Source organism: Bradyrhizobium sp. 191 (genome assembly GCF_023100985.1).
GTDB lineage: Bacteria > Pseudomonadota > Alphaproteobacteria > Rhizobiales > Xanthobacteraceae > Bradyrhizobium > Bradyrhizobium diversitatis.
In genome coordinates this window covers 114,257-169,555 of sequence record NZ_CP064692.1, presented here as the reverse complement: position 1 = coordinate 169,555, position 55,299 = coordinate 114,257, and the positions used below count along the sequence as shown (strand labels likewise).

The 55,299-nt window shown below is 63.4% G+C and carries 58 protein-coding genes (2 of these 58 only partly in view); 29 read left to right on the top strand and 29 right to left on the bottom strand.

Annotated features, from left to right (window positions below; genetic code table 11):
• The 6 genes from IVB23_RS00815 to IVB23_RS00790 all read right to left on the bottom strand — a co-directional run.
• On the bottom strand, window positions 1-1,081 hold the 5' portion of the coding sequence (locus tag IVB23_RS00815) for an AAA family ATPase (protein ID WP_247802217.1). The gene continues 233 nt to the left of window position 1, outside the view; only the first 1,081 of its 1,314 coding nucleotides appear in the window; its start codon is at window positions 1,079-1,081; its stop codon lies beyond the left edge, outside the window.
• Window positions 1,078-1,323: a hypothetical protein gene (locus IVB23_RS00810; RefSeq protein ID WP_247802216.1), complete on the bottom strand. Its 246-nt coding sequence runs from the start codon at window positions 1,321-1,323 to the stop codon at window positions 1,078-1,080. The genes IVB23_RS00815 and IVB23_RS00810 overlap by 4 nt, the downstream gene beginning before the upstream one ends.
• Window positions 1,320-2,201: a hypothetical protein gene (locus IVB23_RS00805; protein WP_247802215.1), complete on the bottom strand. Its 882-nt coding sequence runs from the start codon at window positions 2,199-2,201 to the stop codon at window positions 1,320-1,322. Before IVB23_RS00805 ends, IVB23_RS00810 begins: the two co-directional genes overlap by 4 nt.
• Window positions 2,202-2,424: 223 nt before the next feature.
• Window positions 2,425-2,688, bottom strand: coding sequence for a DNA-binding protein (locus tag IVB23_RS00800; protein WP_247802214.1), 264 nt, complete (start codon window positions 2,686-2,688; stop codon window positions 2,425-2,427).
• Between the two features lie 87 nt (window positions 2,689-2,775).
• The gene (locus IVB23_RS00795; protein WP_247802213.1) at window positions 2,776-3,174 is read right to left on the bottom strand and encodes a hypothetical protein; all 399 of its coding nucleotides are present in this window, start codon (window positions 3,172-3,174) and stop codon (window positions 2,776-2,778) included.
• Window positions 3,171-4,442 carry a site-specific integrase gene (locus tag IVB23_RS00790; RefSeq protein WP_247802212.1) on the bottom strand — a complete coding sequence of 424 codons (1,272 nt, stop codon included), beginning with the start codon at window positions 4,440-4,442 and terminating at the stop codon, window positions 3,171-3,173. Before IVB23_RS00790 ends, IVB23_RS00795 begins: the two co-directional genes overlap by 4 nt.
• A 558-nt stretch (window positions 4,443-5,000) precedes the next feature.
• On the opposite strand from IVB23_RS00790, the gene IVB23_RS00785 reads away from it, so the two are divergent.
• Together IVB23_RS00785 and IVB23_RS00780 are read left to right on the top strand one after the other, a co-directional pair.
• Window positions 5,001-6,065 carry an acyltransferase gene (locus IVB23_RS00785; protein ID WP_247802211.1) on the top strand — a complete coding sequence of 355 codons (1,065 nt, stop codon included), beginning with the start codon at window positions 5,001-5,003 and terminating at the stop codon, window positions 6,063-6,065.
• A 1,856-nt stretch (window positions 6,066-7,921) separates the two neighbouring features.
• Complete coding sequence (locus IVB23_RS00780; RefSeq protein WP_197488764.1) at window positions 7,922-8,092, top strand: hypothetical protein; 171 nt, start codon at window positions 7,922-7,924, stop codon at window positions 8,090-8,092.
• Window positions 8,093-8,121: 29 nt separating this feature from the next.
• Here the strand turns inward: IVB23_RS00780 and IVB23_RS00775 are convergent, their stop codons facing one another.
• On the bottom strand, window positions 8,122-8,343 hold the full coding sequence (locus tag IVB23_RS00775; RefSeq protein ID WP_061881731.1) for a hypothetical protein: 222 nt from the start codon (window positions 8,341-8,343) through the stop codon (window positions 8,122-8,124).
• Between the two features lie 210 nt (window positions 8,344-8,553).
• On the opposite strand from IVB23_RS00775, the gene IVB23_RS00770 reads away from it, so the two are divergent.
• Together IVB23_RS00770 and IVB23_RS00765 are read left to right on the top strand one after the other, a co-directional pair.
• Window positions 8,554-8,796: a hypothetical protein gene (locus IVB23_RS00770; RefSeq protein ID WP_197966333.1), complete on the top strand. Its 243-nt coding sequence runs from the start codon at window positions 8,554-8,556 to the stop codon at window positions 8,794-8,796.
• A gap of 343 nt (window positions 8,797-9,139) precedes the next feature.
• A complete protein-coding gene (locus IVB23_RS00765) occupies window positions 9,140-9,637 on the top strand; it encodes an SEC-C metal-binding domain-containing protein (RefSeq protein ID WP_247802210.1) in 498 nt (165 codons plus the stop codon).
• Window positions 9,638-9,702: 65 nt separating this feature from the next.
• On the opposite strand, the gene IVB23_RS00760 is transcribed toward IVB23_RS00765, so the two are convergent.
• Complete coding sequence (locus IVB23_RS00760) at window positions 9,703-10,365, bottom strand: hypothetical protein (protein WP_061881735.1); 663 nt, start codon at window positions 10,363-10,365, stop codon at window positions 9,703-9,705.
• A gap of 372 nt (window positions 10,366-10,737) precedes the next feature.
• The gene (locus IVB23_RS00755) at window positions 10,738-13,845 is read right to left on the bottom strand and encodes a DEAD/DEAH box helicase (RefSeq protein WP_247804722.1); all 3,108 of its coding nucleotides are present in this window, start codon (window positions 13,843-13,845) and stop codon (window positions 10,738-10,740) included.
• Window positions 13,846-14,572: 727 nt separating this feature from the next.
• Between IVB23_RS00755 and IVB23_RS00750 the strand changes: the two genes are divergently transcribed.
• Window positions 14,573-14,809 carry a hypothetical protein gene (locus IVB23_RS00750; protein ID WP_247802209.1) on the top strand — a complete coding sequence of 79 codons (237 nt, stop codon included), beginning with the start codon at window positions 14,573-14,575 and terminating at the stop codon, window positions 14,807-14,809.
• Window positions 14,810-14,891: 82 nt separating this feature from the next.
• Here the strand turns inward: IVB23_RS00750 and IVB23_RS00745 are convergent, their stop codons facing one another.
• Together IVB23_RS00745 and IVB23_RS00740 are read right to left on the bottom strand one after the other, a co-directional pair.
• On the bottom strand, window positions 14,892-15,284 hold the full coding sequence (locus tag IVB23_RS00745; RefSeq protein ID WP_028182320.1) for an NUDIX hydrolase: 393 nt from the start codon (window positions 15,282-15,284) through the stop codon (window positions 14,892-14,894).
• A 144-nt stretch (window positions 15,285-15,428) separates the two neighbouring features.
• Window positions 15,429-16,514, bottom strand: coding sequence for an AI-2E family transporter (locus IVB23_RS00740; RefSeq protein WP_061881738.1), 1,086 nt, complete (start codon window positions 16,512-16,514; stop codon window positions 15,429-15,431).
• 275 nt (window positions 16,515-16,789) lie between these two features.
• On the opposite strand from IVB23_RS00740, the gene IVB23_RS00735 reads away from it, so the two are divergent.
• Both IVB23_RS00735 and IVB23_RS00730 read left to right on the top strand, forming a co-directional pair.
• A complete protein-coding gene (locus IVB23_RS00735) occupies window positions 16,790-17,017 on the top strand; it encodes a hypothetical protein (RefSeq protein WP_239623695.1) in 228 nt (75 codons plus the stop codon).
• A 110-nt stretch (window positions 17,018-17,127) separates the two neighbouring features.
• Window positions 17,128-17,430 (top strand): hypothetical protein, encoded by a 303-nt coding sequence (locus IVB23_RS00730; protein ID WP_247802208.1) that lies wholly within the window; start codon window positions 17,128-17,130, stop codon window positions 17,428-17,430.
• A 67-nt stretch (window positions 17,431-17,497) separates the two neighbouring features.
• Here IVB23_RS00730 and IVB23_RS00725 read toward each other — a convergent pair whose 3' ends face one another.
• Window positions 17,498-17,716: a hypothetical protein gene (locus IVB23_RS00725; protein WP_247802207.1), complete on the bottom strand. Its 219-nt coding sequence runs from the start codon at window positions 17,714-17,716 to the stop codon at window positions 17,498-17,500.
• 477 nt (window positions 17,717-18,193) lie between these two features.
• Between IVB23_RS00725 and IVB23_RS00720 the strand changes: the two genes are divergently transcribed.
• The 3 genes from IVB23_RS00720 (at window position 18,194) to IVB23_RS00710 (ending at window position 19,794) form a co-directional block, all read left to right on the top strand.
• The gene (locus IVB23_RS00720; RefSeq protein WP_061881741.1) at window positions 18,194-18,781 is read left to right on the top strand and encodes a formyltransferase family protein; all 588 of its coding nucleotides are present in this window, start codon (window positions 18,194-18,196) and stop codon (window positions 18,779-18,781) included.
• A 172-nt stretch (window positions 18,782-18,953) separates the two neighbouring features.
• A complete protein-coding gene (locus tag IVB23_RS00715; protein WP_247802206.1) occupies window positions 18,954-19,304 on the top strand; it encodes a hypothetical protein in 351 nt (116 codons plus the stop codon).
• A complete protein-coding gene (locus tag IVB23_RS00710; RefSeq protein ID WP_061881742.1) occupies window positions 19,249-19,794 on the top strand; it encodes a hypothetical protein in 546 nt (181 codons plus the stop codon). Before IVB23_RS00715 ends, IVB23_RS00710 begins: the two co-directional genes overlap by 56 nt.
• 49 nt (window positions 19,795-19,843) lie before the next feature.
• Here the strand turns inward: IVB23_RS00710 and IVB23_RS00705 are convergent, their stop codons facing one another.
• The gene (locus tag IVB23_RS00705) at window positions 19,844-20,242 is read right to left on the bottom strand and encodes a RidA family protein (RefSeq protein WP_061881743.1); all 399 of its coding nucleotides are present in this window, start codon (window positions 20,240-20,242) and stop codon (window positions 19,844-19,846) included.
• A 150-nt stretch (window positions 20,243-20,392) separates the two neighbouring features.
• Here IVB23_RS00705 and IVB23_RS00700 point away from each other — a divergent pair, with 150 nt between their 5' ends.
• Window positions 20,393-21,268: a DMT family transporter gene (locus IVB23_RS00700; protein ID WP_247802205.1), complete on the top strand. Its 876-nt coding sequence runs from the start codon at window positions 20,393-20,395 to the stop codon at window positions 21,266-21,268.
• A gap of 201 nt (window positions 21,269-21,469) precedes the next feature.
• Complete coding sequence (locus tag IVB23_RS00695; RefSeq protein ID WP_061881745.1) at window positions 21,470-22,888, top strand: caspase family protein; 1,419 nt, start codon at window positions 21,470-21,472, stop codon at window positions 22,886-22,888.
• 85 nt (window positions 22,889-22,973) lie between these two features.
• Here IVB23_RS00695 and IVB23_RS00690 read toward each other — a convergent pair whose 3' ends face one another.
• On the bottom strand, window positions 22,974-23,213 hold the full coding sequence (locus IVB23_RS00690; protein ID WP_061881746.1) for a BrnA antitoxin family protein: 240 nt from the start codon (window positions 23,211-23,213) through the stop codon (window positions 22,974-22,976).
• A 3-nt stretch (window positions 23,214-23,216) separates the two neighbouring features.
• Window positions 23,217-24,194: a cysteine synthase A gene (gene cysK / locus IVB23_RS00685; RefSeq protein ID WP_247802204.1), complete on the bottom strand. Its 978-nt coding sequence runs from the start codon at window positions 24,192-24,194 to the stop codon at window positions 23,217-23,219.
• A gap of 222 nt (window positions 24,195-24,416) precedes the next feature.
• Between cysK and IVB23_RS00680 the strand changes: the two genes are divergently transcribed.
• Window positions 24,417-24,635, top strand: a complete 219-nt coding sequence (locus IVB23_RS00680) for a hypothetical protein (RefSeq protein ID WP_061881748.1) — start codon at window positions 24,417-24,419, stop codon at window positions 24,633-24,635.
• Window positions 24,636-24,653: 18 nt separating this feature from the next.
• On the opposite strand, the gene tgt is transcribed toward IVB23_RS00680, so the two are convergent.
• Entirely contained in the window at window positions 24,654-25,799 is a 1,146-nt protein-coding gene (gene tgt / locus IVB23_RS00675; protein ID WP_197966343.1) for a tRNA guanosine(34) transglycosylase Tgt, read from the bottom strand.
• Window positions 25,800-26,017: 218 nt separating this feature from the next.
• Between tgt and IVB23_RS00670 the strand changes: the two genes are divergently transcribed.
• From IVB23_RS00670 to IVB23_RS00655, 4 genes are all read left to right on the top strand, one after another.
• Window positions 26,018-27,202 carry a patatin-like phospholipase family protein gene (locus IVB23_RS00670; RefSeq protein WP_247802203.1) on the top strand — a complete coding sequence of 395 codons (1,185 nt, stop codon included), beginning with the start codon at window positions 26,018-26,020 and terminating at the stop codon, window positions 27,200-27,202.
• Window positions 27,203-27,337: 135 nt separating this feature from the next.
• Window positions 27,338-28,084, top strand: a complete 747-nt coding sequence (locus IVB23_RS00665; protein WP_247804720.1) for a TetR/AcrR family transcriptional regulator — start codon at window positions 27,338-27,340, stop codon at window positions 28,082-28,084.
• 249 nt (window positions 28,085-28,333) lie between these two features.
• Window positions 28,334-28,936 carry a PepSY domain-containing protein gene (locus IVB23_RS00660; RefSeq protein WP_247802202.1) on the top strand — a complete coding sequence of 201 codons (603 nt, stop codon included), beginning with the start codon at window positions 28,334-28,336 and terminating at the stop codon, window positions 28,934-28,936.
• Window positions 28,937-29,168: 232 nt separating this feature from the next.
• Window positions 29,169-30,206, top strand: a complete 1,038-nt coding sequence (locus IVB23_RS00655) for an aspartate-semialdehyde dehydrogenase (RefSeq protein ID WP_247802201.1) — start codon at window positions 29,169-29,171, stop codon at window positions 30,204-30,206.
• A gap of 98 nt (window positions 30,207-30,304) precedes the next feature.
• Here the strand turns inward: IVB23_RS00655 and queA are convergent, their stop codons facing one another.
• The 5 genes from queA to coaD form a co-directional block, all read right to left on the bottom strand.
• Window positions 30,305-31,378, bottom strand: a complete 1,074-nt coding sequence (gene queA / locus IVB23_RS00650) for a tRNA preQ1(34) S-adenosylmethionine ribosyltransferase-isomerase QueA (protein ID WP_247802200.1) — start codon at window positions 31,376-31,378, stop codon at window positions 30,305-30,307.
• A 119-nt stretch (window positions 31,379-31,497) separates the two neighbouring features.
• On the bottom strand, window positions 31,498-31,962 hold the full coding sequence (locus tag IVB23_RS00645) for a peptidylprolyl isomerase (protein WP_018642141.1): 465 nt from the start codon (window positions 31,960-31,962) through the stop codon (window positions 31,498-31,500).
• Entirely contained in the window at window positions 31,959-32,384 is a 426-nt protein-coding gene (locus IVB23_RS00640) for a hypothetical protein (protein ID WP_061881754.1), read from the bottom strand. The genes IVB23_RS00645 and IVB23_RS00640 overlap by 4 nt, the downstream gene beginning before the upstream one ends.
• 8 nt (window positions 32,385-32,392) lie before the next feature.
• Complete coding sequence (locus IVB23_RS00635) at window positions 32,393-32,956, bottom strand: peptidylprolyl isomerase (RefSeq protein ID WP_028180551.1); 564 nt, start codon at window positions 32,954-32,956, stop codon at window positions 32,393-32,395.
• 36 nt (window positions 32,957-32,992) lie between these two features.
• Window positions 32,993-33,490: a pantetheine-phosphate adenylyltransferase gene (gene coaD / locus IVB23_RS00630; RefSeq protein WP_061881755.1), complete on the bottom strand. Its 498-nt coding sequence runs from the start codon at window positions 33,488-33,490 to the stop codon at window positions 32,993-32,995.
• Between the two features lie 280 nt (window positions 33,491-33,770).
• Here coaD and IVB23_RS00625 point away from each other — a divergent pair, with 280 nt between their 5' ends.
• The 6 genes from IVB23_RS00625 (at window position 33,771) to IVB23_RS00600 (ending at window position 40,197) form a co-directional block, all read left to right on the top strand.
• Complete coding sequence (locus IVB23_RS00625) at window positions 33,771-34,028, top strand: hypothetical protein (protein ID WP_061881756.1); 258 nt, start codon at window positions 33,771-33,773, stop codon at window positions 34,026-34,028.
• Window positions 34,029-34,228: 200 nt separating this feature from the next.
• Window positions 34,229-35,284 (top strand): aminoglycoside phosphotransferase family protein, encoded by a 1,056-nt coding sequence (locus IVB23_RS00620; RefSeq protein ID WP_247802199.1) that lies wholly within the window; start codon window positions 34,229-34,231, stop codon window positions 35,282-35,284.
• Window positions 35,262-36,013 (top strand): IS5 family transposase gene (locus tag IVB23_RS00615; RefSeq protein WP_247800519.1). Its coding sequence is split into 2 segments (ribosomal slippage): window positions 35,262-35,592 and window positions 35,592-36,013, totalling 753 coding nucleotides; the frame shifts between segments, so codons are not numbered across the junction. Before IVB23_RS00620 ends, IVB23_RS00615 begins: the two co-directional genes overlap by 23 nt.
• A 523-nt stretch (window positions 36,014-36,536) precedes the next feature.
• Entirely contained in the window at window positions 36,537-38,837 is a 2,301-nt protein-coding gene (locus IVB23_RS00610) for a TonB-dependent siderophore receptor (RefSeq protein WP_247802198.1), read from the top strand.
• 5 nt (window positions 38,838-38,842) lie between these two features.
• Window positions 38,843-40,006, top strand: coding sequence for a PepSY-associated TM helix domain-containing protein (locus tag IVB23_RS00605; RefSeq protein WP_247802197.1), 1,164 nt, complete (start codon window positions 38,843-38,845; stop codon window positions 40,004-40,006).
• The gene (locus IVB23_RS00600; protein ID WP_028180870.1) at window positions 40,003-40,197 is read left to right on the top strand and encodes a hypothetical protein; all 195 of its coding nucleotides are present in this window, start codon (window positions 40,003-40,005) and stop codon (window positions 40,195-40,197) included. Before IVB23_RS00605 ends, IVB23_RS00600 begins: the two co-directional genes overlap by 4 nt.
• 90 nt (window positions 40,198-40,287) lie before the next feature.
• Here IVB23_RS00600 and gyrA read toward each other — a convergent pair whose 3' ends face one another.
• Both gyrA and IVB23_RS00590 read right to left on the bottom strand, forming a co-directional pair.
• Entirely contained in the window at window positions 40,288-43,026 is a 2,739-nt protein-coding gene (gyrA, locus tag IVB23_RS00595; protein ID WP_247802196.1) for a DNA gyrase subunit A, read from the bottom strand.
• A gap of 190 nt (window positions 43,027-43,216) precedes the next feature.
• Window positions 43,217-43,615, bottom strand: a complete 399-nt coding sequence (locus tag IVB23_RS00590) for a DUF2306 domain-containing protein (RefSeq protein ID WP_197966355.1) — start codon at window positions 43,613-43,615, stop codon at window positions 43,217-43,219.
• Between the two features lie 286 nt (window positions 43,616-43,901).
• On the opposite strand from IVB23_RS00590, the gene IVB23_RS00585 reads away from it, so the two are divergent.
• A complete protein-coding gene (locus IVB23_RS00585) occupies window positions 43,902-44,249 on the top strand; it encodes a low molecular weight protein tyrosine phosphatase family protein (RefSeq protein WP_247804719.1) in 348 nt (115 codons plus the stop codon).
• 109 nt (window positions 44,250-44,358) lie between these two features.
• Here the strand turns inward: IVB23_RS00585 and IVB23_RS00580 are convergent, their stop codons facing one another.
• Window positions 44,359-44,853, bottom strand: a complete 495-nt coding sequence (locus IVB23_RS00580) for a single-stranded DNA-binding protein (protein WP_061881761.1) — start codon at window positions 44,851-44,853, stop codon at window positions 44,359-44,361.
• Window positions 44,854-45,292: 439 nt separating this feature from the next.
• Between IVB23_RS00580 and IVB23_RS00575 the strand changes: the two genes are divergently transcribed.
• The 4 genes from IVB23_RS00575 to IVB23_RS00560 all read left to right on the top strand — a co-directional run bounded on the left by IVB23_RS00575 (window position 45,293) and on the right by IVB23_RS00560 (window position 50,618).
• Complete coding sequence (locus IVB23_RS00575; RefSeq protein ID WP_247802195.1) at window positions 45,293-46,060, top strand: outer membrane beta-barrel protein; 768 nt, start codon at window positions 45,293-45,295, stop codon at window positions 46,058-46,060.
• 241 nt (window positions 46,061-46,301) lie between these two features.
• Entirely contained in the window at window positions 46,302-46,985 is a 684-nt protein-coding gene (locus IVB23_RS00570; RefSeq protein ID WP_061881858.1) for an outer membrane protein, read from the top strand.
• Window positions 46,986-47,258: 273 nt separating this feature from the next.
• Window positions 47,259-50,240: an excinuclease ABC subunit UvrA gene (gene uvrA / locus IVB23_RS00565; protein ID WP_247802194.1), complete on the top strand. Its 2,982-nt coding sequence runs from the start codon at window positions 47,259-47,261 to the stop codon at window positions 50,238-50,240.
• A 48-nt stretch (window positions 50,241-50,288) separates the two neighbouring features.
• Window positions 50,289-50,618 carry a hypothetical protein gene (locus IVB23_RS00560; RefSeq protein ID WP_247802193.1) on the top strand — a complete coding sequence of 110 codons (330 nt, stop codon included), beginning with the start codon at window positions 50,289-50,291 and terminating at the stop codon, window positions 50,616-50,618.
• On the opposite strand, the gene IVB23_RS39315 is transcribed toward IVB23_RS00560, so the two are convergent.
• Together IVB23_RS39315 and IVB23_RS00555 are read right to left on the bottom strand one after the other, a co-directional pair.
• On the bottom strand, window positions 50,615-50,740 hold the full coding sequence (locus IVB23_RS39315) for a hypothetical protein (RefSeq protein WP_256469056.1): 126 nt from the start codon (window positions 50,738-50,740) through the stop codon (window positions 50,615-50,617). The genes IVB23_RS00560 and IVB23_RS39315 overlap by 4 nt on opposite strands.
• 212 nt (window positions 50,741-50,952) lie before the next feature.
• Window positions 50,953-51,180 carry a DUF433 domain-containing protein gene (locus IVB23_RS00555; RefSeq protein ID WP_197966361.1) on the bottom strand — a complete coding sequence of 76 codons (228 nt, stop codon included), beginning with the start codon at window positions 51,178-51,180 and terminating at the stop codon, window positions 50,953-50,955.
• 97 nt (window positions 51,181-51,277) lie between these two features.
• Here IVB23_RS00555 and IVB23_RS00550 point away from each other — a divergent pair, with 97 nt between their 5' ends.
• The gene (locus IVB23_RS00550; RefSeq protein WP_247802192.1) at window positions 51,278-51,919 is read left to right on the top strand and encodes an HAD-IA family hydrolase; all 642 of its coding nucleotides are present in this window, start codon (window positions 51,278-51,280) and stop codon (window positions 51,917-51,919) included.
• Window positions 51,920-52,049: 130 nt separating this feature from the next.
• Here the strand turns inward: IVB23_RS00550 and IVB23_RS00545 are convergent, their stop codons facing one another.
• From IVB23_RS00545 to IVB23_RS00535, 3 genes are all read right to left on the bottom strand, one after another.
• Window positions 52,050-53,003, bottom strand: a complete 954-nt coding sequence (locus IVB23_RS00545) for a cytochrome D1 domain-containing protein (protein ID WP_247802191.1) — start codon at window positions 53,001-53,003, stop codon at window positions 52,050-52,052.
• A gap of 2 nt (window positions 53,004-53,005) precedes the next feature.
• Window positions 53,006-53,569, bottom strand: a complete 564-nt coding sequence (locus IVB23_RS00540; RefSeq protein WP_247802190.1) for an SRPBCC family protein — start codon at window positions 53,567-53,569, stop codon at window positions 53,006-53,008.
• Between the two features lie 1,098 nt (window positions 53,570-54,667).
• A protein-coding gene (locus IVB23_RS00535) for an AAA family ATPase (RefSeq protein ID WP_247802189.1) crosses the window boundary here: on the bottom strand, window positions 54,668-55,299 show its 3' portion. Its footprint extends 136 nt past the window's final position; the window shows 632 of its 768 coding nt (coding positions 137-768); its start codon lies beyond the right edge, outside the window; it ends in the stop codon at window positions 54,668-54,670.

Sequence of the window (55,299 nt, the reverse complement as noted above, 5' to 3'; positions counted from 1 at the left end):
GACCAGAAACCTCCTCGCTGCTGACGATGTTGACCGTGATCGGGTCGCCATCCTCGTCCGTACCAAAGTCGTGAACCTCGGACTTGAACGAAAACAATGGGCCTTCCGGCGCGTCGTTGGCTTTGGTGACTGTTACAGATTTGATCTCATCGCCGGAAATCGACACCATTACGTCAACGTCGCCCAATAGCGCGTTGGAGCCTCTGGCGCCGCGGCTTTCGTCCTTGCCGGTGTGGCCGATCAGGGCGACATGAACACCCGTCGCGTTCTTCACCCGCTGCATGTTGGCAAACACGGCGCCCTGATCCTTGGCACTATTCTCGTCACCCCCGGCCGCAGCAATCAGTTTCGCGAAGGTGTCGATAATCACGAGTCCAATGTCATCGCCCAAAATCGTCTTGGCATCGCGGATAGTGTCGATCACCTTTTTAAAGGCCTCAGGATGCGTCAGATCGATTGTCGCGCTGGAGACGCAAATAGGCGCCCCGGCAAGTCCCAGCCTTGCCCGGTGAGCCCGCAAGCGTCGCTTCACAAGGTCCGATCGCTCAATGGCGAAATACAGCACGCCAGCCGCGCCCTTGCTTCGGTAGCCGTGCCAGTCGAGGCCGGCACCGACACAGATTGCGGCTTCTGCCAACAGCGCTGACTTCATCGCGCCAGGCGGGGCGATCCATGCCGACGTTTCGCCGCGCGCAAGAATGCCCTTGATAAGCCAATTCTTTGCCGGCGGATCGGCCTCCATCTCGTCAAACGTAACGAGAGGATAGCCGCGCATTGTAGCGGCCCGGTCCTTCTGGATTACCTTTATGTCGAGCGCGCGATTGATCGAAGAAGGCGGTCCAATCTCACCGCGCATCCATTTCCAGTATTCAATGGAATCCTTCGGCCACTCGTCGGCCGGAGGAGTTTCCGCCATGCGTTTTCGCTCAGCCTCTTGTAGATGAATCTGGTACCTTAAATCGGCGCTGTCGGAGGGTGGATTGAGCCGCGCGCGAACCGCCATTGAGCGGTTCGCCGCTTCCTGTCGCTCAATCTCTGCGGCCTTGTAGTCATGGTCCTCGGGAAATTCGGGCTCGATCATTCGACACCCATCAATTCCGGGTAAACCAAGTCGAGCGCGCCCATTTCCTCCAGCTTGGCGTCAACCTCATCCGAGGTCATGGTGCCGGCCTTGAGAGCCAGCCCCATCTTCGTTGCCTCGCTGTCGAGCCAGCGAGCTCGGCTGCACATGAAGCGCAGGCCAGCGAACTGGAGCAGCTTGCGGATCTTCGGATCGGTGACGATCAGCGGGCGGATTTCTGGCGGGTTGACATGCGCATTCATGCAGCACCCCCAGCGGTCAGCCCCTCAACCAAAGAGCGAAGCAACATTCGCTCGCTCTCCTCGGCCGCCCTCAGAATCTCGAATTGTCGTCGTGGCAGATGACGCTGGATCGTGATCTCGACCAGGGTACGGAGCGCGTCCGGTTCGATGGCGTCCAGCTCGACCGAGATGTCGCCGAAGTTCTTGGAACGGGTGTCCGACTGCTTGGTCGGCCGGTTCGGCAACTTCCATTGCCCGATCTGCTGCGGCGTGACGCCGATGCGCTCAAAGTGCAGTTCCGCTGCCGGCGCCATCTCCCTCAACGTCTGCTCGATCTTCTTGCCGGCATCGACTCCGGACGGGTCGAAGTCTCCCAGGTGGTAGATGTACGTCGGCACGTCGATGTCGGCGATGTACTCGGCTGCGCTATGCAGGAAGGATAGGCTGGCATAGCCACGAGCAACCATCAGCGGCACGTCGTACATTGATGTTATTGGTAGGACCACACCCGCGAGCGCATCCTTCTCCAACCAGATCTCGACATAGCAGCCGGCGTCCGCCCACAATGACTTCCGGTACAGCCGCGCCGTATCGTCGAGGGCCTGCTGGACGCTCCCGAATGTTCGGGGTCGGCGCTGCCAGCGGGTGTTGTCGGCGAGCCAGTCATATGGCAGATCGCCAGCCTTCCGCATCTGCACGAGGTCGGTCTGGACCTTGGTGTAGCCGGCCTCGGTCTTGTCAACCAGGTTGCGGACGGTCGCCTGGTAGAACACCTGTCTGACGGTCATCGGCCGCATCGCGGCGACGATCTCATACAGCGCGGCGCGGCGGCTCTCTACGTCGGCCTTGCTGGATCGGTGCCGTTTTATGGGGCTAGCCTCGTAAACTTCCAGTCTCATCGTGCCGACCTCCCGACAGTACGACGGCGCTTGCGCACCACGACGGGGACGGTGCCGAATACGGCAGCGGCAAGCTGGCGAGCGAACTTCCGCTCGGCAACAGGATCAGCTTGAATTGGAGGGAGCGAAGAGGTAAATTCCGAACAGATCGAAGCGCCAGCCAGATCAGATTTCGGAGCCCCGCACGCCGCCAGCGTTGCGGGGTTTTCCTTGTGATGCTGCATCAGGCCGCGACCTCCGCGGCAGAGTCCGTCTTGCGCTTGCGGGGCAGCCCTCTGCGAGCGCCTGAGGTCGAGGCCTGCTTCCCAGCCTCCAGCCAGGCGTCGAGATCATCGAGGTCGTAGCGGACGACACCGTTGCGTTTAATGAAAACGGGGCCGCCGCCTGTGCAGCGAATCTTGGTGAGGTAGCTTTCCGCAAATCCGGTGTAGATGGCGGCGCCCTGAGTATCGACTGGCGGGCGCCTGGTCCTGGTGGGGGTAGTCATTTGGCAGTCCTCCGTTGAAAAAGACTGCAATTACGGCCCATTACCCTCCAGTTTTAGACCCAAATAATCTTTGGAAAATCGGTGGGTTTAATGTCCCCCTTCCTTATGGCGAGCAGCGAGTGCGGCCAGATCTCTCATCGTCTGCTTGCGGCGCTTGATGCGCTTCTCGTGGCCCTCAAATCCCTGGTCGCCATACACTCCTCTTATTGCCGCCTCCGTGGTGGAGCCTTGCGCGATGCGCTCAAAGACCTGCCAGTCAGTTTCATGCCTGTATTTCGCAACGCTACCAAGGGGTCTTCCCTGCTTCTTCTTGCGACCCTCCATGAGGCGGAACATGACCTTCTTGATTTCAACCAAATCGTCGCTTTCCTCTGCCAACAATTTCCAGCCCTCCGCCTTCAGCCGCGTCAACTCCTTCCTGCCAAGGCTGGAGGGATACTCCAGCAACATGCGGAGCAGCGCTCTAGCGTCCCCCGCCTCGCTCATTGCTTCGCCTCCGCAAACGAGATGACATTGTTCGCCGGCGGGTTGAGGATCATATCGACCATTGAGGCCAGCGCCTCGAATGCCTTCCGCTTCTCGTCCAGGTATTCGTAGCGGTCGTAGGTCTCGCGGACACCGCCGATGACGTGCCCCATGCAGCGCTCTGCATGATCGGCATCGACCTTGGCCCGGCTCATGAGGCTGCGGCCGGTGCGGCGCAGGTCATGAAGCTGCCACTGCTTCATGGGAGCCCTGCCCTCCGCCTTGCGGATCTTCGCGATGGCCCGATCAAGGTCCTTCTTGGCCTTGCTGAAGCCGCTAAAGGGCTTGGCGCCGTCGAGCTGGCCGCCGCTGGTCGTGGTCGAGAAGACGTACCAGGAATTGCCCTTGCAGCCGGCGGGCTTGTCCCCGATCAGCTCACGCAAGGCTGGCGTCACGGGGATAACGTGATCGAGCTTGTTCTTGTAACGGGCTCCGGGGATCGTCCAGAGGTCGCCTTCAAGCTCGCTCGTGTGCATCCGGGCGGACTCGTTGCGGCGGGTCATGGCGAGCAGCAGGGACTTCACATAGCGGGGATAGCAGGCCGGCTGCTCGATCTGCTCCAGGGCCTTCCAAACGTCCCGGATCTCGTCGTCTGCCAGGATGCGCTTGCGGGCACGCTCCTTGGGCTTGGTCTTTGCCATGCCGCGGACGATCGGCGATTTGAACTCGTCATCCTGCACCATCTGCCAGTTGAACGCCTTCCGGACGTGCGCCAGGACGCGATCAGCCATCACCGGGCCGCTCTCGGCCTTGATCTCATTGAGCATGGTGGTGATGTCGCTGCGCTTCAGGTCGTAAATCGACTTTTCCCCAATGCGCGGCCGGACGTGGTTGGTGAATGCCGATTTGACCTGATCGCCGCTGCGAAGCCCTTCAACGTGGTCCTTTTCGAAGGCGTCGAGCACGGCATTGACGGTATTGGCGGCGGCTAGCTGTTCCCGCTTGGCCTCGGCTCGAGCTTCCTCAAGCTCCCCCTGAGGGTCTTTCTTGTCGGCCACCTCGCCGGCCGCCTTCTTGGCAAGCTCCCTCGCCTGCTCGGCCGTGATGCTGCCGTGCAGCCCCAGCCCGAGCCAGCGCTGCTTGCGGGTCGTCTTGTCTCGATAGCGAAAGCCGTAGGTCACAGCGCCACTGTTGAGGCGTCGAGCCACGAAGCCCTTGACCTCCTTGTCGGCGATGATCTGCCCCGCAGTCATCCGGTCAACCTGCGTCTTGCTGATCTTGACCTGCATCGTCGCTCCATGCACACAGAGTCATTACGTGGTCCGCGTGCACACTATATGCACACAGGCACGGGTCAACGCAAGCAATTTCTGGGAAACTATCGCCAACGATGGAAAATACTGCTATCGTTGTGTTTTCAGGCGCCAAGCGAGGAAATTCAATGATTGCAGCAGGATGGGATGTGTGCACGAACGTGACTTTTAATCACGGGGTCCTGGGTTCGAGCCCCAGCGCGCTCACCAACCAAATCAATAGCTTAGAAAGAAGTGCCGGTTTTAGTTTTGTGCGCGAGGCGCGCAGGGGCAATGATTGAAACCACCTGGCTCGACATTTTCACGCGCTATGTCATTCCGCCGCTTCTCGGCGGTGCTGGAGGCCTCGTCTGCATTTGCGGCCGGTGAGTACAGAGAAGCGCCGCAAGAGACTTGAGACACGACGCGAACTTGTCGGCCGATGGCGAACCCACAAAATCCATCCCCTTCCGGGGGGCGCATTCGCGCGCGTTGTGCTATGTGGGCCCCATGGGGATGACTTTCAGCCTAGACAGATCAAAGAACGATACATCCGTGACACTCGACTTGCTGCGCGCCGTTGCCGCTCAGATGGTCTGTGTGGGACACGCATATGTCTTCTTCATTGGCGATTGGCCGAATCGTCTCCCGTACATTCAAAACACCGGCGTTCTCCTGTTCTTCCTGCTCTCGGGATTTCTGATTACTCACACACTCGTTTCACGGTCGGCAAAACCGAGTTATGGATTTCTGCAATTCTTCATTGACCGCTTCGCCAGGATCTATTCGGGGCTCATCCCGGCCTTGCTGTTCGTCGTCGTGGTTGACGGTTTCGTGCTTTATCTGACCGCCGAGCCGACGATTGCGCGCTACTACACATTGAAGACCTTCATCGCCAATCTGTTCATGCTGGAGGGCTACCGCGGCGTGTATCCCGACACGCTGCAATGGTCGGCATTCGGGTCAGCCGGCCCGCTTTGGACACTAGCGATTGAGTGGCATATCTATATGTTCGCCGGGTCCGTGTTCTTCATGTGCCGGAATCTGAGAACAATCCCACTCCTGGCACCCGTGGCATTGTTCTTCGGTCAAACCCCGCTTCACTTCCTGTTCGGCGCCTTCCAAAGCGACGGCGTCGGCCGTGGCCTGTTCTCGCTCTGGCTTGCCGGCTCCGCAATCTATGTCCTGGCAAGATTGCCTTATCGCCTCCCTGCGACAGTCATCTTGGCTCTCGTGAGTGCCGTTGTTTTTATCGCAATCACACCCGCCGGCGGAGAATACAGCTTCGTTGGGTATCCATTATTGACAGCGGTCGTGTTCGGCATCGTCGAAGCGACGCAACGGAGCCACCGGATCACTTCGGAGAAGGTGCAGCGAGCGATCTGTTTCTTCGCCGACTATTCTTTTTCGCTATACCTGATTCATCACACAATCATGGTTGGCATTTGGCTGCTGTTCCCAAATCGTGGGGCGCTTGTGTTCCTCCTCGCGGTGACGCTCTCCAATGTGGTCGCCATTGGCCTCGCCTCCATCGGTGAGAACAGGCACAAGGTAATTGCCCGCTTTCTCACCGGGAAATTTTGCCTTCAGTCGCGGCATGCCGCGCATCCAGCTTCTTGATTAGAACTCCATCGCTTCGAAATTTATCCCGGTGACCGATGACGTGCCGCCTGCCGCGTCTACGGCCAGACGAAACCAGCACGTAGGATGGGTTGAGTTCTTGCGAAACCCATCACTCGTTGCGATCAGCGCCGCTACGATCGGCGATCGATAATCGAAGCAATCCTCGAAAGGCCGCGGAGTGGCCGACCGAATTGCCGGCGATGGGACCGCGGGTACCAAAGGTGACGGTGCACTTAACGCAGAGCGATATCGACTTCAATTAAGTGCACTGTCACCGCTCGACCGTTCGTAAAGTCGTTGCCGGCGATGGGTACGCAAGAGCTCAACCAATCCTGCGTACTGATTGTAACGGCGAGGGTTATGGGCGACCCGGTGGCTGGTATTGGTGTTGGGGCGTGTGCGCCACCGGGCCTCGCCGATCCCAAGCCTGGGCTAGGCCGGAGATCGACTATCAATAAGGTATGCGGCTTGTTCACCTGCGATTTTGCGATCCGTCAAGTTCTATCAAGAGCGCGTAGGACGGGTCGAGCTCTTGCGAACGCAGTACGCGTTGCGGTAAGCGCCAATACTGATCCGCCATCGACCATCTGAGCGATCCTCAAAAGGGCTGCGGAGGGATGCACCGAATTGGCACTGCGGGCGGTTAGCACGTAGGATCGTCGCCTTCCTCGCAACCGGGCGCGCCAAATTCCGACAGATTCCCGTATCTTACGGTGACAGTGCACTCTACCTGCTATGACCAGCCCGTAGGATGGTCGAGCTCTGGCGAAACTCATCGCTCGTTGCGATCAGCGCCGCTGCGATCCGCGATCGATTATCGGAGCAATCCTCAAGGACCGCGGAGTGGCCGACGGAATTGCCGGCGATGGGTTTCGCAAGGGCTCAACCCTCCTACGCACTTCTTGAATTCCATCGCTTCGAAATTTATCCCCGAGACCAATAACGTGCCGCCTGCAGAGCAGGCCGCCTAGTTCCGAGCGATCACCCGTGCCTGTCGCCGCTATCCGCCTCGGCCGACGTTCGACGAGGCATTGTCGAGCCAGCGCCGTGTTGCTTCGTCACTCCAGCCGGGGACCGCGAAGCGTGCCAGTTGGCGTCGCACCTTCGTCAGATGCGCGAGATGGGCGTTGCGCGGCGTCTTCGCTTGTTGCGCCGACTATTGGTGCAGCCAACGCTTGGCTCTCATGCTGACCGATGGCCCGCCAACATGCGGCTGTCAGATCTCGAGCGGCGGTTTGTCTGCAGAGCGTGCGGTCGGCGCGGCGCCGATGTTCGGCCGGAGTAAGCCGCCGATGGCCCTCACGGCGACTGATCACGCGAACGAATAAATGGGAAAAGCCGCAGCGTGGTTCCAGCCCCCACTGCGGCATTCCCGGCAGAAATAGAACCAAGTACTTAAATCGCGCCGGTGTTCTTTCTATAGAACACCCCGTTCCGAAAATGGATTCCGTATAACTACCGGAATGCGATGTTCTACGCATTGCCGCCCAGATGCGAATGTGGCACGGCTCGGGTTCCAGCCCCCAAATGCTCCCGGCTGCCGATTCAATTGCGGATCAGAGCGCCGGGAGTGCCGGGCGAGATAAGGTGGTCGTCCGACCTCCCGTCTCTCAAAAGGAAAATCCCTCGTCCCCGATGCGATCGATGCCGCACAGCGATAGCTCTGCGCCTCTGGATGCTGCACTGATGTCATCATTTCCGAACGGGTTGGAGTTGCGGTGACAGTGCACACAACTATCGCGCTTACCGCTCCTGCTTGGCACTTGGCTGCTGTTCCCAAAGCCCTCCCACCCCAAAAATCGGAAGACACCCCGCCGGAAACGTGTACGCTTCTCCAAAACCGGAGGGACAGCATGTTTGAAATCAACGGTTTCGACACGGCGGGCGTCGTCAAACTCAAGCGGCCGTCACTCACCGCCGCCCTCAAGAAGGCCAAGGAGCTTGTTCAGGACGGATGCCGGGACGTTCGGGTCGTTGATCCCAGCGGCCGCATCTATACTTCGTTCGACGAGCAAGCCGCCTAGTTCCGAGCGATCGCCCGCGCCTGTCGCCGCTATCCGCCGCGGCCGACGTTCGACGAGGCATTGTCGAGCCAGCGCCGTGTTGCTTCGTCACTCCAGCCGGGGACCGCGAAGCGCGCCGGTGGCGTCGCATTCGGGCGTGGCCGGTCCACCGCAACAGGGCGTGCGCGCGGGCGATGCACCGTTGCTGCGTCTGCGGCGGTGCACAGCACGAGCGACAGACCCATGAGACACAAGGCAAAAAGCGAGCGCATCGCATCAGCTCCAATCGAGCAATCGTTCCGTCATGTGTTGCACCTGTCGGTTCGCCACAATCGACCGCGCCTTCACAAGCAGGCGAGACAAGCGCGGGCTCTTGCGGCGGCGCCGGCAATCGGTGACGCGGGCGCGCGCTCCCATTGCCAGTCTATTCGTTTGGGCGCACGCTCTCTCCAGGCGCTTCAGACGCCGCACGGGAGAGACACATGAAGGAATCGGGCCTGGATGGTCGCCATCGGGACAGGGATGGCCAGATCAGCAAGAAGCACGGCAACACGCTGGTCGGCACATTGCGCAAGATCTACGGAAAGGGTTTTGCGGCCGGCTATCCCGATGCGGCGCAGCTCAGCGAGGTCCTGGCCCAGCTCAACGAGACATCGCTGAGCCAGCTGCGTCGCGATCACGACACCGGGCATCTGGGGCACAAGATCGATCACGCCTTGAAGTGAGGCCTCGCGGTGAGAGCAGCCATCAACGGCGCACATCCAGCACCAGTTACTGGCGTTCCTCATACTTGTTGCAGCGGCCATCGCCATGTTGGACCCGGCTGAGCTCCTGAAACGGCGGATCACAACGCAGGAGCGTGTACACTCTGTAGGAGGGCGGCGGGACGCGCCAGCAGAGATTCTGGCCCGCTGGTATCTGGTACGTATCCCCGTTCGCCAGCGTATAGCTGCACGAGGCGACCTGAGCGTTCACCTTCGCCTCTGCGTGGGCCTGGCTCAGCGAAGCCACCGCGAGGAACATCACCAATAATCCGCGCATTTTGTCCTCCGCACATCTGATCGCACATTGTCCAACTGGGGTGCGGACATCGCTGGAACAAGTCACGGATTCCTGAAAAGCACGTCTGGACCGTTCCAGGCGAGCCCCCAAAAGCCCGCTGACAACCCCGCGCCGCGCCAAGGTGTCGACACCCGTAATGACGACGTGCTCTGGGAGCTTTGGATCGGGGGGTTCGAGAAGGCCGTCGCGCTACGCCCGGCAGCCTGGAAAGAGCTGCTCGACGCCGACGCTGATACGGCGGCGGCGATGAGCGGGATGCTGCTGCTTGCCGAGATCGCCCGGGGAGACAAGGAGGTTGAGCTCGACGATCCCATCCTGAGCGCAGCACCTGACAAGATCGCCGACTGGGTCGTCATCCTCAACGAATGGCGTCTTGCCAACCACCAGCCGATTCAGGATAGCGGCCCAACGACCTTCACTGCCCCGGGAACAAAGGTCGGTCGCAACGAGCCGTGCCCATGCGGCTCAGGCAAGAAATACAAGAAATGCTACGGGCTCAACTGATCGAGACCGCGGTCCTCACAGAATGCTTGCCCTGAACCGGCGGATCGACGATCGTTGACCAGCCTTCAGCTTTCCGGAACCGACGTCGCAGCCGGCACGGTCAACGGCGCCCCTCCCACCGAAACCGGCCCCAGGGGCTTCGACGGCCGGACCAGCCGTTTGCGCATCGCTGCGGACAGCCCATAGCGAGCATTCGCGCGCCGGATCGAGGACGTGACGTCCGACATCATCACATTTTGCAGCGAGTCGACCTTCGCGATCAGCGTGGTCAACTGCGAAGATATCTTCTTCACATCGACCCGTTCGTCCGTGATGCTCTGCCGCAGGGACAGCAGCACCAGTGAATCCTGCTGCAGCAGAGCCGCATTCTGCTGCAAGGCATGGTTGTTTGCCTGCAACGAATCCGTGTGTTGCTGCTGGGCGAACTGAATGTCCTTCAAGGCAGCGACGACCGGATCCGGCTTCGGCGCGGGCGCTTCCTGGCGCGGAAGCAGCTGAGCCAGGCTGCCGACATTCAGCGACGGAAAGCCGGACGGCGACGTATAGACGGCCGCCGCGCCGTTGATGGCCAGCGCACACACCGCCAGGAGCAGCACCGTTTTCCGGCCGGGCCGCGTGTACGGCACTGGAGCTTCCGGGGCCGCAGGATCGTGCGCAGCTGCGGCGGCGGCAAGGGCCACCGCGTCGAGTTCTTCGGCGAAGCTTGGCGTTTCCAGGGACGTGGTCATCTGCGTTGACCCCAATGAGCGAGCAACAGGACGCCATCGCCGGAACGTCCTCGTGACGGCTCCTGTACGCAGCACCCATCTTCAACTGCCTAAAATTGTAGGCTTTTCGGATTAATTCCACGTTAGCGGCCTGGCCGGCCGACGGGCCCGACGCCCCCGGCCGACTACGGATCCGTGTGCTGCGCACTCGCTCTGGAACGCCGAGCACGCGCTCCGCAGCGGCGGCTTCCTCCCGACGGATTTTCCGAAGTTGGCATCATGCCACTGTTTTGCCCGACAGGTCAAACGGGCTTTTGGCGCCTGATGCAGAAAGCGTTGTGGCAGAAGCACTTGGCTACTGTGCATGGGGTTGTTTTCGCGTTTCTTTACAGATCACCCCTCGTCGAGCACCTCGAACAGCGCCTCCACCCGCTCGAACGGCGCATCGCGCATCGCACTGTGATGGACCACCCGATCGCCGTCGCGTTGCAGCGACTTGCCTCTCGATTTGCGCAGGCGCCCCGGCAGGAACGTCGCAGCCACAGCCTCGGGACCGACGTCGAGGCGGATGATGCCTCTGCGCTTGCACTCGATCCTGAGCCTGGCTGCGGCGAAGAAATCGCGCGCCACCTTCGGCAAGGGTCCGAAGCGGCGGGAGGTCTCCTCCTCGAGGTCTTCGAGGTCGTCCTCGCCATTGCATCTTGCGGCGCGCGCATAGAGCTCGAGCCGCACGGGCTCGGACTGCACATAGGTCTCGGGCAGCATGTCCCCGACCGGCAGGTTCAGGTCGGGCACCCACACCGCGGCGCGCTCCTCGTCGGCCTTCTCCGAGGCCATCTTCAGGAGGTGGCTGTAGAGCACGGGCCCGAACACCTGGACATGGCCGGACTGCTGCTCCGAGAACAAATCGCCCGCGCCCCTGAGATCGAGGTCGCGCTCGCTGATGGCGAAGCCGGCGCCCGGCCGGCTGAACTCCTCGAGCACGGCCAGCCGCTTCTCGGATTGTCCCGACTCCGTCTCGGTTAGGAGATGGGCGAAGGCGCGGATGCCGCTGCGGCCGACGCGTCCGCGCAGCTGGTGCAGCTGGGCAAGGCCGAACTTTTCCGGCCAGCACACCACGATGGTGTTGGCGCGGGGAATGTCGAGGCCGCTCTCGACGATGTTGGTCGCGAGCAGGACATCGGCACCGCCCTCGACGAAGCTCATCATCCGGTCGTCGATCTCGTCGGCAGGCAGCTTGCCGTGCAGACAGACGATGCGCAGGTCCGGCGCCACCGCCTGCACCCGCGCCAGCATCGGATCGAGATCGTGGATGCGCGGACAGATCAGGAAGCTCTGCCCGTGGCGGCGCTGCTCGCGCAGCAGCGCGGAGGCGATGGCGGCATCCGACAGCGGCGCAATCCGGGTCGCGACCGGAAGCCGGTGCACCGGCGGCGAGGCGATCACGCTGAGATCGCGGAAGCCGGCAAGCCCGGCGGCGAGCGTTCGCGGGATCGGCGTCGCGCTCATCATCAGCACGTGGACGTTCCTGGCGAGCCCTGCGAGCTTGGCCTTCTCGGCTGCGCCGAAATGCTGCTCCTCGTCGACGATGACGAGGCCGAGATCGTCGAACTTGACGTCCTTGCCGGTGAGCGCCTGGGTGCCGATCACGACCTTGATCCGGCCGCTGCGCAGGCCCTCCCTGGTCTCCCGCAGCTGCGCGCCGGACGTTGCCCGCGACAGGTTGCCCACCTCGATGCCGAACGGCGCAAAGCGTTTCTGGAACGTCGCGACGTGCTGCCTTGCCAGCACCGTCGTCGGCACCGCGACCGCCACCTGCTTGCCCGACAGCACCACCGCGGCCGCCGCGCGCAGCGCCACCTCGGTCTTGCCAAAGCCGACGTCGCCGCAGATCACCCGGTCCATGGGATGACCGGATGCGAGATCGTCCAGCACGTCGCTGATGGCCTGGGCCTGGTCGATCGTCGTGAAGTAAGGGAAGCGCGCGACGAACTTCTCGTAGGTAGATCCCGGCGGCACCAGCTTTTCGGCGCGCCGCCGCCGGCGCTGGCTGATGTGCTTGGCCAGCACCTTGCCCGCGGCCTGGATCTCGCGCTCGGCCTCGCCGCGGCGGGCCCACCATGTGCTGCCATCCGCCTTGTCGAGCGCGAGCTTGCCGAGCTCGGTCGCGTAAGGCCACATCAAGGCGAGATCGGCCGGCGGCACCAGAACCGCATTGTCGCCTGCGAACTTCAGGCGGATCATCTCGCGCATGGCGCCGCCGCCGGTGTTGACGGTCTGCAAGCCGTCGAGCACGGCAAGGCCGCGCTGGAGGTGGACGACCACCGTGCCCTGCTCAGGCACATCGGCATGGTCGAAGGCTGCACTCCAGGCGCGCGCCATCGGTTGCGGATGATGCGCGCGGCTGCCGAGCACGTCCGACGCCGTCACCACGACCAGAGGCTTCTTCCCCGGCACGACGAAGCCGGCATCGAGATCGGCCAGCAGCGTCGCCTCGCCGCCCCGCCCGCGCGCCGCCTCCTCCCAGTCGTCGCAGCGCTCCGCCTTGACGCCGCTCATCCGCTCCATCACGCGCAGATCGTCCTCGTGCGCGGCGACGAGCATCAGTCGCGATCCGGCCCGGCGTGTCTCCTCGACGAAGGCGCGCAGCGCCTTCCTGGTGGACGTCAGCTTCGAAAACTCGGGGATGTGCTGGAAGGACGCAGTCCGCGGCAGCACCTTCATGCTCTTGGAGAGCTGCTTCCAGTCGCGCCGTGCGAGATATTCGCGCTCCCGCTCCGATCGGCCTGCGGCCTCCTCGATCGTGTCCAGCCAGGCGTCGGCATGCAACGGGACGCCGGCATCCGCGATCCATTTGGCGCCCCCGCAATAGTCGAACAGGCTCGCGCGCTTGCCGCGTTTGCCGGCAAGGCCGAGCCGCTCCGACATGGGATCGACGAGCAGCTCCTTGGTCTCGAAGATGATCCTGTGCTCGTTCGGGTCGAAGGCCACGATCCGCCTGATCGCACGCTCCGAATGCTCGATCCGGAACGGCCCCAGCGCGCCTGCGGGAAATATCTCGAAGGTCTGGCCGTGGAACAGCGCACCGCCCGGATAGTCCGGCTCGTCGTCGAGATCGTATCCGAGGGCCTCGAGGCGGGTCTCGAGGTCCCGCTCGGAGAACGGGCCACCCACTTTCAGGCTCAGGCTCAGGCGCGACAGGCTCGCCGGCGGCGGCAGGCGCTCCATCACCGCTTCCGCGGTCGACACAAGAAACAACGGCTTCCTGGATTTTGCAAGGCGCCTCAGCACCGAGGCTCTGCGCCCTGCGAGCTCGTGCGACGGCTCGAGCTGATCGAACGGCAAGGTGTTCAATCGCGGAAACACCAGCACCTCGCAGGACGGATCGAACGCGTGAATGACGCTGCCCAGCCGCTCCGCCCTGTTCTCGCTCTCGGCGAGGAAGACGATCCCGCTGCGTCCGGACTGCTTCCATTGTGCAAGCAGATGAAGAGCCATCATGCCGAGGGGCGACGAAGACGAGATCGTGGCGCGCTGCGATCCTTTGCTCTTCTTCGGCGCCTTCCTGGCCACCCCTGTCTTCTTCGAAAGCCTCACTTGAACCCGTTTCTGGTCTTGCATTGTAGCCAACAGAATGCGAGCCGCCCTCATCTCGAATCGGCAGCTCGCCGCCATGCATATGGGATTTGCACCGCGAACGCACCCCTCGTCGCAACGTTCAAGGGCGGCGCCGCGATCCCGACAATCTGGCGGTTTGCTGGGCCTGCAGCGCGGAACTCATGCGGCCCGCGATCGGCATCGCTCGATACAAGCATTGCGACGATCGAAGACGTCGTGCGCGCATGCAGCCACGAAAAAGCCCCAGCGCTTGGAGCCACACTGGGGCGTTTCGGTCAACATGAATAGGTTAAGCAATGACGTCTTCATAGCAGCGGTTTCGCCGCGTGCTTGTGAACTGGTTCACACGCTTTGCGTCGAGCAAACGACCTCAGCGCGAGAGGCCCTGAGGTCGCCAACCTTTATGGGTAAGGTTTTCTCGCGGCCCGGGGGCGTTGGGGCTTGGGGATGGGCCGTGAGCCTGGATTCGACGCACGCCACGCAGAGTCGTTCCAATGATCCACGCCCAACCTGCTGGGGCGCTCCAATCATGCCGGAACGGAGTACCTCATCTCCCGGTTTGAGTGCGCACCCGCCACGCGTTAGGATGCACGTTTTTAAGGAGGCTCATTTGAGGTCATTCATTTTCATCGGCGCCATCGCACTGCTCGCGACGGCCGCCCACGCACAGACGCTGGTCGATCCCAACAAGGTTGCTCCCGAATACCGCGAGGCAGCCGAGAAACGCCGGGCCGAGCAGTTGCGCCAGCGTGAATGCGCGCTGAAGGCCGATCTCGAGAAGGTGCTGCCCAGGGATCGCACCGCCTTTCTCAACCGTTGCCTGGAGACGATGGCGGCCAAGCAGTAACGGCCGACTATTTCAGCCGGCGCCTTGGCGCGATGCGCGCAAGGTCCGCGGTCATTTGCCGGGCGGTGCGAGAGGACCAAGCTCAGCTCCGCCGCCGCTTTCGCGGAAACAGGCGGTCGCGGATGTAGCGCGAGGTCGGCGTCAGGCGGATGCCGCGGGGCTTCTGCCAGGCGGCGCGGTCGATCTCCTTCTTGTCGCCGATCGCCAGCCTGCCCTTGGCGGACTTGGCGATGAAGATCGCGTCATTCATCTTGCGGCCGGAGCGCTTGTTCCTCGTCTTGACTTCCTTCCAGAGGGTGATCCTGCCGAGCTTCAGCTTTGGAAGCTCCTCCTTGATCTCCCGCCGCAGACAGTCCTTCTCCGACTCGCGCGGACGCTTGCGGCCGCCCGGAAACATCCAGAGGCCATCCGACCGGCGCCTGACCAACAATACCTTGCCGCGCCTGGCGGCAACTAGCTTGGAAGACTTTGCCATTGCTGCCGTTATCGAAAACAGAATCGACCTGATCGTAACTTGTCTAGTCGAACAGACAAGTTCGCGGCATGCTTTGATCACAGGCCACAAGCCATCGGGTCCTGGCGCGGCAGGGCCGGAAGAATGCACGTTCGGGCCGCGAGATCAGCCCTCGCCCGCCTCCGCCTGATCCTCGGTCCTGATCCAGGCCATCATGATCTCCCAGGCCACCGATAGGATGATCGGCCCGATGAACAGTCCGACGATGCCGTGGGCCAGCGTGCCGCCGATCACGCCGACGAAGATCACGATGGTCGGAGTGGTCAGTCCCCGCCCCATGACGAGCGGCTTCAGCATGGTGTCGATGAAGCCGACGAGGACGAAAAACACGGTCAGCAGCAACGCCGTGGTGACGTCCTTGGCGGTCCAGATCCAGATGATCACCGGCAGCAGCACGAGGAAGGCACCGATCTGCACGATCGAGAGCAGCAGCACGATGAAGGCGAGAAGGCCCGCACTGGGCACCTCGGCGAGCTTGAATCCGATGCCGGCGAGCAGCGCCTGCACGATCGCGACGCCGATCACGCCCTGCGCCACGGCGCGAATGGTCGCTCCCGCAAGCGAGAGGAAATGCTCGCTCTGCTCCGGCACGATGCGGAACAGGAAGCTGCGGCCGGCGCCGACCAGGCGCGGCCCGTGCGGAAACAGGAATCCGGCCACGAACACGGAGACGAGAAACTGCAGCGTGCCAAGGCCGGCGTCGCCCGCGAGCGAGAGCAGCGGGCCTGCCAGTGGCTGGAGATACGGCGCCACCTCGCGCACCACCGCCCGGATGTTGTTGTAGGCCTGGTCCCAGAGCTCGTAGAGCCAGGGCCCGACGAGGGGCCACGATTTGAGCTGCTCCGGCGCCGACTGGAGCGCGAGGTCGCCGGTGCCGAGCTGGTGCGCCAGCTCGCGCACGCCGTCCACCGCGCTGATACCGAGCCAAGTCGCCGGACCAATGACGATGCCGAGCGTGATCAGGGTTAGGATCGCTGCTGCAGTCTTGGGCCGGCCGCCGAGGATCTTGGCGACCCAGCTGAACGCCGGATAGAACGCGACCGCGAGCACGCCGCTCCAGGCCAGGATCGGCACGAACGGGCGGATAATCAGGAAGGTCCAGATGATCAGCAGGGCGAGCAGGCCAAGCCGGATCACGAGCTGGATGACATCCTCTCCCGTCAGGAGCTGACGGAGACTTTTCACGGGCACGGCTTTCCTTGCGGCATGAACGCAGCTTCCGGCGCTTGCACGGCCCGGCCGTTATTGCCAGCAACGCATCCGGCGTCAAGACGACCGGAACCGACCGCGCCTCGATCAGGCCCCCATCGGGGCATCCGGCATTGCGCGACGATGACGCACCATCCCGGCCTGCGCCCCAGCCGGCTTGGCTAACGCCCGTTAACCGGATTTCCCCGCGCCGGTTTACACCGCTGCAAACGCTGGCGGCTATCGTCGATCGACATCACCGAAACGCATTCTGTGCAATGGCCAACAGCATCTGGACGATTGAAGAGTTCACCTGTGCGGGTTGCGGCATGAACTACACCGCGACCAGGGAGGAGCACAGCGAGGCCCATACCGGCAGTTTCAAGTGCGGCATCTGTAGCGGCGTCGTGCACGCCTGGTCCGGCAAGCATCATTTCTTCGGCTGGCAGGCCGTGAAGACGAGACCGCCGGTCTTCGGGAGGCGCTGGGCGGGCGTCGGGTGGTAAGCCGTCCGCAGCGTCGCAGGATCCGCCCAATTGCACCGCCGCCGTTTGCACTCCGTTCACCGGTCGGCGCTAGCTAGATCAGCAAGGATCCTCCGCGCCAAACCGCAATCATGGCCGACCTCAACGCCGTCCTGACCAGGCTCAACGACCGTCTGCTCCGCCTCGAGGGCGAGCTGTTCGTGCTGCGCTCGCTGGCACGCGCGACGCTGACGGCCGGCGACGACCATGCGGCACGCATGCGCAAGCTGGTCGAGGCCGCGAAGGTCGCGCTCGACGACGAGGCCAAGCGCCCTCTCGACAAGCCGACGCGCAAATATGTCGATGCGGCAACCGCGCTGGTGGAGGAGCTGCTGGTCGAGCCGACCCTGGCGCGGCCGCTGTTCACGGTCATCGACGGCGGCCGTCGCGATTGAGCGACAGACATTTTAGACCCGCCATCGGTCAGCGCGCAGACATGCCAGGCGCACGCGCAGCAGACCTCTAGGTCGCCGTGGAGTTCTCCGCCTTGAGCCGGCTGAGCCCCGCCTCGATGATCGCGATCTCCTCGTCGATCTGGCCAATCGGCAGGCTGAAATCATAGCCAGACCTGCTCTTCAGGTCGACCGCGAGCCGCTGCCGGTGCATCATCAGCTCGTCGAGCCCGCGGCGGTTCTTCAGACGCACATGGGCGTCGACGATCTGCTCGATTGCGCTCGGCATGAAATCTGTCCCGTCGACAAAGGCCCGGCTGCGCGCCCACGCCGGCAGACGTTTTCAATGTCGCGGTACGCAATACAAATCCGCGACGGATTCGTCGATACGCCAAGCTGGTTGAGATCGCGTTACCGCCGGACGATTTCGTGATGCGTGGCGTGAAAAGGCCGCCGGCGATCACGCCGACGGCCTAAGCCGGGTTCGAAAATGGATGCGGGTTGAAATGTAGCCAGCCCCGGTCGGGGCACATTATCAGCCGATCGAGGACATCTTTGTTAAAATCGAAACACAGGAACCGCTTATCGGTCACTTATCGTCCGACCGTGGCGGCGCGGCAACGCTAGTCCGTGACGCAGAAATAGGTGCACCGAGGCTCGCGCCCGGCGCATTGTTGATAACCCGCGCAAACGCGGCGCGGGTGGTGACAGGGCGTGCTGACGTGTTATCGGGGAATGACGCAGTTGCGAAACGGATCGGACACCCATGCGCATTACCCTCGTCGGCTCCCGCCATTTCGGCGTGACCACCCTGAACATGCTCCGGGAGCACAGCGTCTCGGTCGTCCGGGTCGTGGTAGCCGATGCCGAGGATCGCCTCGCGGCGACCGCGAGGGCCGCCGGAATCGAGGTCGTAGTCCAGGCCAATCCGAAGCTGGTGGTGGCTTCCGAGATCGCCCCCGGCACCGATCTGATCATCACGGCCCACAGCCACGCCCGGATCGGCAAGGACGCGCTCGCCGCCGCCAAGCTCGGCGGGATCGGATATCATCCCTCGCTGCTGCCGCGCCATCGCGGCAAGGCCGCCGTGGAATGGACCATCAAGGAAGGCGATCCGATCGCCGGCGGCACGATCTATCATCTCGCCGACCGTATGGACGCTGGCGCCATCGCGGCCCAGGACTGGTGCTTCGTCAAGAGGGGCGAGACCGCACGGGAGCTTTGGGAGCGCGCGCTGGCGCCGCTCGGGCTCAAGCTGCTGGCCGATGTGATCGACTACGCCAAGGTCCACAAGGCGCTGCCTGCCAAAGTCCAGGACGAACAGTTCGCGACCTCCGCGCCGAGTCTGTCCTGACGTTTACCCTTAATGTGAGCCCGCGTTGATTCTGCTTCGAAAATCGGAGTCGGAATCTCAAATAAACCATTGTACCAACAGGAACAATTTTCGATTTGGCATTGCAACAAATTTCCGTCACATTTCGTCCGAATAAGCGTCAGCGTATCAGACAAATTCAAGGATGGGATTTATGCGTTTTGGTCGCATTGCGGTGTTCTGTGCCGCTTCAGTTTTCACAGGCACCCTCGCCGCCCCCGCTTTCGCCCAGAGCCCCTATGACGGCAATTGGCACGTCACGATCGTGACCAGGAGCGGCTCGTGCGAGCCGACCGCGAGTTCCATGCTGACGGTTGCCGATGGCAAGATCACCGCGCCCGGCGCTAACGTTTCCGGCACCATCGGCCGCGAGGGACTTGTGAAAGTTTCGATCAATGGTGCATATGCCAACGGTCAACTCAACGGCAACGCCGGATCGGGGAAGTGGAATGGAGCATCAGCAGGCATACCTTGCAGCGGGCGCTGGGAAGCATCGCGCCAATAAACCAACGCAGGTTCGTGCCCGAAATCGGCGGCTGTTGATCGCGGCCGCCGTTTTGTTTGCGGCTGCGGCCGCCAATTCCGAAAGCAAGGCGCAATCCGGTCCATTCGCTCCGATGGCAGGAAGCTGGAGCGGCGGCGGCACGGTCAGCCTCGAGGACGGATCGACGGAACGCATCCGTTGCCGGGCCAAATACGCTCCCGTCGGCCCCACAATGGAAATGACGCTGACCTGCGCCAGCGACGCCTACAAGTTCATCCTCTCCGCCAACGTTCAGTCGGCGGGAAATGCCATTACGGGAAGCTGGAGCGAAGCCAGCCGCAACATCTCCGGCTCGCTCCAGGGCCGCGGTGGCGGCGGAAACTTCGAGGTGGTAGCCTCTGCCGCCGGCTTCAACGCCAACATCGCGCTGAGGACGCACGGCAACAAGCAGACCGTCACGATGCGCGCGGACAGCCAGTTCCGCGGCGCCAACATCTCGATGTCGCGCTAAGGCGGACCACAATTATCACAATCGGCCCGGCGGTCTCGCCGGGTCTTTTTTATGCACCCGGCACGAACGCCGTGACCTCGATCTCGACCTTGGCCCGGTCGTCCACGAGGCCGCCGATATAGAGCAGCGTCGAGGGCGGGAAATTTCGTCCGAGCGTTTCCTTCCAGGCCGCACCGATGCCAGCACCAGCCGCTTCATACTCGTTGCGGCTGGTCAGGTACCAGGTCAGGCGGACGATGTGCTCGGGGCCGGCGCCGGCCTCGCCCAGGAGCTTGATGATCCGTTTCAGCGCAGTCGCGACCTGCGCTGCCATGTCGGGCGCGTAATTGCCGGCTTCGTCGCCGCCGGTCTGGCCGGCCAGAACCACCCAACGCCCCGGCCCCTCGACTACGACCCCATGGGAAAAGCCGCGCGGTTTCTTCCACTCGGCCGGCTGCAAGATATGCATGAGCGACGCTCTCCCGATCTTCTCGTTGTCCAGAGATGCCTAGCACGCACCCTGCATCGCTGCATCCGCTGATTTGGCCGTTGCAAACGCCGGTGATGTCGCCGATACCGGCCGTCCCTTCGTGTTTCCTTCCTCCGGCATCCTGCCCCAATGAGCGCGACACCGTCCAGAACGATGGCTGCACTGTGGATGGCCGGCTGGCTGTCGCTGATGCTGGTCATGGCGGTTGCCGGTCGCGAGACGACGCGCGAACTCAATGTTTTTCAAATCATGGAAGTGAGGTCGCTGGTCGGCTTCGTGTTGCTCTCGCCGATCATCTACCGCGCGGGCGGCTTGAAGGTGCTCAAGACATCGCGCCTGACGGAGCATGTCGGGCGCAACCTGGTGCACTATGTCGCCCAGCTCGGCTGGTTCTTTGCGCTGACGCTGATTCCGATCGGCCAGGTGGTGGCGATCGAGTTCACAATGCCGATCTGGACGGCGATCCTCGCGGCAAGCTTCCTGTCCGAGCGGATGACGCCATGGAAGATCGCCGCCATCGTGCTCGGACTCGTCGGGGTGATCGTCATCGTCCGACCCGCGACCGGGGAGATCAATCCGGGCCAGCTCATCGCGCTGGGAGCCGCCATGGGATTTGGCGTGTCGATGGCGCTGGTCAAATCGTTGACCCGCACCGAAAGCGCGCTCTCGATCCTGTTCTGGATGCTGGTGGTGCAATCGGCCGCGGGCTTCGTTCCGACATTGTTCGTCTGGACCTGGCCATCGGTCTATGTCTGGGCCTGGGTCGGCGTGATCGCCGTCTGCGGCACATTTTCACACTATTGCCTCGCCAGTGCGATGCGCTACGCCGACGCGACGATCGTGGTTCCTATGGACTTCCTGCGCGTCCCCCTGACCGCGACCGCCGGCTGGCTCCTGTATTCCGAGCGGCTCGACGCCTGGACCGTCCTCGGCGCGGTGCTGATCCTGGGCGGTAATCTGCTGAATTTGAAGCCCGCTTCGCCCGTTGTCGCTCGCGCGCAGTGAACCTCGCGCCGCCTCGCGCGACAAAACGAAGTGGCCGTGTGATCTGGATCACGTTGGAGGGGCATTCCATCGTGCACATTCGGCCACACAGCAGCGGGTTGACGCAACGAACCGGCCGTTTTGGTGGCGTGACGTCGGGCACTTCGTGTAGGTTCGTTGCCAATTTGTTGCTGCCTGCAATTCGATTCTGGGGATTTCAGAATGCGCTATCTCACCCTCCTCACTTCGCTGGTGTGCATGGCACTGTCGATCGGTGCCGCCAAGGCTGACCGCCGCGTCGCCTTCGTCGTCGGCAACGGCTCCTACAAGAATGTCGCGCAATTGCCGAACCCGCCGATCGACGCCAAGGCGATGGCAGCCACGCTGCGCAACGTCGGCTTCGAGGTCATCGAAGGCTCCAATCTCAGCCGCGACCAGATGACAGAGAAGCTGCTCGATTTCGGCCGCAAGGCGCAGGGCTCCGACATCGCGCTGTTCTATTATGCCGGCCACGGCATCGCCGTCAGCGGCACCAACTATCTTCTCCCGGTCGATGCCGACATCAAATCGGAGATGGACGTCAAGCTAGGGGCCGCCATCAACATCGACCTGACGCTCGAGCAGACCATGGGCGATGCCAAGGTCAAGCTCGTCTTCCTCGATGCCTGCCGCGACAATCCGTTCGCCGCCAAGATCAAGTCGAACGCGGCGACCCGCAGCGTCAACGTGCAGAGCGGTCTCGCCGAGATGAAGTCCGGTGAAGGCACCCTGATCGCCTTCGCCACCGGTCCCGGCCAGACCGCGCTCGACGGCCAGGAGGGTAACAACAGCCCGTTCACCCGCGCGCTGATCGACAACATCACCAAGCCCGGCGTTGAGATCCAGCAGGCGATGACCTCGGTGCGCGCCCAGGTCAATGAAGAGACCCGCAAAGGCCAGCTGCCCTGGGGCCACACCAACCTGACGGGCTCCGTCTATCTCAATCAGGCGCCGACGACCCAGGTCGCCAATGCGGCGCCGACCGCGTCCGGCATCGTGCCGGCGGCGGCCGGGGATGGTGTCGAGCTCGAATACTGGCGCTCGGTCAAGGAGTCCAACAAGCCCGAAGAGCTCAACGCCTACCTCACCGCCTACCCGAACGGCCAGTTCAAGGCGCTGGCGCTGGCGCGCCTCGCGGCGATCAAGAGCGGCGCCTCGACCGCGACCCGCACGCTCAACGCCGGCGTCGATCCCGCGACCTTCACGGACGAAGCCACGCAAGTCACGGAGGACCAGATCGGCCTCGACAAGAACAAGCGCCGCGACGTGCAGCGTCGACTGACGGCGCTAGGGTTCGACACCAAGCAGACTGGGGTATTCAACGACGAGACGCGGTCCGTGCTCAAGCGCTGGCAGACCGCGCGCGGCTATCCCTCGTCGGGTTATCTCAACAAGAACCAGCACAAGGCCCTGCTCGCGGAGATCGTCGCTGCCCCGGCGACCGCCAGCGACACCAGCCAGAAGCCGGCCCGGCGCGCCAGCGCTCCGCCTCCCAGCAGCGCGCCGGCTCCGCAACACCGCAGCAGCCCCGGCGACGCCGCCGGTGCGGCCTTCGTCGGCGGTGTCGTCGGCGGCATGATGGGCGGCATGTTCCGCCGCTGAGCCGAGGCGAGATCGACAACACAAAAGCCCGGCTTACGCCGGGCTTTTTTCTTTGGTCGTCCTCGCAGTGGTGTCGAGTTGGTGCCTACTTCCCCGCAGCTTTCCGCAGCGCCTCGTTGATGCGGTCCTGCCAGCCGGGACCGCCCTCCTGAAAGAACTCCAGCACGTCCTGGTCGATGCGCAGGGTGACCTGCTCCTTGATGCCGGGAACGGCGCTTTGTTTCGGCGGCGCCACGGCGACCTTTGCCGTCACCTTCTTGAACGCCGCCTCCGCTTCCGTTCTGGCATCGCCAAGCGTGCGCGGTCGTCTCGGTTGATCCGCCATCTGCTAGATTCCTTCGAACAGCGCCGTCGAGAGATAGCGCTCGGAGAAAGACGGCACGATCGCCAGGATGGTTTTTCCCGCCGCTTCCGGACGCTTGCCGATCTGCAGCGCGGCCGCAATCGCCGCACCCGAGGAGATGCCGCCCGGGATGCCTTCATGCCGTGACAGCGCGCGCGAAGTTTCGATTGCCGTCGTCGAGTTGATCTTCACGATCTCGTCGATCACGGAACGGTCGAGGATGTCAGGAACAAAGCCGGCGCCGATCCCCTGGATCTTGTGCGGCGTGTGCTGTCCGCCGGACAGCACCGGGCTCTCCTCCGGTTCGACCGCAATCACCCGCAGCGAGGCCTTGCGTGGCTTGAGCACCTGGCCGACGCCGGTGATCGTTCCGCCTGTGCCGACGCCGGCCACGAAGAAATCGATGTTGCCGCCGGTGTCGTTCCAGATTTCCTCCGCGGTGGTGCGGCGGTGCACCTCGGGATTGGCGAGGTTCTTGAATTGCTGCGGCATCACCGAGTTCGGCGTCGTCTTCACCAGCTCCTCGGCGGCTGCGATCGCGCCCTTCATGCCTTGCGCCGCCGGCGTCAGCACCAGTTCGGCGCCGAGAAAAGCCAGCATCTTGCGCCGCTCGATCGACATCGACTCCGGCATCACCAGCTTGAGCCGGTAGCCGCGCGAGGCCGCCACGAAGGCGAGCGCAATACCGGTATTGCCGGAGGTCGGCTCGATCAGCACGGTGTCGGGCTTGACGATGCCCGCCTTCTCCATCGCGATGATCATGGCCGCGCCGATGCGGTCCTTCACACTTGCTGCAGGATTGAAATATTCAAGTTTTGCCAAAATGGTCGCGTTTACGCCGTGCAGGCCGGGCAGCCGGCGCAAGCGCACGATGGGCGTGTTGCCGAACGCGTCGACGATCGAGTCATAGATCCGGCCGCGGCCGGCTTGGTGCGCTGCACCCGTAGCGGAAGATGCGTCCATGATGAACTCCCTGTGGCAACGATCTGCACTTCCATCGCGGCCATTGCGCAGTTACAGACAGCTTGCGGCGACACGCAAGCGACAATGCGGCACATGTTAAATACGCTGCATCGCAAAATCACGTGAGCGGTAAAATCAGAAAACCTACGCATTTGTGTTGCGACCTCGTCAACTGATTCTGCTTATGTTAGACTTAGGTCTCAAAGCAGGGAGGTCACCACGATGTCAGCGGTTGCTGAAGTGATGTCGACCGTAGCGCTAAGGCGTGATCCGCGTTGCAGCGAGTTGCCTACGTGTCCCGTCTGCGCCGACTCCATGGTCGCCGCCGAAGCTTCCGCCTACGTCTCGGACCACATGATCAGCTATCTCTGGACCTGCGACAATTGCGGCTATGGCTTCGTGACCAAGCACGCCCTGAAGCAACGCTTCACCTGCAACTGATGTTGACTTGCAACTGATCTAGCGCGGGGCGATGTCGCCCCTCGCCCAGTCCTCGCGCGTGCGCTGATAGAACTCGTCGAATTGTCCCTGCGCGATCGCACCTCTGATGCCCTGCATCAGGAACTGGTAATAAGCGATATTGATCTCGGACAGCAGCATCGCGCCCAACGTCTCGCCCGCCTTGACGAGATGATGCAGATAGGCACGCGCGTAGTTGCGCGCCGCAGGCCATGAGCTCTCTTCGTCGAGCGGACGCGGATCGTCGGCGTGGCGCGCATTGCGCAGATTCACCTGGCCGAAGCGCGTGAAGGCGACGCCATGCCGGCCATTGCGCGTCGGCATCACGCAATCGAACATGTCGATGCCGCGCTTCACGGCTTCGAGGATGTCGTCCGGCGTGCCGACGCCCATCAGGTAGCGCGGGCGTTCTCTCGGCAGCAATGGTGCGGTCTCGTCGATCATCGCCAGCATCACTGCCTGCGGTTCGCCAACCGCAAGACCGCCGATCGCATAGCCATGGAAGCCGATCGTAACGAGGCCTTCGGCGCTCGCATGACGTAGTTGGGGGATGTCGCCGCCCTGCACGATCCCGAACAGCATGTAGCCGTCCGGGGCGCTCTCGAAGGCGCGCTTGCTTCTCTCGGCCCAGCGCAGCGACAATTGCATCGCGCGCTCGATGTCGGCGCGCTCGGCCGGAAGCCGCACGCATTCGTCCATCTGCATGGCGATGTCGGAGCCTAGCAAACGCTGCACCTCGATCGAGCGCTCCGGCGACAGCTCGACCTTGGCACCGTCGATATGCGAGCGGAAGGTGACGGCGTTCTCGCTGACCTTGCGCAAATCCGCCAGCGACATCACCTGGAAGCCGCCGGAATCCGTCAGCATCGGTCCGTTCCAGCCGGTGAACCGCTGCAATCCACCGAGCGCGGCGATCCGCTCCGCGCTCGGACGCAGCATCAGGTGGTAGGTGTTGCCCAGCACGATGTCGGCGCCGGCATCGCGCACCTCGCGCCAATGCATCCCCTTCATGGCACCGGCGGTGCCGACCGGCATGAAGGCCGGCGTCCGCACAACGCCATGCGGCGTGGTCAGCCGCCCGGTGCGCGCGGCCCCATCGGCGGCGAGCACTTCAAAGTGATTGGGGAGATCATTGTCCGGATTCATGGCGGTGCTTATTGCGTGTCGGGGCAGGCCGATCAACCCGCCAGACCGCGCTCCCGCCGATTTATGCTCCAGACTGGGACAGCAATTCGCACGAGGGATCGGCGCTCTCCGCCCTTGCCAAACAAAACGATACCGTGTAGTTTTGTCTTGGGGACTGGACGGGATGCCGCGGGCGAATTTGCCGGCGGTCGTACATGCGTGATCGCCAGCCACCGACAATGCCCACCCCTTCATGTTCGACCGACGCATCCGTCTCCACGTGTGACCGGATCAGGCAGACTATCGTCCGCCTGACCGGATCGCTGGTCCTGGTGTGCAGCCTGGCGCTCGGCGCCTGCACCTCCCTGCCCCGCACGCCCTATACGGCCGCGGAAGCCAGCACGTCGCGCGTGCTCGATATCGACGGCCTCCGGCGCTACGCCGACGATCCCGTCACGAAATTCAGCTTCGAGAAGACCAACAGCACCGCGACGAGATCCTATCTGGCGCTGTCCGGCGGCGGTGCCGACGGCGCCTATGGCGTCGGCGTGCTCAACGGCTGGACCGCGGCCAGAACCCGCCCCACCTTCACCGTCGTCTCGGGCGTCAGCACCGGCGGCCTGATCGCGCCGTTTGCGTTCCTCGGCCCGCAATATGACGACACGCTGAAGGAGGTCTACACCAGCGGCATCGCGGAGAGCCTCCTGAACGATCCCAGCATCATGCGCGTGCTGTTCGGATCCGGCCTGTTCGGCAACACGCGGCTGCGCGAGTTGGTCGCGCGCTATGTCGGTCCGGAGATCCTGGCGCAAGTCGCGCGCGAAAATGCGAAGGGTCGGAAGCTGCTCGTGGTGACGACCGACCTCGACACCCAGCGCACCGCGATCTGGGACATGGGCAAGATCGCCGCGGTCGGAACGCCTGAGGCCCTGAAGCTGTTTCGCGACGTAATGGCGGCCTCGGCCAGCATTCCCCTGGTGTTTCCGCCGATCATGATCGATGCCGAAGGCCAGGGCCGCAAGTTTCAGGAGATGCATGTCGACGGCGGCGTGACGGCCCCGGTGCTGACATTGCCGGAAGCCCTGCTGTTCCAGAGCGGCCGCATGCCCGGCAGTGCGAGGATGGACATCTACATCCTGGTCAACAAGAAGATCGAGCGCAACTTCGAGCTCGTCTCCAACGGCACCATCGACGTTGCCTCACGCAGCCTGTCGGCAATCACCCAATCGCAGACGCGCTCGATCATCTTCTCGACGTACGATTTCGCCAAGCGCAACCGACTGGGATTCCATCTCTCCTACATCGCGCGCGACTACCCCGCCCCGCCGTCCGAAGGGTTCGATACCACCTATATGCGGGCGCTGTATCAGTACGGATACGAGAAGGCTGCATCCGGCCAGGCCTGGACCTCGACGCTTCCGTGAATGCGCGTGACGGAACGAGGCAATACCGAAACCGTTGACGATATGGCCAATTCGGCCAGATTCGCGATGACGCCTCCGCTCCTGCGCGATATAGAGCGAATGACCGATATCACGACCGCGCAGGAATCATTGGGCATGGGATTGACTGCGACCAGGACAAAACCGGCAGTACCACGGCGCGAGGTGCCGAAATCCCGCGGCGGCCGGCCGACGAAGTCAGCCGCGATCGAGCGCGACCAGCGGCTGATCGAGGTCGCCACCCGCCTTTTCCTGGATCGCGGCTTCGAGGCGACCTCGCTCGATGCGGTCGCGGAAGCGGCCCGGGTGAGCAAGCCCACGGTCTATTCGCGCTATGGCGACAAGCGCGGGCTGTTCGCGGCCGTTCTGAGGCGGGAGATCGCGCGCTGGCTCGCGCCGCTGTCGGCCGCGGCAGAGACCCAGCTGAGCAGCGCCGCCGACATTTCGGTCGAGCAGCGGCTGGTCGAGATCGGGCGCGAGATGCTCTCATTCACCTGCGGTCCCGATGCCGTCGCCTTCAGCCGCATGATGACGTCGCAGGCCATCAACTTCCCTGACGTCGCCAAGCTCGGCAAGGAGGAAGGCTGGCTCAAGGCCGTCGCCACCACCGCGCGCTTCTTCGACCATCTGGTGGCGCAAGGTGCGCTCGATGTCGAAGACACCACCATCGCAGCCGAGGTGTTCCTCGACGTCGTCGTTGGACACACCCACCGCCTGGCGACATTCGGAACGGCGCTCGAGCCGAAATCGGCCGAGAAGCGCATGCGCATTGCGATCAGACTGTTCCTTGCCGGTGCCCTGGGTCCTGCCGACCGGGTCCGGGACGCCGCAAAGGGTCCGGCACGCCGCCGCTCCTCCCGCTGACGATTCCGTGAGCTGACGCTCTTTCCCCCAAGGGGCCGTCGCAACGGCATTGACCGAAACAAAACGATACGGTATTGTTTAGTTATAAGTTGGTACGGGCCGCTTTTTCACCAGCCCCGAAGAGGTCCGGACCACTTCGATCGTCACGGCAGGCAGAGCCCGCCGTGGCGTTCCGCGGCCGGCCTTGCCCAGGCCGGCCGCGAATTCTTTACGTTCATCCGGCACACTCGCAGGCCGAAGGTTTCGAGCATGACGACAGCCAGACGACGGACCTTGCAACTGCTTGCGATCGCCTTGCCCGCGCTGCTCTTCGCCGCGCCGTCGCGGGCGATCGTGACCGCGGACACGCCGACCGCGCTCCACAACGACATAGATGGTGATGCCGAAGCAGACCGCCAGGCAGTCACCCGCGAGATCGAACGCTTCCGCAGCTCGTCGATCACGATCAGCCAGGCCATGGCGATCGCGGAAGCCCGCCATGCCGGCGCCACCACCGCCGACGTGAGTTTCGACGGCGCTTCAGTCGTCCCGGTCTACCGGGTGAAGACCCTGCACAACGACCGGATTTGGCGCCACACCATCAATGCGGCGACCGGCGAGCTCGTCGGTGGCGAGGCCGCCCTGCCCCTCACCGAGCTCGACAACGAGGACCGCAGCAACCTCGCAGCGCTCGGTGCGATCAGGCACCGCCTTGCCGATGCCGTGCGCGTCGCCGAGCGCGCAGCCTCGGGCAAGGCCATCAGCGGCGGCCTCGTGCGCGAACGCGGCCGGCTCAATTTTGCGATCGTCGTGATCAGCGGCGACGACCTCAAGGAGGTCATCCTGGAGCCGCCGGGCGCCCGAGCCCGATAGCGACAGATTTTCCCCCGGTACCGACCGGGGCGAAAAGCCATTGACGGCCGCAAGACTCTCCCGCATAAGTCGCCGCCATGTTCACGACCACCAAACGCACGACCAAAACCACCACGGCCTCAGGGGCCCGGGGAGGCGTGCGCGCGTAGTCGTCGACGAAAACGCATCAGCTCTACGGCAAGCCCCGCACTCGATGGTCCGGGGCTTTTTTGTTGTCTGGATTTCAAAAGCAATGGAGGACAAAGTGAGTAACGATCCCGTCGTCGCGATTGTCGGCGTCACCGGTGCGGTGGGCGCCGAATTCATCGCCACCATGGACAAGCGCGGCTTTCGCATCAGTAGGCTCAAGGCGTTCGCCAGTGCCCGCTCGGCCGGCAAGACGGTGTCGTTCCGCGGCCAGAACGTCGTCATCGAGGAGCTGACCGAGCGCGCCTTCGAGGGCGTCGACATCGCCCTGTTCTCCGCCGGCGGCAGCATCTCCAGGAAGTTCGCGCCGATGGCGGTCAAGGCCGGCGCCGTGGTGGTCGACAACTCCTCCGCCTTTCGCATGGACCCGAACGTGCCGCTAGTGATCCCTGAAATCAACGCCAGCCGTATCCGCGACCACAAGGGTATCATCGCCAACCCCAACTGCGCCGCAATCACCGCGCTGGTGCCGCTGTGGCCGATCCACCAGCAGAACCGCATCAAGCGCGTCATCATCTCGACCTACCAGGCAGCCTCCGGCGCAGGTGCCGCCGCAATGGACGAGCTCGTCGAATCCACCCGCGCCAACCTCAACGGGCAGGTCTATACGCCCAGGGTGATGCCGCACCCCTACGCCTTCAATCTCTTCAACCACAACACCGCCGTCGATCCCGACACTGGCTACAACGACGAAGAGACCAAGGTCATCAAGGAAACCCGCAAGATCTTCGAGGACGACACCATCGCGGTCGGCGTCACCTGCGTCCGCGTGCCGGTGCTGCGCGCCCATTGCGAGGCCATCACCTTCGAATGCGAGAAGCCGATTACGGAGGACGAGGTCCGCGCCATCATGGCGCAGGCGCCCGGTGTGAAGGTCGTCGACGATCGCGTCAGGAACTACTTCCCGATGCCGATCGACGCCTCGGGCCAGGACGACGTCCTGGTCGGCCGCATCCGCAAGGACCTCAGCGACGCTAGCGGGCATTCGATCTCGATGTTCGTCGCGGCCGACCAGCTGCTCAAGGGGGCGGCGCTGAATGCGGTACAGATTGCCGAGCTGCTGCCCCAGCGGGTGTTGGCGTAACGGAAGGTGCGTAGGGTGGATTAGCCGAAGGCGTAATCCACCTCTTGTGCTTCCGCGGAGACGAGCGGCGGTGGGTTACGCCTTGCGGCTAACCCACCCTACCGCTCCGCCCGAAACAACAGGCATGCATCGCCATACGAATAGAACCGATACCCGTTCGCGATGGCGTGCGCATAGGCCTGCTTCATCGTCTCGAGCCCCGAGAAGGCAGAGACCAGCATGAACAGCGTCGACTTCGGCAGATGAAAATTGGTCACCAGGACATCGACGGCGCGGAAGCGATAGCCGGGCGTGATGAAGATCGCGGTCTCGGCCGCGAAGGGCTGGATCGTGCCGTCCTCGCCCGCCGCGCTTTCCAAGAGGCGCAATGACGTCGTGCCGACCGCGACGATGCGGCCGCCGTTCTTTCGCGCCGTGTTGAGCCGCTGCGCCGTCTCGGTCGAGATCGTGCCCCACTCGGCATGCATCTTGTGGCCCTCGGTGTCGTCGACCTTGACCGGCAGGAACGTCCCTGCCCCCACATGCAGCGTGACACGCTCGATGCCGACGCCGCGCGCGCGCAATGCCTGCTCCAGTGCCGGGGTGAAATGCAGACCCGCGGTCGGCGCCGCCACCGCGCCTTCGTTGGCCGCGAACATGGTCTGGTAGTCGGCAAGATCCTGGTCGTCAGGCGTGCGCTTGGATGCGATGTAGGGCGGCAGCGGCGGGCTGCCGAGATCGGCGATCGCCTGGTCGAGCGCCGGGCCATGAAACGAGAACGACAGCGTCACCTCGCCCTCGCCGCCCTTGGCCTCGACCTCGGCATCGAGATGGCCGAGCAGGCACACCTTGCCCTCGTTGCCGAAACGGATGCGGTCGCCGGCCATGAGCTTCTTCGCCGGCTTCACCAGCGCCTGCCAGCGCGAGCCGTCGAGCCGCTTGATCAGCGTCGCCTCGATCTTCGGCTCAGTCTCGCGCCCGATGCGGCGGCCCTTCAACTGCGCCGCGATCACCTTGGTGTCGTTGACGACGAGCTGATCGCCCGGCTTCAGCCATTGCGGCAGGTCGGCGACAAACTGATCGCGCAACGTGCCGTTCTCCACCACCAGCATCTTGGCGGAGTCGCGCGGGCTCGCCGGGCGCAAGGCAATGCGCTCGGCGGGCAGGTCGAAATCGAACAGATCGGTGCGCATACCCAGAACTTGTCATCGCCCGCGCAGGCGGGCGATCCAGTACTCACGATCTTAGTCGTAACCACCCCTGGTGGTTACTGGATGCCCGCCTGCGCGGGGCATGACACCGGCAAAGCCGCTTATTCCTTGTCCGCGGCCATCCGCGCCTTGACGATCTTGTCGGGGTTCTGCACCGGCTCGCCGCGCTTGATCTTGTCGACGTTCTCCATGCCCTCGGTGACCTTGCCCCACACCGTGTACTGGTTGTCGAGGAAGCGGGCGTCGTCGAAGCAGATGAAGAACTGGCTGTCGCCGGAATCGGGGTTGGCGGCGCGGGCCATCGAGGCGGTGCCGCGCACATGCGGCTCCTTGTTGAACTCGGCCTTCAGCTTCTTGCCGGAGCCGCCGGTGCCGGTGCCGTGCGGACAGCCGGTCTGCGCCATGAAGCCCTCGATCACGCGGTGGAACACGATGCCGTCATAGAAGCCCTCGCGCACGAGCTCCTTGATGCGCGCCACGTGGCCGGGCGCGAGATCTGGCCGCATCTCGATGGTGACGGGGCCCTGCGTGGTCTCGAGGATCAGGGTGTTTTCGGTGACGCTCATGCTCGTCTCTCTTGTGTTGGGGGTGAAGTCTTGTCAGGTGACGTTTTGCGGTTGCGGAACTGGATCGCGAACGGACGTCCCGCGGCGGCGCCGGCCATTGCATCGGTAAATGGCATCGGCGTGCAGCGTTGCAACGCCTCCATCACCGCGATCCGGTATTGCAGCCGGTCATTGTCGGAGGCCTCCGCGGATTCATAGGTAATCCTCGGATGGCCCAGGATGTTTCCGGCCCGGTTAAAGCTCACCACGACGGTGATGTCGAGTGGGCGGGCCTTGGCCGGCGATGGCGGTCTCCAGCAGGTAAGCAAGTGCCGGAAAATGTCCTGGATGGTGTTGACCTGCGCGTCCTCCGCGGCCGTGCTGGAGACGCCGAGCAGCAGCATCGCGGCAACCAGCAGCAGCTTGCCACCGCGGCGCGCCATGGTCGCTCCTATTTGATGTCGGAGGCGACCTGAACCTTCACCATCTTGTCGGGATCGGTGACGGAGCCGCCTGGCGAGCCCGGGGGCGCCTTCTTCAGCTTGTCGACGACGTCCATGCCCTGCACGACCTCGCCGATCACGGTGTACTGGCCGTCGAGGCTGCCGCCATCGGCGAACATGATGAAGAACTGGGAGTTGGCGCTGTCGACACTGTCGCCGCGCCGGGCCATGCCGACGATGCCGCGGGCGAAATGCACCTTGGAGAATTCCTGCTTCAGGTTCGGGTATTTCGAGCCGCCGGTGCCGTTGAAATTCTGGCCGTCGCCCGTCTGCGCCATGAAGCCGTCCATGACGCGATGAAACGGCACGTTGTTGTAGAAGCCCTCCCGCGCGAGCTGCTTGATGCGCTCGGCATGCTGCGGCGCGATGTCGGTCCTGAGCTTGATGACGATGCGGCCCTTGGTGCTGTCGATGACGATGGCGTTGGCCTTGTCGAGGTTCGCCGGCAATTGCTGCGCCACCGCCGGCACCGCGAACAGAAGCGCGGCAAGAACTGCGAGAATTCGGATCATGACAACTCCGGTCAGGATGAGAAAGGAAGCGGGCCGTTATCCGGCGAATTTGGCCTTGAGCTGTGCAGCGACCTGCGGCGGGACGAAGGCCGAGACATCCCCGCCCATGCCGGCGATCTGGCGCACCAAAGTGGCGGTGATCGGGCGGACCATGGGAGAGGCCGGCAGGAAGACCGTATGCACCTCGGGCGCCATCGCCTCGTTCATGCCGGCGAGCTGCATCTCGTAGTCGAGGTCGGTGCCGTCGCGCAGGCCCCGGATCATGATCGTCGCGCCGTGCTTGCGCGCCGAGGTAACCGACAGATCGTCGAAGGTCACAGCCTCGAGCACGCAGCCAGCCTGGGCTGCCACGGGCCCGCAGACGTCATGGAGCATCTTCAACCGCTCCTCGGTCGAGAACAGCGGCTTCTTGCCCGGGTGCACCCCGATCGCGACCACGAGCCTGTCGCACAGCGAAGCGCTGTGCCGGACCACGTCCAGGTGGCCGTTGGTGATGGGATCGAAGGAACCGGGATAGAAGGCAATGCGCGGCATGGCTCCCTCCTACCGCGCCCGGCCCGGCCCGGCAAGCCGGGCAGGTTCCTTGCCCGTTTCTTGCCCGCTTCCTGGCACGTCGCCCGGAAATGTCTCGCTGGACGTGTCGGCCATGGCTGGTTTGTTTCGTCCCCGGGCAGCCACGAAACAAAACGGAGCGAGAACGAAACCATTTCCCGCATCGGCGAAGACGTCCGGAAACTGGCCATGGTTACTAATCCGGTCAACGAATGACGGGCCGCACACCGGGCGTGAGCGGCCGCATCACAGGGGACCGTCAATGATCAAGACCCTTTCAGCGATCGCACTCTCTGCATGTGTTGCCGGAGCGCTCACCCTCCTGCCCGGCTTTGCCCCCACCGTCGAAGCCAGCGTGCCGCAGCCGCTGGCCAAGAGCGACCGGCTCGACATCCGCACCATCGGAAAGGACTGCTCGCAGCAGGCCTGGCCGAACTTCGAGGCCTCCTGCCTGCGCACCGCCGGCACGAAGACCAATGTCCGCGAGGCGCGCCTCGTGACTGCCGATCGGACCCCGTAGGCCCTGTCAGATTCGCGTCAGCCACCCCCTTCCAGGCCTGTACCAGTAGCAATTTGCGGCGTACCTTTGCAGACTGTTTGATGTTCGCGCCCCTCGGAAATGGTCCGTTGGGCGCGATTGCTTTGGGGGCGCATTTGTCCCGTACGTCCGTGAAGGAGTCGCCATAGTGCAGACCGCCCGCGCTGCACGAGGCAGCACGAATGTCCAACGATCCGCCTCTGCAGCTGAAGCCACGGCTGGCAATCTCGGTCGATCAGGCGCAAGTGATCGTCCGTCACGCAATTCCCCATGCGGCGGTGCAGGACGTGATCGAACTGCATGGCGGAGAGATCGGTACCGTCCTGGAAATCGCGGTGACGGATTCGCCCGCCTGCGTACTCAAGGCTTACCCTGCATCGCTGCAGTGGAAGATGGCGAAGGAGATCTACGTTCTGGGGCTTCTTCGTGACGTCAACGTAGTCGTTCCCAGCGTACTGTTCGCCGACGACACAAGATCGGTGATCGACCACAACTACGTTCTCATGACCAAGCTCGATGGTGCGGTGCTCGGCCGACGAGAGGCAGCGCTGACGGCCTCACAACTGTTCGACATCTATGCGGAGATGGGCGCGGCTCTGCGCAGGATCAATGACGTGACCCTCGACAGTTTCGGCTATATCGGCCCGAGCGGCGTCTGGACGGCATATCCGAGCAATCATGCCTACATGTCCGCGCAGTTCGACAAGAAGCTGAAGGAGTTTTGCACGCTTGGGGGAGATCCCGCGCTTGCCGAGCGGCTCCGACGCGATCTCGCAGGTCGTGAGCATCTGTTCGACGCGGCAGCCAGCCCCAGCCTGTGCCACTACGACTTTCACGCCGGAAACATTTTGGTCACGTCGCAGAGCGAGCCTCGCCTGTCGGGAATTGTCGATTTCGAGAATGCGACGTCCGGCGATCCGCTGATGGATATCGCGAAGGCGATCTATTATTTCACGCCCGAGGATGCGCCGAAGCGAGATGGACTGCTCGCGGGCTATGGCGAAATTGAACGCCCCGACTGGCAGGAAACACTCGATCTCTACCGCGTATATTGCACGCTCGAATTATGGTGCTGGATGGCGCAGATCGGCAAGCGGGAGGCGCTTGCGCGTCTTTCGAATGAGCTGGCGAATGCCAGATGCGACGGCGGTGTCCGCCTAGGGCCTGTTTGGATTCAGGATTCTCATTTGGGCTTGGCTGTGATTCAAGCTTGGGATGAACCGATTCGTTTTGACTGACGCCCAATGGGCGAAGATGGAACCACATTGTCTTGGCAAGCCGGCTGATCCCGGCCGGAGCGGCAAGAACAACCGGCTATTTGTCGAAGCAGTCTTGTGGATCGCCCGGACAGGCAGCCCATGGCGCGATCTGCCGCGCGCCTTCGGCAACTGGATAACCGTATACACGCGTTTCCGCGACTGGGCGAAGGCAGGTGTCTGGAAGCGTCTGTTCGATGCGGTCTCGGACGAGCCGGACATGGAATACGTCATGGTCGATGCCACCATCGTCAAAGTCCACCGCCACGGACAGGGCGCAAAAGGGGGACGCAAAACCAAGCCATCGGCCGCTCGAAAGGCGGTATGACCACCAAAATCCTGGCACTTACCGACGCGCTCGGTAATCTCGTGCGTTTCGTGCTGCTGCCCGGCCAGCGCTTCGACACGGTCGGCGTCTCGCCGCTTATCGAAGGGCTGGCCTTCGATGCGCTGATCGCAGACAAGGCGTTCGACAGCAATGCCATCATCGCCGACCTCGACAAGCGCGGCGCCAAGGTGGTCATTTCCCAGCACCCACGTCGCGCCAAGCCTCTCGCCATCGACAAGGAAATGTACAAATGGCGGCATCTGATCGAAAATTTCTTCTGCAAGCTCAAGGAATTCAAGCGGATCGCCATGCGCGCCGACAAAACCGATTTGAGCTTCGAAGCAATGATCAATCTGACCGCCGCCGTGACAAACTCAAGATGAATCCAAACAGACCCTAGTCTAGGTGCGATTCGCGCTCCCGGCCGCTTCCGTGACGCGCTCGATCGAGACGACGTCTCGCCGCACGCAGGCTCGTGGCAAAGCCGACGTTCCGCCCGCGATCGCTGACTGGTGGAGTTCGGCGTGATGGCCTACCTGGGAGTGTGCGACATTCGAGCGCAACTGAATCTTGTCTGGCTCCGTCGCCAGACATGCGCAGCAACAAATTCCAACGTCCTGTCGATCAGTTAGCTTCGTTATTTTAGAAATTCTAAGAATGCTTCCAGTTGTGACATTTCGAGCGATTCAAAGTTCGATCGCCTCGACACTCCCGTTGTCGGCCATCTAACACGCGCAAGGGTGCGAGGTCGCGTGAGGTCAGAATGATCATCCCGCCGGCGCGGCAATCGCCGGATGGGGTGCTGATATGGAATGCGACGGACACGGCCCGCGTGGTCGTGCGGATCATCTTTCGAGTAACACTTTCAAGAACACCACGAGCTTACTCGCACTCGGCTGCTTGCTGATGGCGGCCACGCCTGGCAACGCGCAGAGCGCCGGCCCGTCCGGCGCGTCCACCTTGCCGCCGGTGACGGTCGACGCTCCCGTTCAACGCGCACAACGTCCGGTGCAGCCGCGCCGCGACGCCACGGCGCGAGGCAATGCAAGCCGGCGCCCCGCTCAGCAGAGCAGCTCATCGCAGCAGCCCGCGCCTTCCGCACTGGTGGGAACCGCAGCGCGCGTCAATGCCGGGACCAAAGGCTTCCTCGCGACGCGAGCCTCCGGCGCGACCAAGACGGATTCACCGATCATCTCGACGCCAGCATCGATCGCCGTCATCACCCGCGACGAAATCGACGTGCGGCGCGCACAGAGCGTCCGCGATCTCATGCGCTACGCACCCGGCATCTATTTCAGCAACGATACCGACTTTCGCTTCCAAGAGGTCAGGGCGCGTGGATTCACCGTCGAGCAATATCTGGACGGTTTGCGCCTGCAGGGCGGACCGTTCGGCTTTCCGCGCGTCGATCCCAATCTTATCGAGCGCGCCGAACTCATCACTGGACCAGCGTCGATCCTGTACGGTGCGGCCTCGCCGGGCGGCATCCTCAACATGGTGAGCAAGCGCCCGACCGAAAAGGCCTTCGGCGAGGTCTCGCTGCAAACCGGCTCGTTCGACCGCATTCAGGGTGCGTTCGACGTTGGCGGCCCCGTGGACAAGGACAAGACCCTGCTCTATCGGATCACCGGCATCGGGCTCAACGCCAACACGCAGGTCGACAATATCGGCGAGCAAAGGTTCGCGATTGCGCCAGCCTGGACCTGGCGTCCGAATGTCGACACGACGATCACCTTCCTGACCAGCTACCGGCAGGACCCGAAGGGCGGAGCTTTCGCACTGTTGCCGATCCAGGGCACGCTGGTGCCCGGCACCTACGGGCAAATTCCGAGGAATTTCTTCGCCGGCGACCTCAACTATGAGAGCCTCAAATACAAGCAGGCAACCGCCGGCTACGAATTCGAGCACCGCTTCGACGACGTCTTCACCGTGCGGCAGAACGTGCGCTATCTGCACAATGAGCTCAACTATGTCGAAGTGCAGCCCAGCGCCTTCACGACGACGGGCGCCGGTGCCACGCTTCGGTTGGTCGACGGCCGCACCATCAGGCGAAACTTCTTCTCGACCAACGAGAATCTCGACACGTTTGCCGCCGACAACCAGCTCCAGGCCAAATTCAACATGGGACCGTTGCAGCACACCGTGCTCGCCGGCTTCGACTACCAGCGATTCGACTTCAACAATTTCGCCCGCTTCGCCGCTACCAACATACTCGACATTCTGGCACCGAATTACACCCAGAACATCCTGGTTCCGACCGCGCCGTTCCAGAACCTCGACCAGCACCTGCAACAGCGCGGCCTCTATGTTCAGGACGAGGCGAAGCTCGGGCGGCTGACCGTGCTCGGCGGCATCCGCTACGACTGGGCCGAGGGCAACACGCTGGCCCAAAATACCGGCGTGCGCGTCCTCAACGACGATCAGAAACCGACCGGTCGTATCGGCGCGATCTACAATTTTGATAGCGGCGTCGCGCCCTATGTCAGTTACTCGACGTCATTCCAACCGACCAGCGTCGGCACGCTGGTCAACGGCCAGCCCGGCAAACCAACCACCGGCGAGCAGTATGAGGCCGGGGTAAAATACCAGCCGGTCGGCACCAATTTGATGTTCACGGCTGCCATCTACGACCTCAAGCAGCGGAATGTCCTGACCACCATCACCGGCCCCGGCGTTCCGCCCAACACCACCGCACAGATCGGCGAGGTCAGCTCGCGCGGCTTCGAGGGATCGGTGGTCGGAAGCCCCCTGCCCGGCCTGAGCCTGCGTGGGCAATATACCTATCTCGACAACCGGATCACCGCGCCCCAGGACGCCGATTTCGGCAAGCGGCTCGCCCTCACGCCGATGCACACGGCCTCGCTGTGGGCCAACTACGTGGTGCAAAACGGCCTGGCTGCCGGCTTTGGCTTCGGCGGCGGCGTCCGATACATTCACGAGATGTACACGACCAATGCGAACAACCTTACCGTTCCCACCATCGTTCCCGGCGTCTCCGTGCCCGCCAATGTGATCCCGGCCAGCACTGTGTTCGACGCAGCGCTCTCCTACGATTTCGGAATGCGGCGCAAGGAGTGGAAGGGCCTCAGCGCGGCGCTGAACGTCAACAACGTGTTCGACAAGACCTATGTCTCGTTCTGCACGGCCGGTGGTTGCCGCTGGGCGCTGGGACGAACGGTGTTGGGGACGCTGACCTACCGGTGGTGATGGGAATGACGGCACAGTCAGTCAAATGGTGGTCACTGGTCCACAAATGGACCAGCCTGATCTGCACGCTGTTCCTGCTGATGTTGTGCATCACCGGGCTGCCTCTGATCTTTCATGACGAGATCGACGACCTCTTCAAGTCGGAGGCCTCAGCCCGGAATCTCCCGGCGGATACTCCGCAAGCTCCGCTAAGCCGGCTGATCGACGCCGCCAAAGCGCGCTATCCGCAGCGTTACCTTCAAGTGCTCGGCTGGGACGATGACCGTGCCAACGTCGTCAACGTGTTCCTCTCGAGTACGCCGGAAGCGCCCCCCGGGCAGCGCTTCCTGAAGCTATCGTTCGATTCTAGAACCGCGGAGCTGATCGGTGAGGACGCGCAGCAGGGCGGCCTGATGAGCGCGATCCGCATATTCCACCGCGACATGTTCCTGGGGTTGCCGGGTGAACTGTTTCTCGGCGTCATGGGCCTGCTGTTCGTCGTAGCGATCGTTTCCGGCATCGTGCTGTACGCGCCCTTCATGCGCCGGCTCAGCTTCGGCGCGGTGCGTCGTGCGGGCGCTCCGCGGGTCAAATGGCTCGACCTGCATAATTTGATCGGCGGGGTGGCGCTGGTGTGGCTGCTCGCCGTCGGCATCACCGGTGTCATCAACACGATATCCTTGCCGCTGTTTTCCGCTTGGCGCGCGGAGGTGATGCCGGAGCTGATCGCGCCGCATTTGGGCAAGTCGCCGCTTGGAAAATGGGCCGACGTCGATGACGTCGCGGCGACGGCACACCGGGTGATCGACGGCAATACGCCGGCCAGCATCATCTTTCCGACGGTCGCGCGGTTCGGGACACCACGGCACTTCATCGTCTGGACCAAGGGATCGACGCCAATCACCTCGCGCCTGTTCACGCCAGCGATGCTGGACGCCGAAACTGGGCAGCTCGTCACCGCGCAGGGCCTGCCGTGGTATCTCCGGGCGTTGCAGGTGTCACGCCCGCTGCATTTCGGGGATTACGGCGGCCTGCCGCTCAAGATCATCTGGGCGCTTCTCGACATCGCCGCCATCGTCGTGCTCGCGAGCGGCGTCTATCTCTGGCTCGGCAGGCGCAAATCACCTCGGATCACCACGCGCGCGCAGGACCGGCCGCCTGCCGCAGCGACATCCGGAATTCGTCCATGACTCGCAAGCGCCACACCACGGGCGAGATCTTTCGCTGGCCGCTCCTGCTCGGAGTGCTCATCCTTGTCGGGCTGGCGTCAGCGCTGTTCGGAGACGATGGCTGGGACGCGCTGTCCTGGGCAGCACTGGCAATTCCGCTAGCCGTGCTCGGCTGGAAGGCATCGCGCCGGCCGCATCTTCCACGATCATAGGCCGGACACCGGCACGTCGCGCCATGCCGGTCCTGTCAAATCGATTGCAGCCGTCGACAGAGAACCGAGAGCTAACGGGATCTGCTTGAGCTACGAGCCGTTCCCGTTCTCGCCATTGCCGCTCTCCGCCTCTTCCGTGATGTGCTCGACCGACACCACATGCTCGTCCTCGGCGGTGTCGAACACGATCACGCCCTGGGTCGAGCGGCCGGCGATGCGGATGCCTTCGACCGGGCAGCGGATCAGCTGGCCCTTGTCGGTGACCAGCATGATCTGGTCGGCATCCTCCACCGGGAAGGAAGCCACCAGATTGCCGTTGCGGTTGTTGACGCTCATGGCGACGATGCCTTTGCCGCCGCGGCCGGTGGTGCGGTACTCGTAGGACGAGGTCCGCTTGCCGTAGCCGTTGACGGAGACCGTCAGCACGACCTGTTCGGCCGCCGACATCTCGACATAGCGCTCCTGCGGCAGCTGGAAGCTGCCGGACGTCTCCTCGGCCTCGGCATCGGCCGGAACCTCTTCCGCCACGGCTTCGCCGGCCACCGCTCGGCGCATCTTCAGGTACGCCGAGCGCTCGTCTGAGGTGGTTTCGACGTGGCGTAGGATCGCCAGCGAGATCACCTTGTCGCCCTCGGCAAGCGCGATGCCACGCACGCCCATCGAGGTTCGCCCGGTGAACACGCGCACGTCGGTGACGGGGAAGCGGATGCACTGGCCGCCGGCCGCCGTCAGCAGCACGTCGTCGCGCTCGGTGCATATCTGCACGTCGACGATCGCCTCGTTGTCGTCGAGCTTCATCGCGATGATGCCGGAGCGGCGGACGTCGACGAAGTCGGACAGCTTGTTGCGGCGGACGTTGCCGCCGGTGGTGGCAAACATCACGTCGAGATTGCCCCAGGTCGATTCATCCTCCGGCAGCGGCATGATGGTGGTGATGCGCTCGCCCTGCTCCAGCGGCAGGATATTGATCATCGCCTTGCCGCGCGCGTTCGGCGCCGCCATCGGCAGCCGCCAGACCTTTTCCTTGTAGACCTGGCCGCGCGAGGAGAAGAATAGCACCGGAGTATGGGTCGAGGCGACAAAGAGCCGGCTGACGAAATCCTCGTCGCGGGTCTGCATGCCGGAACGGCCCTTGCCGCCGCGGCGCTGGGCGCGGTAGGCCGACAGCGGCACGCGCTTGACGTAGCCGGCGTGGGAGACGGTGACGACCATGTCCTCGCGCTGGATCAGGTCCTCGTCCTCGACCTCGCCTTCCTGCTCCATGATCACGGTGCGGCGCGGCGTGGCGAACTCCGCCTTCACCTCGGCAAGCTCGGTCTTGATGATATCAAGCACGCGCTCGCGCGAGCGCAGGATGTCGAGATAATCGGCGATCTCGCTGGCGAGCTTGTCGAGCTCGTCGCGGATTTCGTCACGGCCGAGTGCGGTCAGGCGCTGAAGGCGCAGATCGAGAATAGCTCTCGCTTGTTCCATCGACAGCCGGATCGTGCCATCCGCACTCATGCGGTGACGCGGATCGTCGATCAGCGTCAGCATGTCCTCGACGTCCCGGGCCGGCCAGTCGCGCGACATCAGGGTGTCGCGGGCGGTAGTCGGGTCGGGCGAGCTCCGGATGACGCGGATCATCTCGTCGATATTGGCGACTGCGATCGCAAGACCGACCAGGATATGCGCCCGATCGCGCGCCTTGGCGAGCAGGTACTTGGTGCGCCGCGTGACGACCCGCTCACGGAAGTCGACGAAGATCGCCAGCAGGTCCTTCAGATGCATGATCCGCGGACGGCCGCTGTCGAGCGCCACCATGTTGACGCCGAAGCTCGTCTGCAGCGGCGTGAATCTATACAGCTGGTTCAGCACCACATCCGGCACGGCGTCGCGCTTCAACTCGACGACGACGCGGTAGCCTTCGCGGTCGGATTCATCGCGCAGGTCGCCGATGCCCTCGATCTTCTTTTCCTTCACCAGCTCGGCGATGCGCTCGACCATCGTCGCCTTGTTCACCTGGTACGGAATCTCGGTGATGATGAGCGCCTCGCGCTCCTTGCGGATGGTCTCGATCGCGACCTTCCCGCGCATGACGATCGAGCCGCGGCCGAGGTGATAGGCGGCGCGGATGCCCGCACGTCCGAGAATGACACCGCCGGTCGGGAAGTCAGGTCCCGGCACGATGTTGATGAGTTCGTCGATGGTGAGCGCAGGGTTGTCGATCAGAGCGACGCAGGCATCGATGACCTCGCCGAGATTGTGCGGCGGGATGTTGGTCGCCATGCCGACCGCGATGCCGCCCGCGCCATTGACGAGCAGGTTCGGGAACTTGGCCGGCAGGACCGACGGCTCGGTCTCGTTGTTGTCGTAGTTCGGCTGGAAGTCGACGGTGTCCTTGTCGATGTCGGCCAGCAGGGCCAGCGCCGCCTTCGTCAGGCGCGCCTCGGTGTAACGATAGGCAGCCGCGGGATCACCGTCGACCGAGCCGAAATTGCCCTGGCCGTCGATCAGCGGCACGCGCATCGAGAAGTCCTGCGCCATGCGGACCATGGCGTCGTAGATCGACTGGTCGCCGTGCGGATGATACTTACCGATGACGTCGCCGACCACGCGGGCGGACTTGACGTACTTCTTGTCGGGCGTGTGCCCCTGCTCGTTCATCGAGAACAGGATGCGGCGGTGCACCGGCTTCAAGCCGTCCCGGGCATCGGGCAGCGCGCGCGCCACGATCACGCTCATGGCGTAGTCGAGGTACGACTTCTTCATCTCCTCGAAGATGGAGACGGGGCGAATGTCCGAGGGTTGCGCCGGCTGGTCGCCGGGCTTGTCGTCGTCGTCAGCCAAGGGGGAATCCGGTGAGATTTTATCTGGGAATCATATAGCGCATCGCCCCCCTGATAACCACCCTTGCAAGGCCAAGGGAAGCGCTTTTTCCCTTCGTTTTTTCATGGACTTACCGGGTGCCTCGGAGATTGTTCCCGCGCCCGGTTTCAGCCCTGCTGCAGCCGCGCCAGGCGCCCGATTTGCCATCGCGCTATGGCCCGAAAACCACCGCATGCATGATCCGCCCGGGCAGGAAGGTGAACAGGCCGGCGATGACCAGGGCGCCGAAGAAGACCGAGATCATCGTGATCTTGTGGCGGCGAACCCGGTGGCTTCGCGCGGCCAAAACGCCCCACGCCAGCATCACGAGTGCGAAGATCGAGAGCAGATGGATCGGACTCCACGGACCAATCAAACGGATCTGGTGGATCCAGAACGAGCTGAGCGCAACGACAAGCATCAACCCGACCCAGACCCAGCCCAGAGCCCGGTGCGGCAGCGTTCCCTTCGGCGCGGCCAATTGGAGTATCCCGAGGGCGAACGCAGCCATGGCTGCGAAAGCGTGCAGCGGAACGGCAGGAGCAGCCTCAAAGAGCGGCGCGAGGCTCATGCGGAGAGTCCCCAGAACGGCGAACCGACCATGTGAAGAGGCTTAACATAAAGTTAATATCATTCACATCGCGTGCCGTCAAAGCGCTCAGGCAGTGCATGAAGCTAGCCCGGAAACCCGAGCTCTGCCGGCCGTTTGGTAAGAAGCTCTGTCGCATCGCGCGAAGCCTGTGTACAAGGCAAACGCTTCCGCTTGGTTCGGCACGGAACGTCGCAATTCCAGTGCCGATCGAAAGCCGTGTAAGTGGCAAGCGTTCGGCACCCGGCCCAAACTACCGATCATTCTCTTGGAGCGGTCAGGTGACCAACGTCCTTTTCTCTGCAGCGCCAACCGCCTCCGGAGCCCGACCGCAGCGCAGGTCTTTTCGACATGGCCCGGAATCGAGACCGATTCGGCCGGCCTCTCGAACGGCGCAGACGTATTGTTGTCCTCCGAACAGGTCGAATGGGCCGACATCATCTTCGTCATGGAGAAGACCCACCGCAACAAGCTGAATCGGAGATTCCGGTCCAGCCTGCATGGCAAGCGGGTCATCTGCCTCGATATTCCCGACGACTATGAATTTATGGACCCCATGCTGGTCCGGTTGCTCGAAAACGGAGCCGGCCGCTTCCTGTTCCGGACCAAGCCTTAGGACTGTCAAGGCTTCGGTTTGCAAAGCCTTTGGACTGCCGAGCCCTTGGGACTGCCGAGGCTTGGGATTGCCGAGGCTTGGGATTGCCGAGGCTTGGGATTGCAAAGCCTCAGAACGGGATATCGTCGTCCATGTCGCTGTTGCGGCCGCCGCCGGCGGCGACGGGACGGCGCGGTGCGCTGCTGACGGGACCGGAGGAGCCGAAATCGCCGCCCGGCTCGTCGCCGAAGCTGCCGCCTCCCCCGCCGCCACCGCGGCCATCGAGCATCGTCAGCGTCGAATTGAAGCCCTGGAGCACGACCTCGGTCGAGTACTTCTCGACGCCGCTCTGGTCGGTCCATTTGCGGGTCTGCAGTGCGCCCTCGATGTAAACCTTCGCGCCCTTCTTCAGATACTGTTCAGCGACCTTGCAGAGCCCTTCATTGAAGATCACGACGCGGTGCCACTCGGTCTTCTCCTTGCGCTCGCCGGTCGCCTTGTCACGCCATGTCTCGGAGGTGGCGATGCTCAAATTCGCGATCGGCCGCCCGTCCTGGGTGCGGCGGATTTCAGGATCCTTGCCGAGATTTCCAACCAGAATGACCTTGTTGACGCTTCCCGCCATCGCCGCTCTCCACTCCGAATGCCACTGAATTTCAAAAGGGCGAATCCCGCTGCCCGCGTTCCTCTGCACCCCGTTGGTGCGACCCTATACGCTTGCGGACATCGATCAGCCCGCCACCCCCAAGGTTATCCCCACATATAGCATCCCGCCCGACTATGTTCCAGATTTGTTCTTCGCGCCAAAAGCACTGAACAGATATTGGTCACACGCCGATGGCGCGGAACCCGATGGAACTTTCCCGGGTTCCCGAGAAGAAGGAAAACCGCTTAACATTCATCAAGTTGCAGCTATTTCGATCAGTGCGCGAGTGTGGCATTTCGGCGACGGACTTTGCCCTTTCCTTGGGCTATCGTTGCCTTGGAATTAATTCATATGGGCGTCGCGCCTGATCAGCCCGCTTCGGGGACTTCGAGAAGCGGGCGAAACTGGGGAGACTGCAATGAATAAGATTCTTTTTGGTGCAATCAGTGCAATGGCGTTGGGGCTGGCGGCCCCCGCAAGCGCGGCCGATCTCGCCGCCCGTCCCTACACCAAGGCTCCAGCTCCGGTTGCCACCATCTACGATTGGAGCGGCTTCTACATCGGTATCAACGGCGGTGGCGGCACAAGCCGCAAGTGCTGGGACTTCGTGACCCCGGCAACCGGCGTTCTGGTCGGCGAGGGCTGCCACAATGCGACGGGCGGCACCGTCGGTGGCCAGGTCGGCTACCGCTGGCAGTCGACGAACTGGGTGTTCGGCTTCGAGGGCCAGGGCAACTGGGCCGACTTTACCGGCGACAACATCAGCGCGGTGTCCGGCCTTCGCAACCAGTCCACGATCGACTCTTTCGGTTTGATCACGGGGCAGATCGGCTATGCCTGGAACAACGTGTTGCTCTACGTAAAGGGCGGCGCCGCCGTCGTCGGTGATCGCTATCGGACCTACGATGTGGCGACCGGCCTCGAGTTCGACCGGGCCAACGAGACCCGTTGGGGCGGCACGGTGGGCGTGGGCGTCGAGTTCGGATTCGCGCCCAACTGGTCGGTCGGCTTCGAGTACGATCACATCTTCCTCGGCCACCGCACGATCGACTTCACCGGATCCGGCAATTTTGTCGCTGCTCCGCTCGGTGCTTTCACGGCCTCCAATCGCATCGGCCAGGACGTCGATATCGGTCTCATCCGGTTGAACTATCGCTGGGGCGGCCCGATGATCGCGAGGTACTGATATCCCGCTGATATTGTTTGGAGATCAAAGGCCGGCCTCGCGCCGGCCTTTCTGTTTTGGGCGCGCACTGATCGCGGGGAAACGAGTCAGTAACCATTACCTTTTGCGTCGTTGTGGCTTTTCGGAGACACAACTTGCGGCTTTGGTGGTGTAAGCACAACCCCAGTTGGGCCGTTTGAGTCCGCTGCCCTTCCGGTCACGGAAGGCAATAACAGAAACTGGGACTGGGATTTAGTTGAAGATGAAGAAGGTTTTGTTGGCTTCGGCCTGTGTATTCGCTCTTGCGGCCCCCGCTTCGGCTGCCGATCTGGCAGCCCGCCCCTACACCAAGGCGCCTGTGCCTGTGGCCTCGGTCTACAACTGGACCGGCTTCTACCTTGGTATCGTCGGCGGCGGCGCTTGGCAGTCCGACGCCGACCCGAAAATGAAGGGCGGGTTCGTCGGCGGCACCGCCGGCTACAACTGGCAGACCGGCAACGTCGTGTTCGGCCTTGAGGCCGACGCCGCCTGGGCGGACGTCAGCGCCTCCGTCGCAGGCGTCGTTCCCGGCCTTGGTCTCGTGAACGTGAGCTCAAAGACCGAGGCGATGGGCACCGTGCGCGGCCGCATCGGCTGGGCCGTCAACAACGTCCTGTTCTACGGCACCGGTGGTTACGCCTGGATCGACAACAAGATCAGCGGCACCGCGGGCGCCTTGACCATCTCGGACAGCAAGTTCCACTCCGGCTGGACCGTCGGCGCTGGCGTCGAAGCATTCTTCGCGCCGCAGTGGTCGGTCAAAGGCGAGTACCTCTATCGCAGCCTCGGCAGCGAGACCTATTTCGGTGGCATTGGCGCCCCTGGTGACTCCGGCACGCTCAACTTCCACACCGTGCAGGTCGGCGTGAACTATCACTTCGGCGCGCCGGTGGTTGCGAAGTACTGATCACGACTGACGTCGCATCGTCACGAAAGGCCGGCCTCGCGCCGGCCTTTTTGTTTGGGCGGCACGCTCCAGCGCAGTTCCGCACGCCCGCTGCTGCCAGATGCCGCCAGCGCGCCAACAATCCGTTGACGGTTCGCAAGTCGCACTGGAAATCCGCCCCCGTTCTTCCTACGTTCGCTGCCATACCCATCGGCGCCGTTCCCGGTTCCGGGCGAAGCGCGCCTTCAACATTGGCGCGATCGCGCGTCTTTGGATTCCTTAAGGACCAGCGGGATGGACGAAGTGATCAAGGCGAAGCGCCAACAACAGAACGCGGGCTCGAGCCTGCGCGCAATTACGATCCGTGGCGCGCGCGAGCACAACCTCAAGAACATCGACGTCGAGATCCCCCGCGACAAGCTGGTGGTGTTTACGGGCCTCTCCGGCTCCGGCAAATCCTCGCTCGCCTTCGACACCATCTATGCCGAGGGCCAGCGCCGCTACGTCGAATCGCTGTCGGCCTATGCCCGCCAGTTCCTGGAGATGATGCAGAAGCCTGACGTCGACCAGATCGACGGCCTGTCGCCGGCGATCTCGATCGAGCAGAAGACGACGTCGAAGAACCCGCGCTCCACGGTGGGCACGGTGACCGAGATCTACGACTATATGCGCCTGCTCTGGGCCCGCGTCGGCGTGCCCTATTCGCCGGCCACGGGCCTGCCGATCGAGAGCCAGACCGTCTCGCAGATGGTCGACCGCGTGCTGGCGCTGCCCGAAGGCACCCGCCTCTATCTGCTCGCGCCGGTCGTGCGCGGCCGCAAGGGCGAGTATCGGAAGGAGCTCGCCGAATGGCTCAAGAAGGGCTTCCAGCGCGTCAAGATCGACGGCACCTTCCATGAGCTCAGCGAGGCGCCGACGCTGGACAAGAAATTCCCGCACGACATCGACGTCGTGGTCGACCGCATCGTGGTGCGCGCCGACATCGGCCAGCGCCTCGCCGAAAGCTTCGAGACCGCGCTGAAGCTCGCCGAGGGCCTCGCCGTGGTCGAGTTCGCCGACACGCCGGCGGCCGCGCCTGCCGAAGAGAAAGAGAAAAAGAAGACCGCGAAGATCCACGACAAGAGCGGCCCCGAGCGCATCCTGTTCTCGGAAAAGTTCGCCTGCCCGGTCTCCGGCTTCACCATCCCCGAGATCGAGCCGCGCCTGTTCTCGTTCAACAATCCCTATGGCGCCTGTCCGGCCTGCGGCGGCCTCGGCGTCGAGCAGCATGTCGACGAGGACCTCGTCATCCCCGAAAAGGACCTGACGCTGCGCAAGGGCGCGATCGCGCCCTGGGCCAAGTCGTCATCGCCCTACTACGTGCAGACGCTGACCGCGCTCGGCAAGCACTACAAGTTCACGCTCGACACCAAGTGGAAGGATCTGCCGAAGAAGACGAAAGACGCGATCCTCTACGGCTCCGGCGAGGACGAGATCAAGTTCTCCTACGAGGACGGGGTCCGCTCCTACGACACCAAGAAGCCGTTCGAGGGCGTCATCACCAACATCAACCGCCGCTATCGCGAGACCGAGAGCGAGTGGGCGCGCGAGGAGCTGGCGAAATATTTCCATGACGTCCCCTGCGAGGGCTGCAAGGGCTTTCGGCTCAAGCCCGAGGCGCTCTGCGTCAAGATCGGCGGCAAGCATATCGGCGAGATCTCGGAGCTCTCGGTCAGGAAGGCCGGCGAATGGTTCGCGGGCGTGCCCGAGACGCTGAACACGCAGCAGAACGAGATCGCCGGCCGCATCCTGAAAGAGATCCGCGAGCGCCTGACCTTCCTGCTCGACGTCGGCCTCAACTATCTCACGCTGTCCCGCTCCTCCGGCACGCTGTCAGGCGGCGAGAGCCAGCGCATCCGCCTCGCCTCGCAGATCGGCTCGGGGCTCACAGGCGTGCTCTACGTGCTGGACGAGCCTTCGATCGGCCTGCACCAGCGCGACAACGCCCGCCTGCTCGACACGCTCAAGCGGCTGCGCGACCTCGGCAACACCGTGGTCGTGGTCGAGCATGACGAGGACGCCATCCGCCTCGCCGACTACGTCCTCGACATCGGACCCGGCGCCGGCATGCATGGCGGCCACATCGTCGCCGAAGGCACGCCTGCCGAGATCATGCGCAACCCGAAATCGCTGACCGGCAAGTATCTGACCGGCGAGCTCGAGGTCGAGGTGCCGGAGCGGCGCCCGCCGAACCATCGCCGCACCATCAAGGTGGTCAACGCGCGCGGCAACAACCTCAAGAACGTCACGGCGGAGATTCCGCTCGGTCTGTTCACCTGCGTCACCGGCGTCTCCGGCGGCGGCAAGTCGACGCTGCTGATCGACACGCTCTACCGCGCCATCGCCCGCAAGCTCAACAATGCCAGCGAGGGCGCCGCCCCGCACGACCGCATCGAGGGCCTCGAGCACATCGACAAGATCATCGACATCGACCAGTCGCCGATCGGCCGCACCCCGCGTTCGAATCCGGCGACCTATACCGGCGCCTTCACGCCGATCCGCGAATGGTTCGCCGGCCTGCCCGAGGCGAAGGCGCGCGGCTATGAGCCCGGCCGCTTCTCCTTCAACGTCAAGGGCGGCCGCTGCGAGGCGTGCCAGGGCGACGGCGTCATCAAGATCGAGATGCACTTCCTGCCCGACGTCTACGTCACCTGCGACGTCTGCAAGGGCAAGCGCTACAACCGCGAGACGCTCGAAGTCCTGTTCAAGGGCAAGAGCATCGCCGACGTGCTCGACATGACCGTCGAAGAGGCCGCCGAGTTCTTCAAGGCGGTGCCTCGCGTCCGCGAGACCTTCCAGACCCTGCACCGCGTCGGCCTCGACTACATCCATGTCGGCCAGCAGGCGACGACGCTGTCGGGCGGTGAAGCCCAGCGCGTGAAGCTGGCCAAGGAGCTGTCCAAGCGCGCCACCGGCCGCACGCTCTACATCCTGGACGAGCCCACCACCGGCCTGCACTTCCACGACGTCAAGAAGCTGCTTGAGGTGCTGCACGAGCTGGTCGCGCAGGGCAACACGGTCGTCGTGATCGAGCACAATCTCGAAGTCATCAAGACCGCCGACTGGGTGATCGACTTGGGGCCCGAAGGCGGCGACGGCGGCGGCGAGATCGTCGCCTGGGGCCCGCCGGAGGACATCGCGAAAGCGCCGCGGAGCTACACGGGGAAGTTCCTGGAGCCGGTGCTGAAGAAGGCAAGGAAGCCGAAGCGGAGGAGCACGAGCGAGGCGGCGGAGTAACCCCGCTGCCTTGACCAGCCGGAATCAAGGCGAGGTGGAGGGATCTCCATGCCAAGCCGGACCTATGCGCTATTTCGGAACGCCATCCTCGCCGAACGCCAGGTGACCTGCGTCTACGAGGGGCGCCATCGCGAGCTCTGTCCGCATATCATCGGCACCAACAAGTCCGGCGAGGAGGCCGTGCTGGCCTGGCAATTTGCCGGAGAGAGCAGCGGATCGCTGCCGCAATGGCGCTGCCTGAAGCTGGCAAATGTCAGTGGTGCCCGGGCGCGGGACGGCCGCTGGTATGAAGGTGGCTCGCATCGAACCACTCAGACTTGCGTCAGCGACATCGATCTCGATATCAACGTTGACGTCCGCGGATTGCGGTCCCGCTAGCTGCCGACGAATTCAATCACCGCCTCGCCCCGCGCGACGGCTTCCGCAATTTGCGGCATGGCGCCTAGAAACCGGCGGATCAGCGTGCGATTGTCGATGTTGCCCACGCGCACCCACAGCACGATCGGTCCCCTGACTCTTCGCAACGCGGAGAAGCGAAAAGTCGCGATCCTTGGTGACGAGAACGGCCGATCGAGAAGTGGCTTCGTTCCAGATCACCCCGTCGATCGCGTTTGCCATCCCGAACTCGGCCACATGAGCCGCGTCGTATCCAGCGCGACGCAAGGCTTCTGCCAGTGCCGGAGGAAGCTGAGCATCGATCAAATAAAGCAAGCTATTTGGCCACTATGATCGGGTGGTCGACCTGACGGGCGGCATAAACAAGCACCGCGTCGATGTCGGCCTCTTCCAAATATGGATAATCCTCGAGAATGCTCTCGCGCGACTGTCCCGCGGACAGCAATTCCAGGACGTCGGCAACCGTGATGCGCAGGTCGCGAATGCACGGGCGCCCGTGCATGCGCTGCGGATCGACCGTAATCCTTGCCAGTAGGTCCGACATCTGTCACCTCTAGGAACGTCAATATAGCACCTCAAATGATATCTGTCAGCGCGTCGCGGCCAGCCTGACGCACGATCCGCTCGGCACCTCCACCTCCATGCCCTACTCCCTCGCCATCTTCGATCTCGACGGCACCCTCGCCGACAGCTTCCCGTGGTTCCTGCGCACCATCAACGACGTCGCCGATCACTTCAATTTTCGCCGTGTCGCCGATGAGGACATCGAAGAACTGCGGCATGCCTCGAGCCGCGAGATCCTCGCCCGGCTCGAAGTGCCCTTGTGGAAGCTGCCGGCGATCGCGCGGCATGCGCGGCGGTTGAAGGCGGAGGCAGCAGCTGAGATTTCTCTGTTCGCAGGCGTCGAGACGATGCTGCGGACGCTGGCTGAGAACAGCGTGCAGCTCGCGCTGGTGACCTCGGACAGCGAGGCCAATGCGCGCGAGAAGCTCGGCGAGGCTGCGTCGTTGTTTGCGCATTTCGATTGCTCTGCCTCACTGTTCGGCAAGCCCGCGAAATTCCGCCGAGTCATCCGCCGCGCGGGTGTCGAGCCCGGCAAGGTGATCGCGATCGGCGACGAGGTCCGCGACATCGAGGCGGCGCGGGCCACGGGAATTGCCTGCGGGGCCGTGTGCTGGGGCTATGCGGCACCGGCGGCGCTGCGGGCGCTGGGGCCGGATCATGTGTTCGAGCGGATGGATGAGATTGCGCCGACGCTAGCGCAGACTGGTAGGGTGGGTTAGCCTTGCAGATGCGCAAAGCGCATCTGCGCAGCGTAACCCACCACTTCTGTCTCCGCGGAATCCAAAGAGGTGGGTTACGCCTTCCGACTGCGCTTCGCGCAGCCGCAAGGCTAACCCACCCTACACACCCCTACTCCGTCCTGCGCAAGAACGCCCCGAACGCGCGCGGGCCGTCGCCGGTCTTGACCTCGCCGATCACCTTCAGCTCGGCCGCATCGATGATGCTGAGCGTGTTGCTCTCCCAGCACGCGACGATGATGCGCTTGCCGTCAGCGGTGGCGGCAATGCCCTCGGGATAGTCGCCGACATTGATGCGCTTGATCGGCTTCAGGCTCGCCAGATCGAACACGCTGACGGTGCCGCCATACTGGTCCGTGACGAAGCCGCGCCCTTGCGTGAGCGCCACCGCATAGGGGCGCATCCCGACCGGCACGCGGCCGATTTCGCGGGCCTCCGCGATATCGATGACCGAGACATCGTCGGAGCCGACATTGGCGGTGTAGGCGCGCTTGCCCTCGGCGTCGATGGTGACGCCGAAGGGACGCGTACCCACCTTGATGATCGCCTTGCGCTGGCGCGTCGCGGTGTCCACCACCGAGACGCTGTCGTCGTCGCGGTCGGCCGAGAGCAGCAGCCTGCCGTCCGGCGTCACGGCGAGGCCCGATGGCGAGGCGCCGACCGCGATGCTGGCCGTGGCGCTGCGCGAAGCCGTATCGATCACCCGCACCGCGGCGGCATACCAGTCGGCGACATAGACGGTGCGGCCGTCGGGCGCGACAGCAATGCCGAGCGGCCCGCCGCCGACCTCGATCCGCCACGCGACTTGCCGCGCGGCCGCGTCCACCACCGTGACCACCTTGGCGTCGGGACTCGTCACATAGGCAAAGCGCCCGTCCGCGCTGACGGCGACACCGGCCGGCTTGCCGCCGATCGGAATGGTCGCAACGCTGCGCGACGTCGCGAGATCGACGACCATCAAGTCTTCGCTCAGCTGGTTGGTGACGAACGCCTCCTCGGCGAACGCGCCACCAGGAGCGACGAGGCAAAGGCTGGCGGCGAACGCCGCCAGGACCAACGCCCGCACTGTCAGCTTCCGCTCTCGATCTTCTTCTTGAGCGCCTCGAGCCCGGCCTTGTACAGCCCGCTCACCGCGGTCCTGGCGGCCTCGTCGCTCAGCTCCGGCGGCGGATCGTTGTTGGGATAGCCGCGATAGAACGCGCCGGCCCATTCCAGCTTCGCCTTGCCGTCCGGCGCAGGCGACACCGTCAGTGTCGAGGAATAATTGGTCACCGGCAGCACCTTCACGTCGACCTTGGTGATCCGGTACGAATAGCTCAGCATGTCGGGCTCGTATTTGTAGAGCTCCTCCTCGACCGTTGCGCCGCCCGTGAGCGTCAGCGTCCGCGTCGCACCGATCTCGTTGCCCTTCTCGCCCGTGGTCTTGGTGACGGGCTGGAGCCAGCTCATGTCCTGAAAATTGCCGATCACCGCCCATACCTTGGCCGGGGCCGCGTTGATCTCGATGGATTCCCTCACCTTCTGCCGCGTCGGCCCGTGCGCCCAGACCGGCTCGAACGCCGTCGTCAGTGCCATCCCCGCCACCGCCAGCGCCGCCACCCCGGCGATCGCCGATCCCATCGTCATCCTCATGTCGTTTCCTCACTTGATCCTGCGCGACTTGACGCGCGCTGGAAGCATCGTAGCGCATTTTTGGACGGTGGGGAGACCGGTTCGTGGCGCGGCTGTGGCGGGGCTTCCTCCCATTCACACCAGGGCAATCGCATGTGAGGTGTGAATTGTGGGGCACCGACTGCTTCTACAGCGTCATGGCCGGGCTTGTCCCGGCCATCCACGCGTTTCCACTCGGCACAAGAACGTGGATGCCCGGGACAAGCCCGGGCATGACGACTTCTGCCAAATGTGCACATGCAAAGGCCCTGCCATTCATACCACCTGTTGCGGTGCGCGACGGGCAAAACACGCCAGACCAGGGTCAATTCCCTCCGGCAAAAACAATTCGCTTTACTCGAATTCGGAATTGTCGCATGTTTTGGCCATCCCAGCCCGGGCCGAGGGGCGGATCGCGATCGTCACGAACGCGGGATGGGAATGTGGTGGACGCAGGCAGCGTCGCGCGCAGGCGGTTTGCAGGGCGGGTCACTCCGTGAGCAGACGAGGCGCGCACACGACGGGCGCAGCCAGCGTACGGCAAAATCGTGTGGTCCTGGCGCCCGGGGTCTGTGCGCCAAGGCTTGTGGTGACGTTGCGGCCCGACCGGGTTCGCACCGTCAGTCATCCGCAAGGCGACGGGGGCAATAGTGCATCGCTCCCCGAGGAGATCACGACATAAGCCGTAAAACCACTGCGCAGGGAAGGCCGGATGTTTGGCTTCACCTGTATGCCGCTGTGCAGTGTTTTTAGCACACGCTTTCGCACAGTGGACCGCGGGTGCCAGCCGGCACCCGGCCTTCCCTGCGCCCTCGGCACTCTTGAGGGCGGCGATCAACACAAAGCTCGGGCACGATGTGCCGCGAGAACGCGAAACTGCGCGTATAATGCGGGTAGCAATGCTAGAGAAATTCGGGTTCTCGTGCCCCGGACGCTGCGCAGCGCCCCTTGGCGGTGCGCTGCAGAGCCGGGGCCCATCTCACCGCAGCTTACCTGGCGCTATATGGGTCCCGGCTCTGCGCCGCAACGCTCACGCGTTGCAGCTCGTTCGGGACACGCGAGTGGGCGTCGGGTGCGCCCCTACTCCGCCAGCGTCGCTTCCACGAACCCGCGTGGATCGGCACAAAACTCCCGCATCACCCGGTAATGATCAGTCTGCTCCACCGTGGTTGGCTCCAGGCCGTATTTCCCGAGCCGCAGCAGCCGCGCGTTTGGATAGGCCATCAGCACCGGCGAATGCGTTGCCATGATCACCTGGCAGATGCGGGACTCTTCCATGCGACGCAGCAGCTTCAGGAATTCGATCTGGCGCGCCGGCGAGAGCGCCGATTCCGGCTCGTCGAAGATGAAGATGCCCTGGCGTTGGCAGCGCTCCTCGAAGAAGCGGAGAAAACCCTCTCCATGGGAATGGGACAGGAAATCGGGGCCGACCTGACCGGCATCACGCGCAGCCTTGTCCAGATATCGCGCGACCGAGAAAAAGCTCTCCGCACGGAAAAACCAGCCATTGGTGATCTTCGGCAGCCAGCTTGCGCGCAGCGCCCTGGAGAGCTGGCCGCCCATCTTCTCGCGCGCTTCGGAATGATCGACCGGCCTGTACCCCTTGCCGCCACCGGCATCGTCATAGCCGGCGAGCGCTGCGATGCCTTCGAGGATCGTCGATTTCCCGGTCCCGTTCTCTCCCACGATGATGGTGATGGCCGCATCGAAGT

Coding starts and splice junctions, on each gene's coding strand:
- IVB23_RS00810 (WP_247802216.1), bottom strand. CDS start 1,323: ATGAATGCGCATGTCAACCCGCCAGAAATCCGCCCGCTGATCGTCACC.
- IVB23_RS00805 (WP_247802215.1), bottom strand. CDS start 2,201: ATGAGACTGGAAGTTTACGAGGCTAGCCCCATAAAACGGCACCGATCC.
- IVB23_RS00800 (WP_247802214.1), bottom strand. CDS start 2,688: ATGACTACCCCCACCAGGACCAGGCGCCCGCCAGTCGATACTCAGGGC.
- IVB23_RS00795 (WP_247802213.1), bottom strand. CDS start 3,174: ATGAGCGAGGCGGGGGACGCTAGAGCGCTGCTCCGCATGTTGCTGGAG.
- IVB23_RS00790 (WP_247802212.1), bottom strand. CDS start 4,442: ATGCAGGTCAAGATCAGCAAGACGCAGGTTGACCGGATGACTGCGGGG.
- IVB23_RS00780 (WP_197488764.1), top strand. CDS start 7,922: ATGTTTGAAATCAACGGTTTCGACACGGCGGGCGTCGTCAAACTCAAG.
- IVB23_RS00775 (WP_061881731.1), bottom strand. CDS start 8,343: ATGCGCTCGCTTTTTGCCTTGTGTCTCATGGGTCTGTCGCTCGTGCTG.
- IVB23_RS00770 (WP_197966333.1), top strand. CDS start 8,554: ATGAAGGAATCGGGCCTGGATGGTCGCCATCGGGACAGGGATGGCCAG.
- IVB23_RS00760 (WP_061881735.1), bottom strand. CDS start 10,365: ATGACCACGTCCCTGGAAACGCCAAGCTTCGCCGAAGAACTCGACGCG.
- IVB23_RS00755 (WP_247804722.1), bottom strand. CDS start 13,845: ATGATGGCTCTTCATCTGCTTGCACAATGGAAGCAGTCCGGACGCAGC.
- IVB23_RS00745 (WP_028182320.1), bottom strand. CDS start 15,284: ATGGCAAAGTCTTCCAAGCTAGTTGCCGCCAGGCGCGGCAAGGTATTG.
- IVB23_RS00735 (WP_239623695.1), top strand. CDS start 16,790: ATGGCCAACAGCATCTGGACGATTGAAGAGTTCACCTGTGCGGGTTGC.
- IVB23_RS00730 (WP_247802208.1), top strand. CDS start 17,128: ATGGCCGACCTCAACGCCGTCCTGACCAGGCTCAACGACCGTCTGCTC.
- IVB23_RS00725 (WP_247802207.1), bottom strand. CDS start 17,716: ATGCCGAGCGCAATCGAGCAGATCGTCGACGCCCATGTGCGTCTGAAG.
- IVB23_RS00720 (WP_061881741.1), top strand. CDS start 18,194: ATGCGCATTACCCTCGTCGGCTCCCGCCATTTCGGCGTGACCACCCTG.
- IVB23_RS00715 (WP_247802206.1), top strand. CDS start 18,954: ATGCGTTTTGGTCGCATTGCGGTGTTCTGTGCCGCTTCAGTTTTCACA.
- IVB23_RS00710 (WP_061881742.1), top strand. CDS start 19,249: ATGGAGCATCAGCAGGCATACCTTGCAGCGGGCGCTGGGAAGCATCGC.
- IVB23_RS00705 (WP_061881743.1), bottom strand. CDS start 20,242: ATGCATATCTTGCAGCCGGCCGAGTGGAAGAAACCGCGCGGCTTTTCC.
- IVB23_RS00700 (WP_247802205.1), top strand. CDS start 20,393: ATGAGCGCGACACCGTCCAGAACGATGGCTGCACTGTGGATGGCCGGC.
- IVB23_RS00695 (WP_061881745.1), top strand. CDS start 21,470: ATGCGCTATCTCACCCTCCTCACTTCGCTGGTGTGCATGGCACTGTCG.
- IVB23_RS00690 (WP_061881746.1), bottom strand. CDS start 23,213: ATGGCGGATCAACCGAGACGACCGCGCACGCTTGGCGATGCCAGAACG.
- cysK (WP_247802204.1), bottom strand. CDS start 24,194: ATGGACGCATCTTCCGCTACGGGTGCAGCGCACCAAGCCGGCCGCGGC.
- IVB23_RS00680 (WP_061881748.1), top strand. CDS start 24,417: ATGTCAGCGGTTGCTGAAGTGATGTCGACCGTAGCGCTAAGGCGTGAT.
- tgt (WP_197966343.1), bottom strand. CDS start 25,799: ATGAATCCGGACAATGATCTCCCCAATCACTTTGAAGTGCTCGCCGCC.
- IVB23_RS00670 (WP_247802203.1), top strand. CDS start 26,018: ATGCCCACCCCTTCATGTTCGACCGACGCATCCGTCTCCACGTGTGAC.
- IVB23_RS00665 (WP_247804720.1), top strand. CDS start 27,338: ATGGGATTGACTGCGACCAGGACAAAACCGGCAGTACCACGGCGCGAG.
- IVB23_RS00660 (WP_247802202.1), top strand. CDS start 28,334: ATGACGACAGCCAGACGACGGACCTTGCAACTGCTTGCGATCGCCTTG.
- IVB23_RS00655 (WP_247802201.1), top strand. CDS start 29,169: ATGGAGGACAAAGTGAGTAACGATCCCGTCGTCGCGATTGTCGGCGTC.
- queA (WP_247802200.1), bottom strand. CDS start 31,378: ATGCGCACCGATCTGTTCGATTTCGACCTGCCCGCCGAGCGCATTGCC.
- IVB23_RS00645 (WP_018642141.1), bottom strand. CDS start 31,962: ATGAGCGTCACCGAAAACACCCTGATCCTCGAGACCACGCAGGGCCCC.
- IVB23_RS00640 (WP_061881754.1), bottom strand. CDS start 32,384: ATGGCGCGCCGCGGTGGCAAGCTGCTGCTGGTTGCCGCGATGCTGCTG.
- IVB23_RS00635 (WP_028180551.1), bottom strand. CDS start 32,956: ATGATCCGAATTCTCGCAGTTCTTGCCGCGCTTCTGTTCGCGGTGCCG.
- coaD (WP_061881755.1), bottom strand. CDS start 33,490: ATGCCGCGCATTGCCTTCTATCCCGGTTCCTTCGATCCCATCACCAAC.
- IVB23_RS00625 (WP_061881756.1), top strand. CDS start 33,771: ATGATCAAGACCCTTTCAGCGATCGCACTCTCTGCATGTGTTGCCGGA.
- IVB23_RS00620 (WP_247802199.1), top strand. CDS start 34,229: ATGTCCAACGATCCGCCTCTGCAGCTGAAGCCACGGCTGGCAATCTCG.
- IVB23_RS00610 (WP_247802198.1), top strand. CDS start 36,537: ATGGCGGCCACGCCTGGCAACGCGCAGAGCGCCGGCCCGTCCGGCGCG.
- IVB23_RS00605 (WP_247802197.1), top strand. CDS start 38,843: ATGACGGCACAGTCAGTCAAATGGTGGTCACTGGTCCACAAATGGACC.
- IVB23_RS00600 (WP_028180870.1), top strand. CDS start 40,003: ATGACTCGCAAGCGCCACACCACGGGCGAGATCTTTCGCTGGCCGCTC.
- IVB23_RS00590 (WP_197966355.1), bottom strand. CDS start 43,615: ATGAGCCTCGCGCCGCTCTTTGAGGCTGCTCCTGCCGTTCCGCTGCAC.
- IVB23_RS00580 (WP_061881761.1), bottom strand. CDS start 44,853: ATGGCGGGAAGCGTCAACAAGGTCATTCTGGTTGGAAATCTCGGCAAG.
- IVB23_RS00575 (WP_247802195.1), top strand. CDS start 45,293: ATGAATAAGATTCTTTTTGGTGCAATCAGTGCAATGGCGTTGGGGCTG.
- IVB23_RS00570 (WP_061881858.1), top strand. CDS start 46,302: ATGAAGAAGGTTTTGTTGGCTTCGGCCTGTGTATTCGCTCTTGCGGCC.
- uvrA (WP_247802194.1), top strand. CDS start 47,259: ATGGACGAAGTGATCAAGGCGAAGCGCCAACAACAGAACGCGGGCTCG.
- IVB23_RS00560 (WP_247802193.1), top strand. CDS start 50,289: ATGCCAAGCCGGACCTATGCGCTATTTCGGAACGCCATCCTCGCCGAA.
- IVB23_RS00555 (WP_197966361.1), bottom strand. CDS start 51,180: ATGTCGGACCTACTGGCAAGGATTACGGTCGATCCGCAGCGCATGCAC.
- IVB23_RS00550 (WP_247802192.1), top strand. CDS start 51,278: ATGCCCTACTCCCTCGCCATCTTCGATCTCGACGGCACCCTCGCCGAC.
- IVB23_RS00540 (WP_247802190.1), bottom strand. CDS start 53,569: ATGAGGATGACGATGGGATCGGCGATCGCCGGGGTGGCGGCGCTGGCG.